The sequence below is a fragment of the Desulfosporosinus sp. SYSU MS00001 genome, assembly GCF_049943955.1.
Classification (GTDB): domain Bacteria; phylum Bacillota; class Desulfitobacteriia; order Desulfitobacteriales; family Desulfitobacteriaceae; genus Desulfosporosinus.
Genome location: NZ_JBNFTW010000009.1, coordinates 56726 through 114396, shown reverse-complemented (window position 1 = coordinate 114396; position 57671 = coordinate 56726). Strand labels below are relative to the sequence as shown.

Here is a 57671-nt window from a genome sequence, read left to right as displayed (position 1 = left end):
ACCAAGTGCAACCAGAGAGATGCCAATCATTGTCGAGTATCCATGAGAGGGGGGGAAGGTAACATCAAGATTTGATTGTCCAAGGACATAGGACATTTGTTTAAGAAACAAGGCAAAGCGCTCGACAACGAAACCAAAGCCCATCATTGCGATACTCGTTCTGATCCAGGCTAAAAACGTTCGTTCATTGGCGAGGTGCAGACGGCGATTAGTATTGGGCTTTTGAGAGGAAATTTCTTTTGTTAACATTATTTTTTCTCCTTTGTAGTGTCGTATTAGGTTAAAGCAAGTATGAAAACTACTCCCACTTGAAGAAGTGGGAGTCTTGCGAATGGATAAAAAGTTTATAAACATAGGGCAATTTCAGATTAAGGATCATACAAAAAGAAAGGCGATAGCCATAATAACGTAAGAGGCTAACAGTTGTGCGCCTTCCAGCCAGTTTGAGCGGCCATCCATGCTAATAATGGCCGTAATTACTGTGCCCAAAATAATGACAACAAGCTCATAACTTGTAAAGAGAAGATCAATTGGCCGTCCGATTAAATAGCCGATAAAGACAAGCAAGGGAGCGACAAATAGAGCTATTTGAGTGCTGGAACCAATAGCAATTTCCAGGCTGATTTCCATTTTGTTTTTTAAAGCCATCATAACACTTGTGGTATGCTCTGCCGCATTACCGATGATGGGAATAATAATAACACCTATAAAAAGCTCGCTAATTCCCAGGGTGTTAACGACCGGTTCAATTCCTGACACCAAAAACTCGCTTTCAATAACGACAAAGATCGTAGCCGCGAGGAGAATAAGTAATGCTTTACTCCTTGTCCACTGTGGAGTACCTGAATGTTCTTGGCTGGGACGAAATACGTCTTTGTGGGTATGAAGAGAAAAGAGTAAACTCAATAAATAGATCAGGATCAAAACTGCGGCTACACCTAGACTTAAAGGTTCAGCGGCAGGATTTGAATGGTTATTGAGAAAGACTGCGGGAATAATCAGCCCGGTAACGGCTAAAAGCAGCATAGAGGTGTGCATGCCAGCAGCAGCTCTGTTAAATTTTTGAGTTTTAAATTTGAATCCTCCGAGCAGCATGCTGAGTCCCAAAACAAGGAGCAGATTACCGATGATCGATCCGGTTATGGAGGCCTTAACCACTTCGACAAGACCGGACTTTAAGGCAAAGAGTGTGATAATCAGTTCGGCGGCGTTTCCAAACGTGGCATTCAATAAGCCTCCGATATTTGGTCCTACATAAATGGCGATCTCTTCCGTGGCCTTCCCCATATAGCCGGAAAGAGGAATAATGCTCAAACAAGCTGTCAGAAATGCCAGGATGGGTGAACTATTTGTAAGATGAAAAAAGATACTGACAGGGATAGCTAAAAGAAATAAATTAAGGAACTTCACAAATTATCCTCCTCAAACGTGATAAATAGCCGCGGTTTATCCAATGTAAGACTCCCACTTCTTTAAGTGGGAGTGGGTCCCCGTACTCTGCTTCGGTGGGGGTAGAGTCCAACCTTCAGCGCGATAGCATTTGTTTTGGGTTAGGCGCTTTCAGCAAAAGTGTCCACAGGACACTTTCGTCACCGAAGTCTCGATGTTCAGCTTTAGCTGAACGAGTTCACTTACACAAAACTTCCTATCAAACACATTATGAAGGAGGATAATCAGGCGTGCAATACCCAAAGAAATACTATATAACAGATTATAATAAAATAAAGTGTTTTAAAGGATATTTTGTCTGTGTGGCGAAATATTTATGGATGCGGCGAAATTTGCCATGAATCTTGTCGCAGAGCCGGAGCCTAACAGAGGAGGCAAGATAATTGAAACCAGAAATCATTCAGGAACTGACTAAAATAGTTGGAGAGGAAAATCTCTACACAACGTTAGAAGACTTATATTGCTATACTTATGATGCATCATTTCTTAAGGCAGACATTAAAGATTTAGCGGGTGTTGCAGTGTATCCGGGCACTGTTGAAGAAATTTCCATGATCCTTACGCTGGCAAATCGCGAAAAAATCCCTGTTGTTCCTCGAGGAGCTGGGACTAATGTCAGTGGAGGGAGCGTTTCTATAGGAGACTGTATTGTCCTTGTCTTGAAGAGAATGAATAAAATCCTGGAGATTGACAAGAAGAATCTCATTGCTGTGGTAGAACCGGGAGTGATCACCGGACAATTTCAGAGGGAAGTGGAAAAACTTGGCCTCTTTTATCCCCCTGATCCGGCAAGTTTGGCTGTGTCAACCATGGGTGGTAACGTGGCGGAGTGTGCCGGCGGGCCCCGCGGTGTCAAATACGGAGTAACAAGGGATTATATTTTAGGCCTGGAAGTCGTTCTGCCAACGGGTGAGATTATGATGACCGGCGGACGAACGATAAAAAATGTCACAGGTTACGATATGACAAAACTTTTTACCGGTTCCGAAGGTACTCTGTGTGTAATTACTAAAATCATTGTTAAACTCATTCCTCTGCCGGAGGCTAAGAGTACTATGATGGCTGTTTTCTCTGAGATGGAACAAGCTTCTGAGACGGTATCAGAAATCATTGCCGGTGGGTTAGTTCCCTGTTCCCTGGAATTACTGGATAATATTTATATCAAAAATATTGAAGAGTATGCTAAGGTGGGGCTTCCCGTAGAGGCAGGGGCTGTCCTTCTAATTGAAGTAGATGGAGATTCTGAGATACTGTCCAAACAGATCGGCAAGGTCGAAGAGATTTGTCGTCGTCTTGGTGCCGTTCAAATTCGGGTTGCTACGACAAAGAAAGAAGCGGAAGACTTATGGTTTGCCCGGCGATCAGCTTTTGCTTCGGTTTCACGGGTAAAACCGACTATTATTGGCGAGGATGCAACGGTTCCCCGCAGCCAAATTCCCGTCGCAGTACGGCGAATCCAAGAAATTGCCGCCAAGTATAATATTATTATTGCTATACTTGGTCATGCGGGAGACGGTAATCTGCATGCAACCATTCTTACTGATGAAATGGACAGAGAGGAAGCTGCACGAGTAGAAAAGGCTATTGATGAGATTTTTGTTTTAACAGTGGAACTTGGGGGCTCTTTAAGCGGAGAACATGGCATCGGACGAGCGAAGTCTAAGTTTATTACCCTGCAGACAGGGGAGATAGGTCTGGAAATCCAGCGGAAGATTAAACATGCTCTGGACCCCAATAACATTTTAAATCCCGGCGTTATGTTTGGAGCGTGAGGAAATGGAACGTTCATTTGAGTCTTGGGAAAAAGAAGTTATCCGCTGTATACGATGCGGTTCCTGTCAAAATGTTTGTCCTGTTTTTCGAGAACTTCAGGCTGAATCAACCGTCGCCAGGGGTCGAGTAAAGCTTATACGAGGCGTTATCTCCAAGGATCTATCCTTAACTGAAGGGTTTATTTCCAAGATGTCCTTGTGTTTAATGTGTAAAGCATGCGTAGCCAACTGTCCAAGCGGTGTCAAGGTTGACAAGCTTGTGGAAGCGGCCCGCAAGGAAATTGTAGATCAGAAAGGGCTCTCACCGCTCAAAAAGCTAATCTTTCGTCTCATTTTAAAAAACCGTTGGGTCTTTGACACAGGAATGAGTGCAGGTCGGATTCTGCAGAAAGTTGTTTTCCGTCCTGGTCCGGGAGGACAAGGAATGCTGCCCAGAATGCCGTTGGGGATTGATCAAAGACGATTGCTTTCTCCCCTGGCGTCCAAACCTTTAAAGGCAATGTATCCGCAAGTTGTTAAAGTTGCGAATCCTCGTTTGCGTGTGGTGTTTTTTACCGGCTGCATGATCAATTATATTTACACGGACACAGGAAGAGCAGTCGTTAATGTTCTAAACCGCTTGGGCATAGACGTTGTCATTCCGAAACTCCAAAATTGCTGCGGAACTCCGGTACGGATGAACGGAGATTATGAAACGGCTCGGGAAATGGCCCGGGCTAATATTGACGTTCTTTTGAAAGAAAAGGCGGATAGTGTGGTGGTTGCTTGCGGGACCTGTGGCTTAGCTTTGAAAGAGGAATATGCTGAGTTGCTGCAGGATGAACCGAGATATGCTGAAAGGGCTAAACACTTGGGGAAGATGGTTAAAGATTTCACAGAACTGGTCGTTTCTCTGGGTGACTTTAAGGAGAACATTGGTGAATTACCTCTTAAAGTTACCTATCATGATCCCTGTCATCTTGTACGGGGTCTAAACGTAAAAGAGCAACCCAGAGAAATTATTAAGCAAATTCCCGGAGTAGAATTTTTGGAAATGAAGAAGCCGGATACCTGCTGCGGCAGCGGAGGTTCCTTTAGTTTGACTCATTATGAGCTTTCCACGAAGATAAATAATCGTAAAGTTGAGGATATCCTGCAAACTGGGGCCGAGGTAGTTGTTACAGGATGTTCTGCCTGTCGTATGCATATTTTGGACGGACTTCACCTTCAAGAGGCTGGAATGGGAGTAATACACACTGCTCAGCTCCTAGAGATGGCCTATGAAGCTAGAGAAGGAATTAAGACAGGAATAAAGATTTAACAGCTTTAACAAGTTAAACTGTAGGAGATAAGCATAAATGCTGCCTGAGACTAGGGAGAGCCGTCACCACTTCTTCATTTCAAGGAAGTGGGTGACGGCTCTTTTTTGTACTCGATTCGTTGAAATCTTTGCCAGCTTTAGCTGAACAACTTCACTAAGCCAGCAAGTATTTTGTTCTGACCTCTTCATTTTCGGCTAAGGATTCGACGGTTCCTTCAAAACGGACTTGTCCGCGTTCAAGAACATAACAGCGATTTGCTAATTTTAAGGCAGATTTGAGATTCTGTTCGGCTAAGAGGATTGAGATTCCGGTGGAACAAAGTTCTAAAATCTGTTCTTCAAGTTCGCGAACAATTAAAGGGGCAAGCCCTTCTGTTGGTTCGTCCAATATTAAAAGATCCGGATTACCCAGCAAAGCCCGGCCAATACTGAGCATTTGTTGTTCACCGCCGCTTAGGTTGCCTCCGCGGCGATTTTCATATTTCTTCAGTACGGGGAACAAGGCGTGAACTTTATCGATTGTCCAGTCACCGGGGCGAATACCGGCAGCAATTTCAAGATTTTCACGTACTGTGAGGTCGGCAAAAATCCTGCGGCTGTCAGGGACATAACTGATTCCCAATTTAACCATACGATTAGTCGGTATTTTAGTAATAGTTTGTCCGCGAAATGTAATTTCACCGCTTTTGGGAGGAACGATACCCATAACACTTTTCAGGGTTGTAGTCTTACCTACGCCGTTTCGGCCGAGGAGTGATACTACTTCTCCCTGTGCGACCGTTAAGGACAAACCGAATAAGATATGGCTCATGCCGTAATAGGTGTGAATATCCTTGATTTCTAGCATACTTCAGCTTCCCCCAAATAGGCTTTTTGCACAGTTTTGTCGCTGCGAATGTCTTCAGGCAGGCCTTGAGCAATCGTCTCTCCTTGATGCAGAACCATAATTTTTTGTGCCACATCAAAGACGAGATCAGTGTCATGTTCCGTGAGCAATATCGTCAGGCCTTCATCTTGAGACAATCTTTTAATAAGTTGGACGATACGACTCGTTTCATCAGGAGACATTCCTGCCGTCGGTTCATCCAAGAGGAGAAGTTTTGGCTCGCTTCCTAGGGCAATAGCAATTTCCAGGACTTTTTGATCTCCGTAAGAGAGGGAACTGCATAAATGATCCTTATATCGTACAAGTCCAAAACTATTGAGGACTTCCAAAGTTTCTTCCCTGAGAAGCTTTTTGGCGGGTTTGAACAACTTCCGGTCAAGACGGTGCTTGGCAAGTACAGCGGTTTGTATGTTTTCGAATACCGTCAAACTGGAAAAAATATTAATTAGCTGAAATGACCGTCCGATACCATGGTGACAGATTTGATGGGGAGTACATCGGGTAATATCGGTATTCTGAAAACGAATTGAACCGGAATCTGCTGTTAAATGGCCGGTGATAAGATTAAATAAGGTGGATTTTCCCGCGCCGTTGGGTCCAATGACAGCTACAACTTCTCCTTGGGGAACGGAAAGATTGGCATTCGCTATTGCCTGATATCCCTCAAAGGATTTTTTAAGCTGCTCAATTTGAAGCATCTAATCCTCCTCCTCTCTGACGTCGCCCTTTTATTTTTTCGCTAATGTAACCTAGAATCCCCTGAGGTAAGAAAAGTACAAGAATTAATAAAAGGAGGCCGAGGACAAGAAGCCAATATTCAGTATAAAGTCCTACGATCATCGACAAAAGAACTAAGATGGCTGCTCCTAAGGTTGGCCCTAAGAAGACCGTCAAGCCTCCCATTAGGCACATAATTAAGATTTCGGCGGATTTATTCCAGAATAAGAGGGAAGGAGCTACGGAACGTTCCAGGAGAACAAAAAGTACCCCTGCAACACCGGCAAAAAAACCTGCAATAACAAAGGCGATCAGACGGTGTTGTTTGACATTGATTCCTAAACTTTCAGAGCGTACCGGATTGTCGCGGGCTGCCAGTAAAGTAAGGCCAAAAGGAGATTTCGTGATTTTAGAGAGAATGAGCAGAGAGACGAGAAGAACTAAAAGAGTTGTATAATACACAGAGCTAATAGACGTCAAGAAGTCTGGAACAGGAATGGCATGGATGCCATTATCACCATTCGTCAGGGCATTCCACCGGTAAACAATAGCCCAAACTAATTGTCCTAAAGCTAACGTGAGCATACCAAAATACAGCCCCCGCAGACGGACACAAAACCAACCGATCACAAAAGCAAGAGCAGCTGAAAGTATAGGCCCGAGAATGACTGCCAAGGCAAAAGGCCAAGAGGTTTTGGTCAGTATAATGGCAACGGTATAAGCGCCGATCCCGTAAAATACCCCATGATGTAGATGAAGCAGTCCCCCGTAGCCTAAAACCAGATTTAAGCTTGTTGCCAGCAAGGCTGTTGTGAAGATAGTGGCTAAGAGGTAACTATAATAGGGCGGGATGAGGGTTGGAACAATCAGGAGAATAAGGATTCCGATCAGAGCCAATCCCAAGCCCAATAAGTTATGAATTTTTCTGTTTGTAGTTCTTGATGAAGGATCAATGTTTACTGACATACTTGGTTTCCTTTCTTACCAGACAGATTTTAATAAACCTGAGGGTCTAAAAATAAGTAAAATACCTGCAATCATATAGGGCAGTATAATTGAGACGCTGGGAATGAGAAGTACACCGATGGCTTCTCCCATTCCGATGATGATTGAACTGATAAGGGCTCCCCAGATGTTGCCCAATCCGCCGATTACCACTATCAAAAAGGCGTAGATGAGAATATTCGCGTCCATCCCCATAGAAACTGTTGTTGTGGGAGCGATTAAAGTTCCCCCTAATCCGGCAAGCCACCCTCCCAGGGCAAAAACTAAAGCAAAGACTCGAGTGCTGTTGATGCCTAGAATGTCTACCATTTCACGGTCAGTTGCTGTTGCACGGCATATTTTGCCCAGATGAGTTTTAGATAAAAAGAGCCATAATCCGAGTGCTACAAGAGGTCCGATGAGGAGCAGGAAGGCATTGTATAAAGGCAGAGAAGCTCCCCAGAGCGAAATGGAACCTCTGAGCCCTTCGGGGATATTTATGGATTTATATTCTGACCCCCAAATGATTTTAACCGCATCACCGGCAATGAGTACGAGGGAGTAGGTTAAGAGCATTTGCGTTAAATGATCTCGGTTATAGATGAAACGCAGCAAACCGCGTTCGATAATAAGACTTAAAATCATTACGGTAATGGGAGCGACCAGCAAAGCCAACCAGAAGCCATAATGGCCATGACCTAAAGATGTTGAAACTGTGTAGGCTGCAAAGGCTCCCAGCATGTAAAGCGATCCGTGGGCGAAATTTGTAATCCTCAGGACTCCGAAGATAAGAGTTAGTCCCGCAGCGACGATAAAAAAAATCATCCCCCTGCTGAGGCCTATTAACAATTGACTTGAGAATGTTGCTATATCCATTTGTCTATCCCCTATCGTTTAGGTTGAGAAATGGGCGGTACCTTGCGGTACCACCCATGAAATTACTTGTTTATTTTTTCGCTCTTGCTTTTTGGATATCATCTATAGGAGGCATTATCTCATCCGGGCTGAGCGTGTGGAGGTCTGTGGGAGCGATTTTCCCGTCCGTTTTGCCAACGGCTCCATAGATCATAGGAATGGCAACCTGGTGATCTTCTTTACGCAGTGTGGCTTTACCAACGGGGGTGTCAATCGATAAACCTTCCAAGGCGTCGATGATCTTTTCTTTATCCGTACTTCCGGCTTTTTCAATGGCCTGCCCCAAGAATTGACCTGCCATATAACCGTATAATGCGAAAGCAGCAGGTTCACGATTATATTCCTTTTTGAAAGCACTCACAAAGGCTTTGTTGGCTGCGGTGTCCGGATAACTAGAGAGATAAGGATTTGTTCCTAATACTCCCGTGGGAGCCTGATCTCCTAATGGTCTCAAAGTAGCTGGGTCGATACTGGTGTGAATCCAGACCGGTATTTCCTGTGCTAAGCCGGTTGCCTTCACGGCTTTCATAAAGGCTACCATGTCTGCCCCTCCGGTGCCGACTACAAGAAGATCAGGTTTCTTACTGCGAATGGCGTTGATGTAGGGGGTGAAATCCGTTTCCCCAACTTGCCACCAAGTTTCTCCGGTTTTTTGGACATCCGGCTCAGTTTTTTTCAAATTTGACCAGAGGTTATCAATAACTGAGTGACCATATTCGTAATCGCTGCCGGCGAGCCAAATCTTTTTATAAGGTGTTTTGGAGATCTGGACGGCTCCGGCTTTGCCAATAATTGCGGTATTAGGTATGGTGCTAAAGACGTAGCGGTGACCGGCTGCCCCAGTGACTTTGTCACTCATCCCGCCCCAATCAATAAACGGTACTTTGTTTTCTTTAGCGTATTGAGAAACCGCCAAAGATCCTGCGCTATTTGTGGTTCCGGCCAAGAAATCAACTTGATCACGCATGACCAGTTCTTTAGCCCAGCTAGTCGCTTTGTCAGGCTTAAACTCATCGTCGCGGGTTACGATGTCGATCTCCGGACCGCCTTTAGCGGCAATTTCTTTGGCTGCTAATTTGAAGCCATCTAAAGAATCCTGGGCATAAACTGCGGCACCGCCGGTATATGTATCCACGATACCTACTTTAATAGCTTTTTTGCCGGATGTTGTCGTTGGACTGTTTCCACATCCGGTCACCAATAATGCTGTTGTCAGAAGCAAAGATCCTATGCGCATTAAACTGCTGGATTTGATTCTGCCTACCATTCTAACCATACTATTTCCTCCATCCTCATTCTTACGTTGCTGTTTTTAGAAATAAACAGGAATCAAAAAAGTGCTTTTGCCGTCCTACCATGCTTCCTTTCTGTTCTAAGTCCTTCAGATTCAATCCGAAGAATTATTAAGTTATTATGTTTAGATTGTATAGAGCATGTTAAGATTATAACAGTTGAGTTTGGAACAGACAATACTTTTTTGATGTGTAATAATACAATTTTCGTCAAACCATATGCAAGTTCATTCGTACATATAAGGATAAAAAAAAGGGGGGGTGCGCTGCGAACTTAAGTAGTTCACAGCGCACCCCCTTTTTTTATGTTCCAAAATATAACTGCGGACTCTGAAGAGTCCGCAGACAAAAATCCTCTTCAAAGTATTAACCTTTGAACAACTGAAACTGATGGATGATTTGTTAAAGCTTTACTATTTCAAAAATCCATTGAGGATAGTATCTTCAGCCTCGGATTCAGAGAATCCCAAGGACATTAACTTGATTAATTGTTCTGATTCGATACGCCCAATAGCTGCCTCGTGAATCAGCTGTGCTTCACTGTGACGGGCAGATATTTTGGGTGTGGAAAGAACTTGAGCATTATGCATAATAATGGCGTCGCATTGAATGTGCCCTCGGCCTTTATTACGTCCAACCAAGTCAAAAAAGAACTCTTGTTTCGAGTTGTCCTGGGCAACAGAACGGGAAATGATTTGGGCTGAAGAATCTGCTCCGATTAATTCAACGGTTATGTTTGATTCCGCATCCTGATCTTTGTATGTTAGGAGACGTTCAGTAACCACAAGTTTGGCCTTATCCATAAGTCTAATCTCAGTGTCTCTTTTGGTATGGTCAATTCCTTTGATCTGAATCATTTCAAGTTCGACGACGGCACCTTCTTCGGCCTCAATAATGGTTTTGGGATTAAGAACCCGTTCGCCTGTTCCTTCCCCTTGGCCATAGTGCTTTTCAACATATTTGAGTTTTGCGCCCCGGCGAACATAAAAGTTATGGATCCCGTCGTGCTGCGATTTGTGACTTCCGGAATTATGGATTCCACAGCCGGCAACGACTAAGACATCGGAATATTCCCCGATTTCAAAGGTATTATAGACAACGTCATTGATGGCTTCCTCCGTTACGATTACGGGAATGTGAACACTTTCTCCTTTAGTATAAGGTTTGACAATCACATCAATGCCTGATTTATCAGCCTTCGTGACAATATCGATATTGTCAGTCGTATTTCGCTGAACCCCGACTCCATTCTTGCGGATATTAAAAGCTCCTTGAGGTATTTCATGAAGGTCTGCTACTTTTTCCAGCATAGTCTTATCCAGCGCATTGAGCATTTTGATTAACTCCTTTCGCGCAATTTGAACCGCAAAGACAAGCATCATTATTAAGAATTCTGGCCAAAATTGTGTCTCGTTCTGATTGGTCACTAATCATTCCATTTGACATCAAAATAATTTCATCAGCCAACTCCATGATACGTTCCTGATGAGAAATAATAACAATGGTAGTATCGTATTTTAAATGGATGTTTTTGAACGTTTCCGCCAGTTTTTGAAAACTCCATAAATCGATGCCTGCTTCCGGTTCATCAAACACTGCCAGCTTGAGATTTCGAGCAAGTACTGTAGCAATTTCGATTCGCTTCATTTCACCGCCGGAAAGACTGCTGTCCACATCCCGGTTGAGATAATCCTGTGCACATAACCCTACGTCATAAAGCAGATCGCAGATATTAACCGTTTCAGGGTTATGAGATGCGGCCATTTTGAGGAGTTCTTTTACTTTTATTCCTTTAAAGCGAGGTGGATTTTGAAAAGCATATCCTATTCCCAAACGGGCTCGTTCCGAAATACTTAAGTTCGTGATATCTTGTCCATCTAGTAGAATTTTTCCGGCCGTGGGATTATAAACTCCCATGATTAGTTTAGCTAGAGATGATTTCCCCCCACCATTGGGTCCTGTAATAACATATATCTTTTTTTCTAAAAACTTCAAATTAATCTCTTTGAGGATTTCGACCCCTTTGTCCTCATTGAGGCCCAGAGAAACGTTCTGGATTTCAAGCATTGCTATTCCTCCTTAGTTCATCTAGATTCAACAATAACATAATCCGACATTATATTGTAGGGGTAACCTAATTATTTTCAAAATAAACTATGTTCTTATTGTACAAGCCCCTGAATAAGTTTAAGTAACCTTGGAATAAGAGGGGGAGCATTTTTTGGAAAGTATCTCTCGGTTTAAAATAAAGGATAACCTGATACCAATTTCTCATGGTTACTTTTTGGCAAAGAGTGATCCATTATTTTGGCAAAAGCTCCTAAAGAGGAAACCAGAGCATGCGGAGGCCATGTATCATGTTGCTCTGGAAATTGAGGAAAATGCTCAAAAAAATCTCAAAAGATTTCTATGGACTAGAAATGAAGGCTATTTAACAGCCTACCGAAAGGGAATAAAAGAGGCTTCGGATTTAATGCAGCGATCTTTGGGGAAGGGATATTTTAAGGCTCGGACTGAGATTTTAAGAATACAGGAAGAAATCCATTCGACAGATAAAAGACTAACGTTAGCGAAGAAAAAACTAATGTCAAACAATAGAACTCTAATATATGTTTTCTTGGCTGTGATTATTGCCCTCTTAATTTTAATAGCTTTTTTAATTTGCTATCGGTCTTCGACAACGTATTTGGAGAACCATCGCTATACTTATATGTTACCCTATGAAGTTGTTGATAAAAAGCAGGCGGTCATCCCTCAAACAGACTTAATACCAATAACCATTCAGGTTAAAGGAACAATCACAAAACAGCTCCTCGTAAATTAACTGATGGAAACTTTAAAACAAGATTACGAAAAGAATCCCACTGACGGCAAATTAGTGGTCGCAAGATGAAGATCAGCGGGATGTGGGGTCTCACCTGAAACGGATTTAATTTCCGCAGTAAGACAAGCACTAAAGCCAGCTATTACTAAGGGTATCGATTTTCCCTTTGCGCCGATACAGATTAACATTAATAAGCTAAACCATGAGCTCATGGTTATGTCAGGAGATAAGACAATACGAAGCTACACTGTAGCTTTAGGGAAAAACAACCTAACACCAGAAGGGAATTTATGGATTTCCAGAAGAATCGCCAACCCGGACAAGAGGGTCAGTAAGGCGGACAATGGTTATGGCACAGGGGCTATGGAATTGTCAGATCCAAGTTTTGCCATTCGCGGCACAAACTTTCCCGAAAGTATTGGTTGTATTCGCTTAAGTTATCCTCAAATGGAAGACCTTTATACCTTAACTCCATTGTAAACTAATGTCAATATTTTCAAGAGCCCAAATGTGCCCAAGACTCCGAGCAATCCTCCAGCTCTCTGTTTGGGCCCTAATGGACATTTTATCACTGGGGTGGGTAAGGGCAAAAAGGCAAGGAGCCGATGTTTCTCGAATAAAAAGTTCGTGAAACACGGCTCCTTGCCAGACCTTATCGCGGAGTAAACTTATTGATTTATCCCGATGTTCAGCTTTAGCTGAACGATTTCACTATTGATTTGAGGAAATTTCACCAAGAGTTGCCTGAACAGTTTTTGTTTTTCCATCGCGAACGAAAGTTATTGATATTTTGCTTCCGACAGAGTATTGATAGAGATCGTGAACAAGGTCAGAAGAGCTTTGAACTTGAGCATCATTGATCTTTGTAATGACATCCCCTTTGACGATTCCAGCTTTATCGGCAGGGCCATTGGGAGTTACAGCGGATATATAGGCTCCAAGAGGGAGGTTGTTGTCTTGGGCGTAAGAGAGGTATTGGTCGTTTGTTGTTACTAAAAGAGCGGGATGTGTTGCTACACCAGTTTTAATCAATTGCTGTATTGTCGGCAGTGCATCTGAAATAGGGATTGAGAAGCCCATCCCTTCGAAGCCGGATTCAGCGTATTTGGCAGAATTAATGCCTATAACGTTCCCTTGGTAATCGACAAGCGGTCCGCCGCTGTTTCCGGGGTTGATCGCCGCATCTGTTTGAATAAGATTGAAGCTGGATTCTCCTTGGATATCAAGGGTACGGTCGGTCGCCGAAACAACACCTGTTGTTACAGAACGGGCAAATTCAGCGCCCCCGGGATTTCCGATGGCAACTACGGGTTCTCCGACTTGAAGCTTGCTGGAATCCCCAAGCTTGACGGCAGTTAAGTTCTTAGTGTCTGAGATCTGTAAAACAGCCAGGTCTGTACGCGGATCAGCGCCTACAACCTTGGCGTCAAGATTGCGGCCATCGCTTAAGCTGACTGTGATTTTCTGTGCGCCGTCAATGACGTGATTATTGGTAACAATATATCCCTTTTGGGCATCGATAATGAATCCTGAACCGCTGCCGGCTTCCTGGAGGTTCGAACTGCCGCCGAAGACATTTTGCGTGGATTGAAAATTTGAAACTCCTACCACAGCTGGGCCAACCTCTTTGGCGATTTCAGCAACGGGAAAATTTGTTTGACTGGAAGCAGAGGCGGAAGAAGTAGAAACTTGGGCTATGGAGCTTGTTGTTTTGGCGGCAGCAGTAGTCGATAGGGCATTTGTGGGGTAAATTGCCGGAACGACGGCTACGGCTGAGAGAGCTCCAATGATGGCACTCATAACACAAAGGCCAGCCGTAGCAACAAATTTTTTGGTCGATTTTTTCTTGAGTGGGGGTGGAGCAAATTGTGAATTAAAATTTTGGTACGAGTTAAAATCTTGATTAAGAATTGAGCTTTCGCCAGGCTGTTTCTCAGGTTGTGCCTGTTCTGTCTCATCTGTCTTTGTTAAGCGAATTTCTTCATCCATGGTTGAATGCCTCCTATTAGAATTGAAATTATATCGTCTGAGAGCGCCCTAAAGTGATAGTCCTCTATTTTGGTTCGATGATACAAAGTTTCTTCCGAGTACTTCTCAAGGATAACTCAAAGTTGTGAAGCAAAATGGTACAAAATGTGAAGTTTTTTTGGAGTTTAAGTTGAGAATGTGTGAAGAGATGGTTTTCAGCCTGTTGTTTAATGTTGTGCTAATGATTTAAAGAATTAATTGTTAATAATCATCCATCCTATAGACATCCATTTTTAACAATATTAGGCTAAAGGCAAGAACGGTTTTCGGATTTTTGAGACTATTTTCACATTAAAAAGTAACTACTATTTTTCAACTTGCGGAATACATCTTATTTAGATAATAGACTATGAGACTGATAGGTTGTGATCTATGAAAGAGTCGGTTTTTCTAAATTTAGAGGAAATTCATTTATTTAGCCGGGGAGAGCTTCATAATGCCTATACAAAGTTTGGAGCCCATATTATTGAGGATAATGGGGTGCTTGGTACCTACTTTGCAGTTTGGGTACCGGAAGCTAAGTCAGTTTCTGTTGCCGGAGATTTTAATGGCTGGAAGGCCAAACAGGATTGGATGATTGAAACCGGAGATACCGGCGTGTGGACACTTTTCATTCCCGAGAAACTTACCGGGTTATATAAATTCGCAATTCAGACTAAGAATGACGAAGTGTTCCTGAAATCAGACCCTTTTGCCTTTTATTCTGAACTTAGGCCGTTAACTGCCTCGAAACTATACTCTCTGGAGGGATATCATTGGCGGGATCAACATTGGATAGCGAGCCGGGTAAAGAGTCATCCCCAAGATAAACCTCTGCTGATCTATGAAGTCCATGCCGGTTCCTGGCACCGAAAAAGGGATGGCGGTTTTTATCATTGGCTGGATTTTACTGATGAACTGATACGTTACATTTTGGAGATGGGCTATACCCACATTGAATTTATGCCGCTGATGGAGCATCCCTATGATGGTTCCTGGGGTTATCAAATCACCGGATATTATTCCTGCACAAGTCGCTTTGGAACACCTCATGACTTTATGTATTTTGTTGATTGCTGTCATCGAGCGGGGATTGGAGTTATTTTGGACTGGGTGCCCGGACATTTTTGCAAGGACGGTCATGGTTTGGGTAAATTCAATGGGTCCTCGGTTTATGAAAAAGATGAACATGGAAAATGGGGGACTTATACCTTTAATTTTTCGAAACCTGAAGTCTGGAGTTTTCTTATTTCGAATGCAATTTTTTGGTTTGATAAGTTTCATATTGATGGACTTCGAATCGACGGGGTTAGTAGTATGCTTTATCTCGATTTTGAAAAACCGGATAAAGGCTGGGAGCGCAACATTCAGGGGGGACGAGAAAATCTGGAAGCAATCGCATTTATGCAGAGGTTAAATGAAGTTGTGTTTCAGGACTTTCCCGGGGTCCTCATGGCTGCCGAAGAGTCGACTGATTGGCCCTTAGTGTCCTATCCGACCTATGTCCATGGCTTAGGCTATAACTTCAAATGGAATATGGGGTGGATGAACGATACCCTTCGTTATATGCAGCGGGAATTCGCCTGCCGTAAAGATAACCATAACTTGTTAAACTTTTCCTTAACCTATGCCTTTTCCGAGAATTACGTTTTGCCTCTTTCTCATGACGAAGTAGTTCATGGGAAACAGTCCCTTCTTGATAAAATGCCCGGTGATTATTGGCAGAAATTTGCCGGTTTAAGAAATTTAATAAGTTACCAGATGGGACATCCAGGAAAGAAGTTAATGTTTATGGGAGGTGAATTGGCTCAGTTCATAGAGTGGCGCTATGATGCAGAACTGGATTGGCTGCTTTTAGATTATGAGATGCACAAAAAGTTTCAGGAATATATTAAACACTTCAATAAGCTTTATCAGCGTGAAAAGGCTTTCTGGGAAAATGACCATGAATGGTCAGGCTTTGAATGGATCGATGCGGATAACAGGAACCAAAGTATCTTGATTTTCTGTCGCCGGGGGAAAGATCCTAAGGACTTTCTTATTATAATTATCAATTTTCAGCCTGTTGCCTATCGGAATTTTCGCCTAGGGGTTCCTCAAAGGGGGATCTATCAAGAATTGTTTAATTCAGATCAGGAAATTTTTGGCGGTTCAGGCTGTTTGAATAATACTGCCCCTAAGGTTACTGAGAGGATTCGATGGCATGGCAGGACATTCTCTTTAAGAATTAAAGTTCCTCCGTTAGCAACTATCATATTAAAACCTCAGTATAAATACAAATTAAGGCGGGGGGGCGTTGCATGTTTACCAACAAAGATAATTTCAAACTGGCATACCTTACCAAAATCAGTGAAACGGAAGGTATAACTCTAGATGAAAGTTCCTTATGGGACAAATACAAAACGTTGGTTTTAATGTTAAAAGAAACGATAAGCTTTAACAGAGCGTTAACTAAGAATTCCACACTGTACACCAAACAAGTTTATTATTTTTCCATGGAGTTTCTAATCGGCAAACTTCTCCGTTATTATTTAGTCAATATGGGCGTCGAAGAATTGGTTAGAGAAGGTTTAGCGGAATTGCACATTGATCTTGATGAGTTACTGGAACAGGAAGCAGACCCCGGACTTGGAAACGGCGGTCTGGGAAGATTGGCCGCGTGTTTTTTAGATTCTATGGCTTTTGGAGGAATAGCAGGCCATGGCAACGGTATTCGCTATAAATACGGGTTGTTTGAGCAAAAGATCAGAAACGGTTTTCAAACAGAGGTGGCGGATAATTGGTTAAAAAACGATTATCCTTGGGAGATTCGCCGAGCCGAAAAAAGTATTATCGTTAAATTTAAAGGTCACGTTCGCACGGAAGTAGTGAAGGGGAAATTAGTGTTTTATCACGAACACTATGAACCTGTTCTGGCGGTTCCTTATGATATCCCTGTCATAAGCTACGATAATCCTTTGAATATTAATAATCTCAGACTATGGAGTGCTGAACCTTTAAGCAATGAGTTGGATCTTGCTTCTTTTAACCGGGGGGATTTCGATCAGGCCGTCAGTTTAAGATCCGGGGTTGAGGCGATTTCTTATATTCTTTATCCCGATGACAGCAGTCGTTCAGGAAAAGAATTAAGACTGAAACAGGAATACTTTTTTGTGGCAGCGGGATTAGGGTCGATTATGAGAAGCTTTAAAAAACGAAATCTATCCTTGGCTGAATTCCCTCGCTGGGTGTCAATTCACATTAATGACACTCATCCGGTGTTGTGTATCCCCGAATTAATGCGGATTCTGATCGATGAGGAGGGTTTGGGATGGGACCAGGCTTGGAACATTACTGTAAATTCCACTTCCTTTACCAACCATACCATTATGCCAGAGGCCTTAGAAAAGTGGCCGGTAACATTATTTAAAAATCTTTTGCCAAGAATTTATATGATAATTGAAGAAATTGACCGACGATTTAAGGAACGCAGCGCTAAAAGATTCTTAGATGATCGGAAGATCATCCAGAATACCCAGATAATCAAGGATGATCATATTCAGATGGCTAACCTGGCGGTTATTGGCAGTTCCTCTGTCAACGGAGTCGCTTCGTTGCACACTAAAATTCTTAAGCAACAGGTATTTAAAGACTACTACAGGATTTTTAGCTATAAGTTTAATAACAAGACAAATGGTGTCAATCATCGAAGATTTCTCTTAACAGCCAATCCGGTCTTGTCAGATCTAATTACTGAGGTTATTGGCCCGACTTGGAAGAAGAACGCTGAGGAATTAGAAAACCTCCTGATTTATAAGGAGGATGCAAGTTTCTTAGAGAAGATTGCGGAGGCAAAATATCATAATAAAATGCGGTTGCTTCAATGTGTTAAAAAAACTCAAGGAATTGAGCTCGATTGCTTCTCGATGTTTGATGTTCAAGTAAAACGGATCCATGCCTATAAACGGCAGCTTCTTAACATTTTAAAAATAATGCATTTATTTAATCAAATTCAAGAAGATTCAAATACCGTGCTCGGTTCGCAAACTATTATTTTCGGTGGTAAAGCAGCTCCGGGCTATCATTATGCTAAAACTATTATTAAACTCATAAATACATTGGCTGAAAAAATTCACAAGGAACCAAGAGTTAGAGAAAAACTTAAGGTCATTTTTATAGAAAATTTCAATGTTTCTTTAGGTGAACTAATATATCCAGCTGCCGATGTCAGTGAACAGATTTCTACGGCGAGCAAAGAGGCTTCAGGAACAGGGAATATGAAGTTTATGATGAATGGCGCAATCACGATCGGCACATTAGATGGTGCAAATGTAGAGATAAAGGAAGCAGTAGGTGAAAACAATCTTTTTATTTTCGGCTTATCGGCAGACGAAGTTTTACGCTATTACCGTGAAGGAGGCTATAAGTCTTTAGATCTCTATTATTCAAATCAGGATCTAAGACGTTGTGTTGATCAACTGGTCAACGGTTTTTTTGAAACAGCCGGCGAAGAATTTAGGGTTATCTTTGATTCTCTTTTGCTTTATAATGATGACTATTTTATTTTAAGGGATTTTGCGGATTACCTTGAAGCATATAAGCAGCTACAATCTGCCTACTCTGATCGAAAACATTGGACAGAGATGTCACTGGTTAATATCGCCAAATCGGGTGTTTTCTCAAGCGATCGTACCATCAGAGAGTACGCAGATCAAATATGGAAGACTAGTTTTCGCCCTATCAACTCCCATTTTAAGGATAAGCATTAAGTAGACGATTCGTAAATGCAGGAAGAAGAGAGAAAGGTGAAAATATGCATAAGCAAGAGTGTATTGCAATGCTTTTGGCAGGAGGGCAGGGGAGCAGATTAGGGAGTTTGACGCGTAATATTGCTAAACCCGCGGTCTCATTTTGTGGCAAGTACCGAATTATTGATTTTAGTTTAAGTAATTGCGCAAATTCCAACATCAATACTGTAGGGGTTCTCACTCAATATAAGCCCTTCCTGCTTAATTCCTATATCGGCCTGGGTTCTGCCTGGAATCTTGACAACCCCTTCGGTGGTGTCCATATTTTGCCTCCCTTCGTGGGGGAACACGAATTAAGCTGGTATAAAGGGACTGCCAATGCCATTTTTCAAAATTTAAAATTTATTGACTTTTTTGATCCAGACTATGTGCTTATTATCTCAGGAGATCATATTTATAAAATGAATTATCTCTCTATGCTCAATTATCATAAAGAAAAAGGATCGGAAATTACAATTTCCACGATTGAAGTTCCTTGGGAGGAAGTTTCACGTTTTGGTATTGTGTCTCTTAATAAAGAAGGCAGGATAATAAAGTTTACTGAAAAAATTGCGAATCCTGATAGCAATCTGGCATCTATGGGAATCTATATTTTCAACTGGCCAATTCTCAAGCAAGCATTGCTTGAGGATGAACAGGATCAAACATCCGAAAATGATTTCGGAAAAAATATTATCCCTAAACAAATTGAATTAGGAAGAAAATTGTATGCCTATAAGTTTCAAGGCTATTGGAGAGATGTGGGCACCATCGAAAGTTACTACAATGCTAATATGGAATTTCTGGAGGGAGATGAGGCCATTAATCTCTTTGACCCCGCTCAAAGGGTTTTTTCCAATGAAGATATTTTGCCGCCGCAGTATATTGGCCCGAAAGCAAGAATTAATAACAGTCTTATCAGTAATGGTTGTGTGGTGTTAGGAGATGTCAGCTATTCAGTTTTAGCTCCCGGAGCCTATGTCGGGGAAGGGGCCAGTATAAAAAATTCTATTTTATTGCCCCATGCCAGGGTCAGTGGTCATGCAAAAATCAATAAAACAATTGTCGGTGAAAATGCCAAAATAATGAGTTATTGTTCAATCGGAATTGAAGAGGATTCCGTTGTGCACCAGGCAGGAATTACAGTAATAGAGGATCATTACGTCCTTGGAAAAGGCTCTGTCATTTATGCGGGCAGTAATCTGTATTCAACCCGCTAAAATTTGTCGAGGGGAGGGTAGCAGATGCAAAATGCCATTGGAATCCTATTTGGAAATAATGGTTCTGATAGCCTTAGTCTCAGAGGGTTAACTTCCGAGAGGTCGATCGCGGCGGTCCCCTTCGGAGGACGTTATAGAATTTTGGATTTTGCACTATCAAGTATGGTTAATTCCGGCTTATGGACAATCGGGTTAATTACCCCCCGCCATTATAGGTCGATTCTGGATCATTTGGGTGCCGGCAAAGATTGGTTTTTGGATCGTAAGTCAGGAGGATTGTTTATTTTACCTGGAGCCATTCATGGACTATCAGGGGAAAACGGAAAATTCCGGCTAAAAGACTTACAGTTGAATATTGAATATCTGCAGAAGGACTTATCTGAAAATATAATTATCAGCGGCTGTAATCATATTTTTAATATCAATTATAATGAAGCATTAGAAAAACACAGAAATGAGAAAGCCGATGTAACGTTGATATATAAAGAAAGCACAGATCTCTCAGCTATGAAGGGAAAAGAACGTCTTGTTATCTCTGATAATCAAGATGTTCTTGACATCCTGGATGTGAGTGACACGAACTCAACAATAACTTGGCCGCGAAAGCAGAACTATTTTTTAGATATGTTGATTATTCGGCGAACGCTCCTTCTGGAAATTGTTGATGGATATCGCTCCATTGAAGGTATAAATCTAATCGAAGCAATACGTGAAAATATACGCACCTTAAAAATTATTGGAGTTCCTTTTACTGGCTATTTCGGAGTGATAAATTCAGTAAAAGATTATTTTGATCGGAGCATGGAATTACTTGATCCGATAATTTGCCGGGAAGTACTCATGGGACATGATCGAATTCACACTAAAATTGTGGACAATCCTCCCACGAAGCATGGCAATCAAGCAATCATAGCAAATTCACTAATTTCCAGTGGATGTATTATTGAAGGAGAGGTCCGTAATTCAATCTTATCACGCGAAGTGATTGTTGAAGACGGAGCCAGCATAAGCAACAGTATTATCATGCAGAAATGTAAAGTTTCCAGTGGTTCAAGATTAGATCATGTCATACTGGATAAATTTGTTCAGGTTTTTCCAGGGAATATATTAAAAGGAAATAAAAGTTCTCCCTTGGTCGTCCTTAAAGGGTCTTTGGTCTAGGCTTGAGAAAAGAGGGGTACTATGAAAATCGTTTTTGCTATTGCTGAGGCAGATCCCTTTGTCAAAACCGGTGGTTTGGGTGAAGTAGGAGGTTCTCTGCCAAGTGCCTTGCAAAGACAAGGCGCTGACGTTCGTGTCATTATGCCAAAGTATAGTATTATCCCTGAGGATTTCCGCAAACAGTTTCAGAAGATTAATCATTTTTACGTTCCTTTAGCATGGCGCAGACAATATTGCGGCCTTGAAGAATTCACCTATAAAGGAGTCCGCTTCTACTTTATCGACAATGAGTATTATTTTAAGCGAAGTAATGTTTATGGAGAATACGATGAGGCAGAACAATATGCTTTCTTTTCACGTGCTGTGTTGGAAAGTCTGACTCATCTGCCGGAATTTAAGCCTGATATCATTCATTGTCATGACTGGCATACGGCGCTTATTCCCTTGCTGCAAAAGGAGTTTTATGTTAAAGAACCTCTATATTACTCACTTAAGACGGTATTTACGATTCACAATCTTAAGTATCAAGGAGTTTTTCCTAAAGAAGTTTTGACGGATATAATTGGCCTTAATGAAAAGTATTTTACAGAGGAAAAGTTGGAGTTTAATGGTAAGGTTAATTTCATGAAAGCAGGACTGCTTTATGCCGACCGAATTACAACTGTAAGTCCGACCTATGCTCGGGAAATTCAATATTCTTTTTATGGAGAGCGGTTAGAAGGGATTATTCAGAAACGCAAAGATTTATTGCTTGGTATTCTCAATGGCATTGATTATCAGGTTTATGATCCTTACACAGATTCTCTGATTTCTTCCCCTTATGGTTCTTCTCCTAAAGCTAAGGACCTGAATAAAAAGGATTTGCTGCATTGCTTAGGACTTCCCGAAAGGGGAAATTTACCGCTTCTGGGGATGGTAAGCCGTCTAGTTGACCAGAAAGGGCTGGATCTTCTCTGTTTTATTATGGAAGAAATCCTGATGCTTGACGTACAACTGGTTATCCTTGGGACAGGGGATAAACGTTATGAAGAGAAATTGCAAACATTTGCCGAGAAATATCCTGATAAGTTTGTCTTCAGAAGAGAATTCAACGATCAATTTGCTCACAAAATCTATGCTGGAATCGACATTTTATTAATGCCGTCACTTTTTGAACCTTGTGGTATATCACAAATGATTGCCATGCATTATGGAACAATTCCCATCGTGCGTGAAACAGGAGGATTAAAGGATACAGTGATTCCCTTTAATGAATACACGGGTGAAGGCAACGGCTTTAGTTTTGCCAATTATAATGCTCATGAATTACTGTTTGCCGTTCAGCGGGCAGTAAAAATCTATGACTCCGATAGAACTGCTTGGGCCCGATTGCAAAAAAGTGCCATGACTTGTGATTTCAGTTGGGATTCTTCAGCCTCTGCCTATCTTAATCTATACGAGTCTCTTATTAGGCTAAAAGCCTAAAACTTATTTAAGGCTTTAGGTGAAAGAATTCTAAAAATCTTCCTAGGAGAGTTGAAATGGAACTTTTCGCCTATCACAACTCCCATAAGTTATACTTTCGCGCTCCTTTTGGAGCTGTAACCTGTGGGCAGACAATTCTTTTGCGCCTGGAAATATGTTCGGTTATGCCTGTTGAGGACTGTTTCTTTAGAGTTTGGGAGAAGGAACAGGAACATTTAATTCTGATGGATGTAAAATCTGTTGAGATTTTGGAAAAGGGCGGCGAAAAGTTATTTCCTGCTGCCGGTGCTATAAAGGGTTCTGAACAAAGGGTGGTATTTGAAACAGAATATGAGGTTCCCGATGTACCTGGACTTATTTGGTATTATTTTAAGTTTTTCGTCGGAGGCCAATGTTACTTTTATGGCAATTCCCGAAGATTGGGAGGCGAGGGTCAGCTTGAAGATCACGAGCCCCCTTCTTACCAAGTGACGGTTTATCATCCCCTGAAAGTTCCTGAGTGGTACCAAAAAGGCATTATGTATCAGATTTACGTCGACCGTTTTTACCAGGCCCATGACGAAGGCTTTCCTCCCTATCCCAGAAAAAATGCCCTAATTCATGCCAATTGGTATGAGCCTCCTATCTATGTCAAAGACGAAGAGGGCAGAGTAACTCATTGGGACTTTTTTGGCGGCAGCTTGGTAGGCGTTATAAAAAAGCTGCCTTATCTTCAGGAATTGGGCATCAGCGTTATTTACTTTAATCCCCTATTTGATGCTCCGAGTAATCATAAATACGATACAGCCGATTATCATAGGATTGATCCTATGTACGGAGATGAAGAACTCTTTGAGCAGCTAGTCCTCGAAGCGAGGAAATATGGTATTTCACTCATCATAGATGGCGTGTTCAGCCATACAGGGAGTGACAGTATTTACTTCAATCGCTATGGCAATTACCCAAATTTGGGTGCTTATCAATCTGAAGATTCCCCTTATTATAAGTGGTATCGATTTAAGGGCAGCAGCAAGGACTATAAGGGATGGTGGAATGTTGACGCGCTGCCGGAAGTGAATGAATTGGAACCTTCTTATCAAAACTTTATCTTTGACGCCGACAGCGGGGTCCTTCAGAAGTGGATGAAAAAAGGGATTGCCGGTTGGAGGCTCGATGTTGCGGATGAGCTGCCGGATGAATTTATCCGGAAATTTAGGAAATTGATGAAAACTATGAATCCCGAGGCGGTCCTTATCGGAGAAGTATGGGAAGATGCCTCAAATAAACAGAGCTATGGTCAATGGCGCCAGTATTTTTGGGGTTATGAGTTGGATGCAACGATGAATTATCCTTTTCGGGATATTGCTCTCAACTATATTCTCGGCAAACTCAGTTCTGGCATGGTGCATCAGCGTGTGATGAGTTTGTTGGAAAACTACCCCTGGGAGAATTTTAGTGGGGCGATGAACCTTATCGGAAGCCATGACCGCGAACGTATTCTGACTCTTTTAGGAGAGGCTCCTCCTGAAGAGACATTAACAGAAACCCAAAAACGCACCTATAAGCTTGCGGCAGGAGCTCGGCGGCTGGCGGTACAGAGATTGAAACTTCTCACCCTAATTCAAATGACCTTCCCGGGTGTTCCTTGTATTTACTACGGAGACGAAGCCGGAATGGAAGGGTATAGCGATCCTTACAATCGCGGGACATTTCCCTGGGGACAAGAAGACAAAGAAATCTTAACTTGGTATAAAAAGGTTATCGGCTTGCGCCGTGAATATGAGGTTTTTCAAGCCGGTGATTTTCATTCCTTCTTTCTGGAACCGGATATTTATGGATTTCGACGGTTCTGGAGAGACGAGGAAATTACAGTTATGGTTAATAGCAGCCTTATACAGTCAAGGGAGATAGCCTTAGATCTTAATTCTTCAGCTGATTATAAATTGAACCCTTCTTGCATCAATTTACTCAGTGGTGAGACTCTCGACGGAGAAGAGGCTAAAAATCCTCAGACCATAAAACTGGCTCCTTTATCCGCGTTAGTTCTGTTAAAGAAACAGAGCTGGTTGTCTTTTCCCCAGCATGATTTTTCTCGTGCTTGCGGGGTTTTAATGCCTATAAGTTCTTTGCCCTCTGATTTTGGCAGCGGAAGCGGAGATTTTGGAGCAGAGGCTTATGGCTTTATTGATTTTTTAGTGGATACAGGGCAATCGTTATGGCAGGTCCTGCCGTTGAATCCGGTAGGCTTAGGGGATTCTCCCTATCAAAGTGATTCCGCTTTCGCCGGAAACTCTAGGTTGATCAGTCTGGAACTCTTAATCCGAGAGGGGCTCCTGCAGGAGTCAGCGCTTAAAACGTTTTCTCAAGGCCTGCAATCTCCGGAAAGGTTTAAAGAATCTTGTCTCCGTGAAGCCTTTAAGGCCTTTAGAGTTCAGGTTCAAAAAACTGCCCCGGAATACTATGGGCTGGACTCTAAGTATCTTTCCCGTCAGAACTATGTCAGGTTTCTAAGGGATAACCGGGAATGGCTGGATGACTACGCTCTCTACCGTGCCTTAAAGGCATATTTTCCAGGTATGGCCTGGTATGAATGGGAACCGGAAATAGCTTGCCGCAATCCGGCAAAACTTGCGGAGTGTTCTCAGCTGCTCGAAGAAGACATAGAATTTCAGCGGTTTGTCCAGTATACGTTTTATTTCCAGTGGCGGTCTCTGAAGGAATATGCGGCAGCTAAGCATGTAAAATTAATCGGGGATATTCCCCTGTTTGTTGCCGGTGACAGCTGCGATATCTGGGTAAACCGCAAACTCTTCAAGTTAGATGAGCGTGGGTCCCCTATAAAAGTGGCAGGCGTTCCTCCCGATTATTTTAGTGAGACCGGTCAATTATGGGGAAATCCCGTCTATGATTGGGATGCTTTGGCTGCTCAGGATTATGTTTGGTGGAAGAAACGAATAGAGCTCGCCCTTCGGCTTTTTGATTATGTACGTCTTGATCACTTCCGCGGCTTTGAATCCTATTGGGAGATCGATGTTAAGGAAGAAACAGCAATCCATGGTCATTGGATGAAGGGACCTGGAAAACGGTTTTTCGAGAGTCTGGCGGAAAGATTTGGAGAACTGCCTTTTATAGCAGAGGACCTGGGGATTATAACAACGGAAGTCACTATTTTAAAAAAGATTTTTGGGTTTCCAGGCATGAAGGTGCTCCAATTCACTTCTCTTGAGGACATTGACTCCGAAGGCGACACGAATATTGTTTACTACTCTGGTACCCACGACAACGATACTTTGTTGGGATGGTACAAATCAACGATGAGTAGCAATGGCGAGGAATCTGACTGCGATCAGGAATTAGAAAATGAGAAATATCAGGAGGAAGAGCTAAAAAGAGCGTGCCGTAAGCTTATTGAAAAGTTATATATGAGTCAGGCCGCTTGGGTTATTACCCCAATGCAAGATGTATTGGGACTTGATTCGAAAGCCAGAATGAATGTCCCTGGGACTGTTGGAGGGAATTGGTGCTGGACATTAAACAAAAATTTGCTGACAACAGAGGTGAAGACCTGGCTTCAGTCTTTGGCCAGAAATGCACAAAGGTAAGTCTCGATAATAAAATAAAACAGGAACATGACTGGATAAAAGATTTTCCAGCATGTTCCTGTTTGATACAGTTGCCAGGCTCCCACTTATACAAGTGGGAGTAGTTCCCATACCTTGCTTCGGTCAGGTTAGAATCCATCCCTCAGCGCGATAGCATTTGTTATGGGCTGGGCGTTTTCGGCGAAAGTGTCTGCAGGACACTATCGCCTCCAAGCCCGATGTTCGGCTTTAGCTGAACAAGTTTACTACGTTAATTGCTCGATCCATTGTCTAAAAGAGTCTACATTTGTGAAACAGATAGATGGCTTTAAGTCCATCACTTGCTGGATCTGAGCTGTATTAGCCCAGACAGCTCCAACTGAAAATGTACCGGCATTTTTAGCAGCGATGATGTCATAAGCCGTATCACCAATATAAGCAACTTCAAAAGGCGAAACGTCCCAGGCTTGGAGAATCTCCTTAATGTGTTTAGGTTTATCCGCACCCTGCTCTGATCCGGTAATTACTAACTCGAAATATCGACCCAGCCCCGAATGTCTTAAGGAGATAGACATACTTCCGGGACCTTTGCCGGAAACGATAGCCAGCTTAATTCCCCGCTGCAAAAGCAATTCCAGGGCATCCTCTATCCCGGGAAAAGGTTTGGCAAACTCAGCGTGGGCTTGATCGTATTCTTCCAGATAACTCTGGAGGCCTTCCTCCCATCTATCAGGAAGAACTTTTTTAAAAACCCCTTCTTCTGAAGGTCCAAACAGGGCGGCGATTTCTTGATCGGAATATTCGCGGCCTAAAAACTTTAAAAGGACCTTGCGAAAACCTGTATAGCAAACGGGCAGTGTATTGAGCAATGTCCCGTCTAAATCAAAAATAAATCCCTTAAGTTTCATCGCTAGACTCCTTTCGTTATTGTTATTTATCATCCGTTGCATCGCCGTTGCCAAAAACGGGTATTGTGTCGCCTAAAAACGTTGGTTTAGGTTTAAATACTTTGACCCAAAGAAAATCTTTGTTCCGGGCAGCTATTTCCCGGAGGTTGTAAACGGTCATGACTTGTCCGTAATCGTGCTTGTCGGAAGCCACTCCATAGGCTTCGAGTCCCATTTCCCGAGCGAGAAAAACTGCACGCATAAGATGATATTCCTGAGTTACGATGATTACCTTGTGAACTTCAAAAATATCTCTGGCACGATAAATGCTTTCATAGGTACTAAAGCCTGCATGATCCATAAAAATGTCCTGACTGGGGACTCCTTTATTCAGCAGGTAGCTCTTCATAGCATTGACTTCATCATAAGTTTTCCGCCCATGGTCGCCGCTGACCAATAGCTTAGGCGCTTTGCCTTGTTCGTAAAGTTCATATCCTTCTGTTAGACGGTCACCAAGCATAGGTGACGGTGTTCCGTCAGGAGCAACATATGCGCCTAAAACAAGAATGGCATCTACTGAAGGAATATCTTTTATATTAAGGATGTAGTTCGAGCCGACCTTCTCGACATACTTGTTTACAGCCAGAGCCGTGCTCCCTAAAAGCGCTAGAATGACAAGAAAGAGGCAGACAAATTTAGCCAGACGGCCTCTTAGTAATTTGACTTTTTTCACATTGAACAATCCTTTTTCTCTCGAACTTGACATAATATCATAACTCCCCTTAGTATGTCGCCAATGTATCAGGAAATTTCTTCAGAAATCTTTTTACAGTATTTATGTATCACTTTTACTTTACACTATTTTCCTTTATTAATCTATTACTATTAATCCATAGACATCTTCCACAGTAAATTAATAATCGAGCAAGCTATTTATCTTTTACAGAAATCCGACAACAGGAATTTCTTGCTTCACTTCAATATCCTTGATAAACTCGTGGAATTTAAGGCAGGGTTTAAAGGAACTCTGTAAAATATTGATAGTTACATAGTTGGATAGTACAATTATTCTTAAGGTTTATAGGGGGATATGGCGGTTGCATTTATCCAAGCGTAAGACTCCCGCTTTTACAAGCTGGATAGATTCGGAAATGAGGTATAAGGACATGAAACTGGTTGCTATTGGCGATTCGATTACTGAAGGTTATCCTTTTAGCCGTCAGGAATCCTGGGTTGAATATCTGGCTGAGGAATTAAAATGCGATGTAATAAATCAGGGTATTAATGGGGATTTCACCAAAGGGATGCTCGAACGTTTTGAACGAGATGTACTAGCGTTCATGCCCACTCATGTCATTGTCCTTGGGGGGGCAAACGATGCCTATGAGGAAGTAAGTCTAGATCAAGTAAGCGAGAATTTTAGGCGCATGATCGAATTGAGTCAAAGGAAGAACATTATCCCTATCTTAGGTTTGCCAACCCCCTCATTGTTACCTGAAGAAGAACGCTTTTTAGTGGACTATCGAAAATGGTTGGTTGAGTATGCAGCCGAAAAATCAATCCTCATGATTGATTTTTATTCTCCTTTTCGTCTTAGAATCAATAGGGGTCAAGCTGCTGAACTTTTTGTTGATGAAGTCCATCCAAGTAAAAAGGGATATATGTATATGGGAGAAATTGCATCCCAAACGTGGAAGAGGTGGAAAATAATTTAATCTGAGGTATCCTTATATTTCCTTGATTTGGTGGTATAACTAAAGTAGGATCTTCAAAGAAGCCGAGAAATTTATCCTAAAAATTTACAAAAAATTAATTTGAAATTTATTGACCAGAGTGCTATGATTGTATAAACCGTTGAAGGGGAAGTAAAAGCGCACACCAACCTCTCAGAGAGTCGAGTACGGTGGAAACTCGACAGGTATTGGAGCGAGTAAATGGGCCCCGGAGGGCGAAGCGAAACAGCGTTAGCTGTAGTAGTTTTCGACGCTAAGCCAGCGTTATGTGGCGAAGGGTGTGATGGCACTCTGCATAAGAGGATGCATTAATTTGTGCATCAATTAAGGTGGTACCGCAGATTAACGTCTGTCCTTATTTTGAGGACAGACGTATTATTTTTGAGTCCACTCTCGGTTTCAGAGATTATAACGACGTCTGAGACGTGCAGAGAAATTACCCGCAAATTTTAAATTTGAGGGAGGAAATGATGATGAAAGACTTGAAATTAGCAGGACTTGACTCGGAACGAAGCATCATTGAGGTGGACGGAGTAAAAATAGGCGGAGAGGAAATTATCTTGATGGGCGGACCGTGTGCCGTTGAATCAAGTATTCAGATGCAGGAATCTGCTGCATCTGTAAAAAAAGCAGGAGGAAAAATTCTGCGTGGCGGAGTATTTAAACCTCGTACCTCACCATATAGTTTCCAAGGATTAGGCTTGGAAGGCGTCAACTACATGGTCCAGGCCGCTAAAGAGCATGGTTTACTCTGTGTTACTGAAGTCGTTGATACACGAAGTTTGGATTTAGTGGTTGATAAGGTTGATTTGCTGCAAATAGGCGCTCGCAATATGCAGAATTTCGAACTTCTTAAATTAGCCGGCAAGGTTGATAAACCAATTATTCTTAAACGGGGCTTATCGGCAACGATTGAGGAATGGCTGTTGGCAGCGGAATATATTTTATCAGCGGGTAATCCCCGTGTGATTCTCTGTGAACGTGGTATTCGGACCTTTGAGCCCAGTACGAGGAATACCCTAGATGTAAGTGCCGTAGGAGTGGCTAAAGAACTCTCTCACCTTCCGGTCATTGTTGACCCGAGTCATGCCGCAGGGAGAAGGGACTTAATTTCTTCCTTAGCAAAAGCTGCTATTGCTGCGGGAGCAGATGGGTTGCTGATAGAAATGCATCCTAACCCTGATGAAGCTGTAAGTGATGGACCTCAGTCACTTACGCCGGAACAATTTTTGGCTTTGGCTCGAGAATTGGGCGGGGTTGCCCGATCGGTCAGGAGAGCTTTTGACATGGGAACAGGTGATTCACTTGAAGCGCTACGCTCCCAGATCGATAAGATTGATCGCGATATAATTGAAGGTTTAGCGGAACGTATGCAAATCGTCAGGAAATTAAGCGATCAGAAGCGGCTGGATCGAGTGAAGGATGTTAGCAGAGAAAAAGAGATCATCCAGCGTTTAATGACTTTGGCTGAAGAGCTAAATCTGCCTTCAGACTTAATTAAGAAGATTTACCCCTTAATTTTCGAGTATGGCGTTCAAACTCAGATAAAAAGCAAATTGCAGGATGAAAAAATTGACTCATCCTTCTATAATTTGGGGAGTAAATAGTGTAGTCTAGGTTTAGAAAATAAATCTTTATACCAGCGTAAGAGAGAAGGCTTAGTTCAGTTTCTGAACTAAGCCTTAGTAAAGGGGTCTGCTGCAGCCGGCAAGAGGAAAGAAGACGTCACTGTGGATTACCTAAATCAAGGTACTAAGACTTTTTATCTTTTTGCCCTCTCCAGGCGCTGGCGTATTTTTCAAAGGTCTTTTTAACCGTTGTTCCGATTTCGCAGTAGGCCTCATCATTTAAATTTGCTAAAGAGGTTCGAATTGACCATTCGGGACCGCCAAACCCGCCGCCGTTTAAGAGGACAATTGAAGATTCTTCAGCCAGCCGGAAGAGAATGTCTGTGGGTTCATAGGTGGTTTGCAGGTACTTCACGAATTCGTCGCCATAGTTTTGTTTAGCCCAAATTGCTAAGTCAATTTGACTGTAATAGGCAGCGTTGTATGGATCATCGGGCAAGGAACGGTCAAAGCCTTCAAACAACAATTTTTGGCGACGGCGGCAAATTTCCCGGGTCAATTTTTTATAACGATTTTCATGGTCAAGTAAGCAGAACAGCGCGAAAAGGCCCATTTGAACTTGTTGCGGGGTGGATAAGCCTGCTGTATGGTTAAGTGCTACTTGCCGGCTATCGGCGACCATACGATCAATAAAGCGAATTTTACTTGGATATAATGATACGCTCTCATAACGTTCGGCAAGTTCCTCGATTTTAGTGTGAGGAAGTTCGTGCAGTAAGTGATCATAGACATTGTCTTGGTGCAAGGCGATAACCCCTAAACGCCAGCCTGTTGCCCCGAAATACTTGGAAAATGAGTAAACTCCTAGAGTATTAAAGGGTAAGTCTGCCATCAGCGAACGAAAACCATTAACAAAGGTGCCGTAAACATCATCGGTAATAATCATCAAATTAGGATTGTGCTGTCGGATAATTTCTGTCAGATAGTCTTTAGATTCAGTCTTGAGAGCTACTGACGGCGGGTTGCTTGGGTTTACTGTAAAAAGAGCTTTAACATGAGGATCTTTCAACTGATCAAGTTCGGAATTTGGATACTGCCACAGATGGTTGCCTTCTTCATCCATCTCCGTGGCGTTTATTTTTATTACTTCAAATTGATAACGCGACAAATGCGGTATCTCTAAGTAGGGGGTAAATGTTGGGACCATGAGGGCAATTTTGTCTCCCTTTGACAGTAGTTTGTTGGCTATTAAGGAGTCAAAGATATAACACATGGCGGCTGTACCGCCCTCAACGGCAAATAAATCATAGCGACCGGCGGGAGGAGTCCCGTCACACATTTCCTGGATAAGGTAATTGTGAACCACTTGTTCAAGGTGTCTGAGCATGCGATCCGGTACGGGATAATTATCTCCGACAATACCATCGACCAGTTCGTGGATCCAAGGGTCGGGCTCAAAGCCCATCGTTTGAGTTCCATAAGTGAGGACATTTTCCAGCAGTTTAACTCCAGGTGCCTCAGGATGTTTCTCAAGATAGTTTTTGAAGCGCAGAGCAATTCCCTCTTTATGAGGCATACCGGCGAGGTCCTTATCTCTCCAGGTATTGCGGGTTTCTTCGATGGCAAAATGCCCTAAGCTAAAGAACGCTTCCCGGGGAGTAGCGGCAATCCAATTCGGGTTTCCCCTTCCCGCGTTAAGCATCGCCCATAAACTTGTGTCATGATGTTTATCGGCGAGAGCGATTAATTTGTTTTTGAGTTCGAAGGGACTCAGGTTTTCGTACTCGATTTCCAGTTCTCGACGGGTCTGATCGTTATTAATAGTTATCATTCCTTCCAGTTGGCATAGAATTAGTTTTGTTTAGTTCGCTTTTTGCTTTAGATATAAATATAGTTGCCATATATTTAAGAGTAGACCCCCATGCCGCTGTCGCAGCACCAGCAGAGGATGAAAATGAGTCTAGGTCCAGGTGGGCCGGGAAGCTTCGCCAAACCTCTGGGTAATACCTGAAGTGAACCGTGGCTACGCTATCCCACGCAAGCTTTGCAGTCCTTACCGCCTCTCCATGCGATGGGTTTCACTGCTGTTGGGCGAGTCTGCCCTACTTACGGGTCTTTGGCATTTAAGAGTAGTCTTTTCAGAGTAGATAGAAGGTTATTATTTTGGTGCTTAAATTACTCTGCACGCTAATTGAGGCATTTATACACTTTATCCGGTTTTTAAGCTCCCCACTTCTATAAGTGGCACAGCGGCAACACCTTCGGGTGTTAGCCAGGTTTTTCTATCAGTGGAGAAATTAAGCTGCTCTGAGCCAATAAATTGAAAAATCTTAACAAGTTGGTCTTATCTTCTTAAACTTCTTTTAAGAAACCATGAGTATAATGGTTTTCGGAGGTGCAAAAAAAATGGACGGATTTACATATGGCCGAACAAAATTCTCGCCTACGATCATTTACGCATTAATATGTGGATTTCTAACGGCGATATCATTTTGGGTTTCCTATCATGGGATAGCCGATTGGTCATTTAGGACGCAAAGAGGGTTTTGGAATCTCATGGGATTTTTCTCCTTGTTTTTCACGATGGGTTCTGTTTTGCTCTGGTTCTTGAAAAAGAGGATAATTCGTGGCAAACAAAGAGAACCTGGAAGTTTAGTTTGGGTGAACGGCTCAATAATAAAGGGCTTGAGAGAAGCTCATGTTACTCTGGGATGGTTAGCTTTTACCTTCGGCCTTGGACACAGTGCTTTTTATCTGGTTAATCTGTCGTCAAGAATGAATAATGTTTTCAGCGGTATGGTTGCTCTGGCAGGGATGATTCTCGTCTTGCTCACGGGCATAATGTACAGGCATAAGATCATTAGTATGAAAACTTGTAGAATGAGCCATAGAGTGATCTCTTGTATCTTTGGTCTGCTAATTTTAGCGCATATTTAGAAACGATAACGAACTGGATATACTATCTCCAGTTCGTTTGTTTTTGCGATTAAACTTCTTTTGCAAAAAAGGAAGGAATTATTAGGGCAATACCGAATTACTTTAGCAAAAATAGTTGAGAATAAGCCGAATTTTAAGGACCGTAACTAACTCTGTTTTAACTATCCTGTAAGTTATCATAATTGAAAGGCGTGAAATTTAAATGTCACTAAAACCAAGACATATTTATTCTGAAGAGTGGAGTCCTTCGCAGGAGCAAATTAACAGTATCTTTCCGCTAGATAAGATAACCTTAGAAATTGGCAGGAATCCTGGGCTTAAGGTGCTTCGTGATGAGGAGATCAAGACCAAGTATCCTGCTCAATATAATATCTCTGTGCAAGCAAGGGCTTATAGCTTGGGATTAGTTGAACTGCTGCATGAATATTATGAGTCAAATAAAGGGAAGCCTGAACTTGGTGATTTAATTGGCGTGAAATTGCCGCAAATTCTTTGGGAAGATAGTTTAGGTTATGAAGATAAGTTGATCACTCTGCATATTTCCAAACTCAATAAACAAGAAGTCTTTATCAATGATATTGTGCTCGTCAAAAATGAAGATTTTGATATTCTCAGCGATGAATTGATTGATCAAGTACTTAATAATTTGAGAGCTTTTGCCAAAGAACAAGGCGCCAGGTATTTATCTGGTTATGCCGCCAATCGCAGTACTTTAGCCCTCTTAAAAGGTAAGGGATTTCAAGAAGATAAGCGGGAGAATATGGGCAATGATTATCTCTGGAAAATTGCGGCATTGACCGGAGAGCAGATGCCTTTTTATACTGAACTATAAAGTGTCAGTAATAAAGGATGATATGGTTTACCAATATTCTTGAACTAAAAGGAGATTAAATAATGGCCAACAAAATTACTGTTTTTTCGGATTTTTTGTGACCCTTTTGTATGATCGGGAAAGTCCCCCTTGACCAGTTGGCCAAGGATAAAAATTTGGAAGTAGAATGGAAGTCCTTCGAATTAAGGCCGGAAGGAGTGGAAATTCCGCCTAAACCGCCTGAGTATTTGGAACGAGCGAAGGCGGGCATTGAAGCTATGGGACGCAAATATGGCATAAAGATGGTATTTAATGATAAAAGCAAGCATTCCCGGTTGGCTTTGCAAGGTGCAAAGTATGCGGAAGAGCATGGGAAGGGAGATCAGTATCATAACATTGTGTTTGCGGCCCAATTTCAACAACAGAAAGACATTAATGATCTTGAGGTATTAGCAGATTTGGCCGGAGAAGCCGGACTTGACCCGGAACAATTTCGGAAAGCATTGCTCTCGAAGGACTATGAACCGGCGGTCTTGCAAGATTTAGAAGAAGCTCAAGCCTTGAGAATCCCTGGGGTTCCGTATTTTGTCGCTGAAGGCGGGACTGCTTTTGGGGTTCAAAGTTACGAGGATTTGGAGAAACTTGTTTTTGGCACAAAATCAACCTCTGGAGGGCTATCTCTGGATTTGAAACCCAAAGAATAAATAATATAAATTTGCCTATTGTCATGTTCAGATGAGAGCGACAATCAAAAAAAGGCTGCAACGAAAAAGCGAGGCTGCAAGAGAATCTTTTGCAGCCTTGAAGTTTAGCTTGAGAGGATGTAACCATGTGACAAAAGTTGAACGAATTTTGGCGGCTATAAACTTTGCAGACGTGGATCGTGTTCCCAGTGGAGAGTTTAATCTCGATGATAATTTTGTGGCCAAGTTACTGGGCCTTAGGAATGATGTGAGTTTTGAAGACAGGGTGGAGGCTTGTGAACGCTGTGGACTCGATGCTGTGGCTTTTGGTTTGGAAAATGAATCAGGAAACCAAGCCCGAGTTTGGGCAGAATTAAAACGTTGGAGAGAGGAAACGGATTTTTTTATTTTTGCCCTTATTGATGGCCCATTCCAGGGAACAGCTAAACTTTTTTCATCCTTTACCAATTATCTGTTAGCCATTGCTCAAGGGGATCCGATAATTCCGGAACTCGTCCAACAGGTGGCAGCGACAAACCTCGAATTGGGATTAGATGCCTTAGCACTCGGTGCACATGGAATTATCATAGCGGATGATATTGCCTATAATGGAGGGACATTTGTGTCACCGGCTGCTCTGCGCCTGAATTTTTTTCCTGGTCTCAGAGAACAGGTTAAAATAATACAACGTGAAAAAGCTCCAGTTTTCTTCCATGCAGATGGAGACTTAAGAAAGGTATTACATGATATTATAGATTCGGGAATAAATGGGCTGCATTCCCTTGACTTTCCATCATTGGAGGAGATATCTGAGGTCAGAAAGACAACGGAAAATCGGGTCTGCCTCATGGGTGGTTATGATCTGGGATGGTTTGAAGAGGAGAAGAGAATAGAGAGAGCCTATAATTTGTTAGAGGTGACGTCCAAAGGAGGGGGATACATCTTTGGCAGCAGTGCCGGTATCCTTGGAAGCGCTCAAACTCCTCAAAATGTTCTTGAAGTTTATCAATTTGTAAATAACTATCAAAGCAATCGAGTGATGAACTCACATAACTCTTAGATACCCTTTGTGTAGACAATAGGTACAAAGTTGGGTAGAATAGTGATGTAGAAGTTCTGTGATCTTTTCACAGGTGTAGTAAGGTAGAATGTCATGAAGATAACCAGGGGAGAATGTTGGATAATTAGTATGGGAGGATGGTTGAACATGGGGTATTCAGCGCCGTTAGTAAGCTATCCTTTTGAGGTAGCTTTTTTTGTTTTAACAGAAATTTTCTAAAATAAGCAGAAAGGTTGGTTATTTTGTGATCTGGAACAAAGAGCAAGAATGTATGAACCGACGTCAGCTTAAAGAACTGCAATTGGATCGTCTGAAGTGGACAGTGAAGAGGGTTTACAATAATGTTCCCCATTATCGGGCGAAATTTGATGAATTGGGAATTAAGCCTGAGGCTATTAAAGCCTTAGATGACCTAAAGCAATTACCTTTTACCACTAAAGTTGATTTAAGAGATAACTATCCCTTTGGACTTTTTGCTGTTCCTCGTAAGGATATCATTCGTGTGCATGCTTCTTCCGGTACCACGGGACGGCCTGTTGTTGTGGGATATACAGCTAATGATCTGAAGACTTGGACCGATCTTACTGCACGAATGGTTACTTTGGCGGGAGTTACCTCCGACGATGTAGCTCAGATCGCCTTTAACTATGGTTTATTCACTGGTGGATTTGGGCTGCATTATGGCCTGGAAAGGGCGGGTGCTCTTGTCGTTCCGGCTTCGGGCGGGAATACGGAACGCCAACTTATGCTCATGCAGGATTTTGGCACGACTGTTCTAATTTCTACGCCAAGTTATTCTCTGTATATTGCCGAGGTGGCAGAAAAGATGGGTATTGATATCTCTGCTTTAAAGCTGAGGATAGGCCTATTTGGAGGAGAACCATGGACAGAAGAAATGCGCAGGGAGATTGAAACCAGGCTTCATATATCGGCTTCTGATAATTATGGACTTAGTGAGGTTATGGGGCCGGGAGTAGCCGGAGAATGTGAGTTCAAATGCGGGCATCATATTGCAGAAGATCACTTCATTGTTGAGACAATAAACCCTAAAACCGGCAAAGTTCTCGAGCCGGGTCAAGAAGGAGAATTGGTTTTTACCTCTTTAACTAAGGAAGCCTTTCCTGTAATACGTTTTCGAACAAAAGACATTTCGCGTGTTATCCAAGAGCCTTGTCAGTGCGGCCGAAGTACTGCCCGGATGCGCAAAGTTGTGGGCCGAACGGATGATATGTTGATTATTCGCGGGGTTAACGTTTTTCCGTCTCAGATAGAAAGTGTCTTAATGACTATAGAGGGCATCAGTCCTCACTATATCATTAATATTTATAAACATAATTTTTTGGATGAACTTGAAGTCGTTGTTGAGTTGACTCGGGAAGATTTGCTTGAACCTTATTCAAAACTTGAAGATTTTTCAGCTTACATTCGGCAGAAATTGCACGGTGTGCTTTCCATTAATGTACGTTTGAAAGTTGTTCAGCCGGGAACTCTCGAACGAACTGCCGGAAAGGCCAAAAGGGTCTTCGATTATCGGAATTAGTATCCATATTGGTTAATTAAAGATCCTATTGTTTCGGTTTGCGTTAGATACTTAGAAAAATAACGTTAACTAAAGAAGCATATCAATTCGTTATACATTGGTATGCTTCTTTGTTTTGGTCCCATTGAGAAGCAGATCTATTCTTGCTCATATATCTATAAAAACCTTATAATGATTAGAGAAAAAGATTGTATTCCTTACCTGGAGAATGATTACAAGGAGAATGTATGATTATCAAAAAATATCACAGTTTAAACGAGCCAGTTATGAGCCGGGTTTTAGAACTTGAAACTATTTGCAACGATTATGACCAGCTGAAGGGAAGTGTTTTTTTAGATACTTCTCTAAATTTTAACCAAGCAATCCCCGGCATTTTTCTTCTTTATGAGGGCCAAACATTAATTAGCATGTTATCGATGTTCATGCCAAGTCATTTGGAAGTTGAAATTTCGGCAATGACGAGACCGGAGTACAGGCAGAATGGCTACTTTATAGCTTTGTTGGAACAGGCTGTTGAAGAATTACGCAGCCACAACATCCCGGAAATTCTTTTTGTCTGCGAAAGACCTTCAGAATCAGGTAACGATGTTCTTAATCATTTGAAAGCTAGATATGAACATACAGAATATTATATGAGTTTGCTCAGAGGCAGACAATTAAACCGGGGAAAGCAGCGATTGTCTCTTGCTAAAGCCACTCTTCAGGACTTTGAAATACTTGTTCAGCTCAGCAGAGAGATATTTGAAGACAATTATGATGATACAAAGAGTCTAATCCAGAATCGCCTTAGTTCGCAAACCCGAGAGCAATACCTAGTCACTGTTGATGATAAACCCATGGGAATAGCTTCAGTGAATCATTTGACTATTGAAGAAGCCTCGATTTTTGGTTTGGGGATTCTGCGGGAATATAGGGGTAATGGTTATGGTGAAGAACTTCTGGGGCTAATTCTGGAAAACTTGTGGAACCAGGGTAAGCAGCAAGTAACTCTTGAGGTAGACAGCAAAAATGATCGTGCTTTTAGGCTTTACCAAAGGATGGGTTTTCGCATAGAACTTGCCTATGACTTTTATCGCAAGCGAGTTGCTGAGTTTTGCTGACCAGAGTTTTAAGGAAGAATAGAATGGAGGTAAACTAACAGTGTGCCTTATAATTTTCGCCTATGACATTCTTCCCGACTATCATCTTGTTCTTGCGGCCAATAGGGATGAATTCTATGATCGCCCGACAGCAGCTGCGAATTTTTGGGAACCCGAATCCGAGATTTTAGCCGGGCAGGATCTGGAAATGATGGGGACTTGGATGGGGATTACCAGAGCAGGACGTTTTGCTGCTTTGACAAATTTCCGAGATCCTGCCTCACTAATCAGGAATCCAAGATCCAGGGGATTTCTTGTCAGGGATTTCCTTAGGTCTGAGGAGCCGCCTCAGAAATATCTGGAAAACGTTAACCATACCCAGTCTTTATATAATCCCTTTAATCTTCTTGTAGGGGATCTTTCACGTTTAATGTATTTCAGTAACCAAGGCCCTGTAGTTCAAGACCTAAAACCTGGATATTATGGTCTCAGCAATCATTTTTTGGATACACCCTGGCCGAAAGTTCGCAAAAGTAAAGATGCCTTGGTTAATTATTTGGAATTAAACCGTGAAGGAGTGATTGCTTCGGAGTGTCTTTTGGAAATCCTTGCCGACATCAACCCGGCTCAAGACGAAGAGTTGCCCGATACAGGGATAAGCCATGATCGTGAAAAGATGCTTTCGCCAATTTTTATTGCAGGAAAGGATTATGGAACCAGATCTTCTACTGTGCTCCTTCTTGACCGAAAACAAAACGTGTTTTTTCAGGAAAGAAGCTTCTACGGAAATAGTAAGTCTTGGAGTGAAGTCATTTATCAGTTCAAATTAGACACATAACAACTATGAATTATTGTAGTTTGAAGTAATTGTCATCAAGTCCACAACTATAGTATTCAGATCGATAAGAATAGGAATATTTTCCATATCCTTATTAAAAAATGGTATACTGGTAGGAGAGAAACAAGAGCATTTTGGAGAAAATTCAAAATTGTTAGTAAGAAAGGTTTTGATCTTATGTCAAACCAACAAGATACCCCAGTCATTCTGGCTGATCAAGTTCAGACAACTCTTACTTACCTCGAACCACTTTCCCGGAAGGTATTTTTATCGCTTGTTCCTCCCAGTCCTTTGAATAACCGTGCTGATGTGGATCAAGTACGTCAGCAATTGGAAAACAATTTTAACCCAGTGTGTATCCCATTGGCTTTAATGAGTAAAATCCCAAATATCTGTCGTAGTTCAGAATGGCAAATAACTGCTACCTTGGCCGAAACAGGTTTGGGCTGGGAGCTTATCGATATAGAACCAGGGAATAGGACTCAGGAGCAATTTGGTTTAGCCGTAGACATTGGAACAACGACCGTGGTTGTTTACTTAATTAACTTATGTAACGGAGATATTTTAGGGCATGCTGCAGATTACAACGGTCAGATAAGCCTGGGTGAGGATATTTTAACCCGCATCCGTCAGGCAGCTGAGCCCGGTGGTATAAAACGTTTGCAAGCCCTAATATTAGATACGCTTAATCGCTTAATTGGATCTGTCTGTTCTTCCTCTCTAAAGCCCTGTCAGATAACTGCAGCAGCTATTGGAGCTAATACTACAATGATTCATCTTTTGCTTGGCCTCGACCCTGCTTCGATTTGCCGTGCTCCCTATACGCCTATTGTTAATAATCCAGGTTTAATCCCCGCGGGTGAGCTTGGCCTGGAGATCCATCCCTTAGCGCCGATTTATTGTCTGCCTAGTATTGGCAGTTACTTAGGCGGAGATGTAATTGGCGGGGTTTTAGTCAGCGGCATGCACAGGAAATCCGATGTTTCCCTGTTTGTGGATATTGGCACAAATGGAGAAATAGTTATGGGCAATGAGGAATGGCTTGTGGCTTGTGCGGGAGCAGCTGGACCAGCCTTAGAGGGCGGGGTGACGACGTTTGGCATGCGGGCCGAGCCTGGAGCAGTCGATCATGTGGTAATCAATGGAGAGAGCGGAAGAGTTCACTATACAACCATTGGTGGAAAACCGGCGCGGGGAATTTGCGGTTCAGGTTTAGTGGATATTTTAGCAGAGCTTTTTTTAAACGGGATAATTGACCGGACAGCTCGCTTTACTGAGGGCAGAGAGGAGTTTGTCATTGTTCCTGCTGGAGAGACAGCTATAGGTAAGGACGTTGTTGTTAATCAGATTGATATTAATAACTTTGTGGCAACCAAAGGAGCTGTCAACGCGGCGACAGATCTTTTGCTGGAAAATGTAGGCTGTCCTTGGCAGGATATTGGCAATTTTTATGCCGCGGGAGCCTTCGGACAATACTTGCCGGTAGAATCAGCTGTTACGATTGGTCTTTATCCGGATCTCCCCCGAACTTCCATCATCCGTTTGGGCAACAGTTCAGGTGAGGCTGCCCGGCAGGTCCTGATCTCTCGCACGAAGCGTAACGAGGCTGAGGCTATTGCCTCAAAGGTGACTTATTTTGAACTAAATGCTAATTCGTCCTTTATGGAAAAATTCGTAAGCAGCAAATTTCTTCCTCATACAGAGCTAGACCGCTATCCGAGCGTTAGAAAGAAATTGGAAAGCCGACTTAATTCCTCTATGGATATACTATAAGGTTTCACTAACGATGGCTGACCAGTTTTTGCCTTTATAGGCGTTATAACCGCGAGTATGAGCGTAACCATAAATTTTTGTACCTCTTGCATCCTGATCAAAAATGTAGCCGTAGGTTTCTCCTTTTATGGCAAACTGGGCCGCCTTAAGTTGTTTTAAATTATCGGTAAGGATTCCTTTGCGGCTCCGGCAGGCGATGACATAACCATCTTTGTTGATAATGAAAATATCCCCGTTTTTACCGATACGAGCAGAATCGATAATGTCGTAGATGAAATTCCAATTAAATCTTGTGGAGAAATAGCCTAACAATTGATTTTCCTCACTGCGAATAGGACAGGTATAAGCGACAGTATGCAGCTTGCTGACTTGAGAAAAATAAAGATCACTTACTGAGATGGCGTCTGCGGATCTAGCGTCTTTAAACCAGTCTTTATCGGACATATCTTCTCCGATTAGTTCATGATGAACACCGGCTGCAACGACTTTACCTTCTGTATTAAGCACATATATATCGAGATAGACTTCATAGATATCAACTAATTTTTTTAATAGATCATTAGTTACAGTTGTCTGGTCGGTCTCGGTGGAACTCAAGCAGTTTTTTACCTTGTCAAATGTGGCCCATGCCTGAGCATCACAATTGCGTTCAAAAAGGTTTCGATCAATTTTATCGATTGTGTCATAAGCAACATCCGCCGTTCGGACAGCCATGACTTCATTGGCTTTGGATTGAATGTTCTGGATAATCGTCGTACTTTCTTTCGTAGATGTTAAGCTTCGGGTGGCAAGTTTTTTAATTTCATCGGCAACGACACTGAATCCCCGTCCGGCTTCGCCTGCTCGTGCTGCTTCGATTGCAGAATTAAGAGACAGAAGGTTCGTGTGTTGGGCGATTTGGCGTATGGAATCAATAACTTGGCTCATTTCCAGGTTGGCTTCTTTCAGTTCGTTAAGTAAAACAGAAGTATCGATACTTAAATTGTTGCTGGACATGCTGAAACACCTCACAAAAAAAATAGCCTACCTGAAAAAATCAGGTAGGCTTCGTTGCCACGTTAAAACTTATTATATGACAGATGAAAGGTTTTGCAAAGTATTTCTTTTAACATTGAGAGAGACTAATAATATTTAGTGAGTTGATGTTTTATCATAAGACGTTTGTTAATGTTAATTGAGGTGAGGAAGAATCATTGACAAATAAAAAGTCTCCGTGTAATATAGTTCAATAAAGAACTATTTTCGTATGAACTATTTTATGCGGAGGTGCCTTATGGATAATTCTAGTAGCAAGGTTAAACTCGCTGCCGAGGTTGTTCAATCGTTTATGGTAATCAGTAAAAAACTCGTCAGCTTCACTCAGCAAAATGCTTCGAGCTTGGGTTTAACGATCCAGCAGATGGGAATTATCAATACGATCTATTCCACGCCTAGTGCCACCCTTAAAGCGGTCACTGAAAAATTGCAAATGTCTAAAAGCACAGTCAGTGTCAATGTCGAAGAACTTGTTAAGGCTGAACTTATTACGAGAAAAACAAGTGAAAATGATCGTCGGGAGATTAATTTAACCCTTACGCCGGAAGGGTTAAATTTAGCACAGAAATCTTGTCAGAATGCTTCATCTTATAAAGCGATGCAGTCAGCTTTAGAAACTATATCTGCAGAAAAAATCCAAGGTCTGCTGGAAATCCATCAGGAGTTATTGGCGAACTTACGAGAGTACAATATGTCAATCTAAAAAGGAAATATGGTTTCTTCGTAAATAGCAGCTTCAAAGCTTAATTAGGATACTCGGGAGTGGGGACTGTAAAGGATAACTGGCTGAATGTCAGAACATCCTTGAATTCCAGAAAGTTATAGGAGTTTTTTTGTGCATTTTCCATGAGTTCGGATAGGGGAGTGGCGGTCAGAATTACATCCTTAGGTTCCATCAGCTGGGCAATTAATTTAAAATGTTGGGTATTAAAACGTATGGCAATGTGTAAGTCATCAGTATATACTATTTGAAGAACGTAAGAGTCTTGGTGTTCTGTCGCAAACCAATGATAGGTATAATTTGATAAACAGGCTTGATTTATGGCTCTAATCGTTTCCTTGAATTCTTTAACGTAGAGAATTAAGACATCGCGGCCGTTTTCGAGTTTGCCAAAGGCAGATTGTTCAGGTGTGTAAGCCTGAGTAAACATTTAAATCCCCCTTATAATAAATGCGAGAGCATATTTTTCTAACTTAAATTAAACGGTTAAGGCTTGAGAGTGAACTCGCTTACGCTAAAGCTGAACATCGGGGATTCAGATACAATAATGTCCAGTGGACATTATTGCCGAGCCGCCTTTCCCAAAAGGAATACTTAGCGGCGAAGGAGGACTCTACCCCACCTGAAGTTATCGAAGGATCCACTCCCACTTTCGAGAAGTGGGGGTCTTAAAAACTGAATAAACACTCTCGTTAGAATCAGTACAGGCCTAGTTTTCTTTCTAAATTCTATCATAAAAAAGATGCATATGTGCAACTAATCTGCCGCTTTTCGCTAGATGCAGAAAAGTAAGAAGACAGGAAGCTAGCATTCTTTAAACAGTATTTAAGGATATTTAGATTTAAGTCGTTTGTCCCAATTCTAATATAGGGGGAGGGAGAATTATGGGAAATCCTTGTGGCACGACAAAGGCGAATATTTTGGAAAGCACAGAAATAGACGGGATGCCTGTATATTTTGGCACAGGTGTAAATCCGGTAAATTCACCGGCCCAGTTTTTCGTGGCCTGGGGTAAAGAGGTACTTGCTGATGGTTTAATACATACTTACAACATTAAGTCGGCCGAGAAGGGGATTGAATGGTTTAGCGATGAGGATGAGGCTGAGGCAAAATATTTAAAGATTCAGCGGCTTTTAATCGGCTGCTTGCTCTAACTCTCACCCAGCAGAGTGATTTATTCCTTGAAAAGGCGGTTAAGCTGACAAAGTTGCGCAGGGAAGTGACTAACGATATTGCTTGTATCCGGGGTGATACAAGCAATATCGTTATTTTTTTTGCAAGTGGGAAAAAAGCCTTTTCATTTCTTTATAAAAGAGTATAATACATTTCAACAGTTAGATAATTATCTAAATATCTAAAGGGTTCACTGAAGGAGCGTGATGAAATGCTTAACTTACCATTTAAAGCACTGGCAGATCCCACAAGGCGGAAGATAATTTTGCTGCTTAAAGAACATGATATGACTGCAGGTGAAATCGCGGACCAATTTAATATGACGAAACCCAGCATTTCACATCACCTTAGTACTTTAAAACAGGCCCAGTTAGTGACGGATGAACGTCAGGGGCAAAACATTTACTATTCATTAAATACGACAGTTTTTCAAGAAGTTGTTAATTGGTTTTTTAATGCCGGTCATGTCAATGAAGGAGGAAACAACAATGAAGAACGTTAGCAGTTTGTTAAAAAAAGATTGGCCGATCCTGATCCTGATTGTTTTGGGCTTTGCAATGGGTATTTATTTCTATCCATCACTTCCGAACAGAGTTCCAATCCACTGGAATGCCCAAGGCCAGGTAAATGGTTATGGCAGCAAATTGTTTGGGACCTTTGGAATTCCTGTAATTATTTTGGCGTTGTACATTATGTTTGTGGCCTTGCCTTTTATAGACCCCAAACGAAAAAATTATCGTGCCTTTGAATCGACCTATCAGTTTCTCAAATATTTACTTGTTGTTTTTTTTCTGGGGATGCAATTAATTACCTTATTAATCGCCTCAGGCAGGGTTATGAATCAGCCGGTTTTGATTCAGGTTATGGTATCACTGCTCTTCATCTTATTAGGGAATGTTATGGGCAGATTTAAGCATAATTATTTTGTAGGTATCAGAACTCCTTGGACTCTCGCCAACGAAGAAGTATGGCGAAAAACACATAGATTGGCGGCGCCACTGTGGGTTTTTGGCGGAATTCTGAACATCCTTTTGGCTCTTGCCGGTATAACCTTCAATGGGCGTAGTTGTATTCTTATTCTAGCTATTATTGCTTTAGTACCCATTGGATACTCTTATTTAGTCTATCATAGGTTAGGTATTCATAGCTAAAATAGTTGGTTGAGACAGTGAAACATTACGGTGTCCAAGTTGCAATGAGCGCCAACAAAGATCGAACGATTCTTGCTAATTTTAAAGGATCGTTCGAAATACATATTGACCTGCTGCGAAAATTTTAGTAGAATAGCCCTTGTGATAATTAAATATGTTCATATAGTCGCAGAGATAGGGTCTGCAAGTTTCTACCGGACTGCCGTAAATGGTCCGACTATGAGCGAAATACCTGGCAAACGGATGCATTGTCTTGATGAAGGGCATGTGTTATTAGTCGTTGGCTTTAAGCTCAGGCGGGCGAGGTTTCTCTCAGTGAATTTGAGTTGAAATCGCTCACCTGAGTTTTGTTTTGCAAATTGTTAGATGGTAAATGATCGAGGGGGGACTGACAAGGTGTTTACAGTACTTGATATGGCACAACCAGATAAGTTAGAGGAAGCCTTTGAGATTCTTGCGAAGAGAAAAAATAATACGATTCTTGGCGGTTGTGCCTTTTTAAAGATGAGTAAAAAGCGGATTGGAACCGGCATCGATCTTTCAAGACTGAACCTTGATTTTATAAGGGACGACAATGGGTTTATTGCAATCGGAGCTATGGCAACCCTCAGAGATCTGGAAACAAATGTCCTTTCAAGAGACGCCTTCGACGGCATCCTTTCCCAATCGGTAAGGAATATTATTGGCGTACAGTTCAGAAATGGTGTTACGGTGGGAGCTTCGGTCTATTCGAGATACGGTTTCTCCGACCTCCTTACAGCCTTGTTAGTCTTGGACACCGAGGTCGAATTATATAATGGCGGCAGAATGCCCCTGCAAGATTTTTTACAAAAGCCTTATGAAAAAGATATTTTAGTTCAACTCAGAATTAAGAAAAACCAAAGATCAGCTGCATTCTCCAGTTTCAGGAAATCGGTCAGTGACTTTGCAGTTTTGAATGTGGCCGTTTCAAGTCTTGATCATCAATGGACCATTGCAGTTGGGGCAAGACCGGGAAGAGCAGTGATTGCAGAAACTGCTTCGAGAGCTTTAAGTCAAGGACATTTAGGCGCTGAGGAAATAGAAGCGGCCGCAAAAATCGCTGCAGACGAGTTATCCTTTGGAACCAATACCCGAGGAACAGCCGGTTATCGTAAAGCTCTTTGCCAAGTGTTGGTTAAACGAGAGATTATGGAGGTTTTACAATGCAAATCGAATTAATCGTTAATGATAAATTGGTAACTTGGGATATCGAAAAAGACGAGTTTTTAGCGGATACTCTTCGTGCTCACGGGTTTCTTAGTGTCAAGAAAGCTTGTGATACAAGCTGCTGCGGATTATGTACGGTCTGGATGGACGGCAAACCGGTTTTATCTTGTTCTATTTTATCAATGCGGGCGCATGGTAAAAAGATCACAACTATTGAGGGAGTTTCTCAGGCTGCAGAGGAGTTTGCCCATATACTCACCGCTGAAGGGGCAGAACAATGCGGATTTTGCAGTCCCGGGTTCATTATGAATGTTTTGGCTATGAAAAATGAGCTGGACAACCCTACGGAAGATGAAATTATTCACTATTTAACCGGAAACTTGTGCCGCTGTACCGGCTATATGGGGCAGCTCCGAGCAGTAAAAACCTATCTGGGGGTGGCGTAAGTGCAAGAGGTAAGTTTGAGGAACGTCGGCCACAGTATTCCGAAAATTGACGGTATGTCAATAGCTATGGGCAAACCTGCTTATACAGAGGATCTAGCCATGCCCCAGGCCCTGGTCCTGAAAATTCTCAGGAGTCCCCATGCTTTTGCCAAAATTATAAGTATTGATACGTCGAAAGCAGAGTTGGTTGAGGGCGTAGAGTGCATTCTTACTTATAAAGATGTACCCAAGGAGCGCTTCACTTTAGCCGGACAATCTTACCCTGAACCTTCACCCTATGACCGCTTGATTCTGGAGAATGTTGTTCGTTATGTCGGCGATGAAGTTGCCATTATTGCTGCGGTGGATGAAAAAACAGCTCTGAAAGCAATGAAGCTGATTAACGTTAACTATGAGGTATTGGAGCCGGTTTTGGATTTTGAGAAGGCCATAGGCCATTCTTCAGTGGTTCACTTCGAAGAAGATTTATCCTGTAATTTCGATATCGGTTTGCATAAAGAAAAGAATATTGTTTCTTCCCATGAACAAGCCGTGGGAGATGTCGAAAAAGTCCTGGAAGACTGTGAGTTCGTTGTAGAAGATGTTTATTATCCTCAAGCCCAGGCCCATGCCATGATGGAAACTTATCGCTCCTTTACCTATCAGGATCATATGGGGAGGTTAGTGGTGGTCAGTTCCACCCAGGTTCCCTTTCATATAAAGAGACAATTGGCACGAGCCCTGCAGATTCCGGCAACTAAGATTCGGGTTATTAAGCCGAGAATTGGAGGCGGGTTCGGGGGCAAGCAGACGGGAGCCGGAGATGTCTTTGCTGCTTTAGTTACTTTAAGAACGGGCAAACCGGCCATGATTATCTATGATCGCCAGGAAACCTTTAGTTGTACCACCAGCCGTCATGCTATGAGAATTAATGTAAGACTGGGAGCCGATGCTGATGGATTTATTCGAGCAATTGATCTTGAAGTTTTATCGGATACTGGAGCTTATGGAGAACATGCTTCTACTGTCTTAAGCTGTGTGGGGGAATATACGCTGCCACTGTACAATAAAACGAAAGCTGTTCGGATTCGGGGAAACGCTGTCTACACCAATAAAATGCCGGCGGGAGCTTTCCGGGGATATGGCGCTACACAGGGAACCTTCGCTTTAGAATCAGCGGTTAATAAGCTCGCGGAACGTCTAGCTATAGATCCGACGGAGATTCGCCTGAAGAATATCAGCCAAAAGGGCGAGACCTTTCTGACTGGTCATGGGGTTCAGCTTGGCAGCACGGCCTTAGACCGCTGTATTAAAAAGGGCCGAGAGATGGTCGGCTGGGAGGAGAAATTTCCACGCCAAAGGATGAGCGGAACAAAGATCAGGGGAGTTGGTATGGCTATTACAATGCAGGGTTCAGGAATAGCCAATATCGGCACGGCTTCCGCTGAGATACGCTTAACTGATGATGGAAACTTCGCCCTGCTTATTGGGGCAACGGATATGGGAACTGGCTGCGATACGATCCTGAGTCAAATGGCAGCTGAAGTTTTAGAAGTCCCTCTGGACAAGATTTACGTCAGTGCGGGGGATACGGACACTTCTCCTTTTGATCCCGGTTCCTATGCCTCAAGCACAACCTATTTAGCCGGCACTGCGGTTATTAAAGCTGCGGAAGAGTTAAAAGGTAAAATTTTAGCTCAAGGTGCTAAGTTTTTGGGAGTTTCTAAAGAGAACGTTATTTTTGAAGAACTTTCTGTGCACAGGATTGACGGAAAGGGAGAGATTAGTCTCGCTAAAATTGCCGAACAAACGATTTTAGGGATGGGAAATCTTCAGTTGGCAGCAATGGCAACCCATGGCAGTCAAATTTCTCCGCCTCCTTATGTGGCTGGATTTGCAGAAGTAGAAGTAGATGTAGAAACAGGCAAAGTTGATTTAATCGACTATGTTGCCGTTGTGGATTGCGGGACGATGATTAATCCTAACTTGGCTCGAATTCAAGCTGAGGGAGGAATTGTCCAAGGAATAGGTATGGCTCTTTTCGAAGAAGTTCGATACAGTAACTTGGGCAAAATGGAGACAAATACCTTTATGCAATATAAGATTCCCTGCCGCCAAGATGTTGGAAACGTTCGCATTGCTTTTGAAGAAAGTTATGAACCGTCAGGTCCCTTCGGAGCGAAGTCTATTGGAGAGGTTGTGGCTAATACACCGTCTCCAGCGATCGTTAATGCAGTATATAATGCGGTCGGAGTTCAAGTCCATCATTTACCTGTTACTCCGGAGAAGGTTTTTTTAGATTTGCAGAAACAGCGGTAAGGGTAATGGGACATGATAATTTGCTGTCGACAAAGAACCTCGGGTAGAGCTAATGCGTTCATTCCAGAAGAATGGTATAATAATTAACAAAGGGATTGATGGCAGGGGAGGTGCGAGAGTGAAATGGATCATAATTCGGGGAAAGAACAATGTGCCACCAAAACTGTTACCCTGCCGCGCTTGAATCGCTTGAGCCCCTCCTTGGAGAGTACGGCGTTAAAGATTATGGAGGAATCCGGAGAACTTGCCCAAGCAATTGGTAAATTCAGAGGACTAAGCGGTGAGCGACAACGTCTCGAAGAAGAGGAAGCCATGCAACGAGTAGCTCGTGAGTTGGTTGATGTGGCTCAAACTGCTGTTACTATGATGTTTGTTCTTGAGGAACAATATGGAATCAATTTGGAGACTATTTTGCAAGAGCATATCATGAAGTTGCGGCATAAGGGCTATTGTGATTAGCGAGAAGCTACGGGGGGTGTATTCCTCAGGCTCTCTCGCTTATTTTTTGATTGCATAGCAATAACTGGAAGTAAAAGAAAGTTTTCGCGGATTAACGGGATTAATCGGGTATCCTTTTAATTAATTGACTTTTGACGTTATATTTTGGACAAATTACTTAATTAATTTAATTTAATATATTATAATAAAAGAAATGGCTGGGAGAAGATAGTTTTATTTTTTGTGAATAAGGGAGTAGGGTAATGACTGAATTGCGTTATAATCCCTTGTTAGGGGACTGGACAATGGTAGCGTCAAACAGACAAAACAGGCCGAACATGCCGAGGGGGGAATGTCCCTTTTGTCCGGGGTCTGGGAGAGTTCCGGAACATTATGATGTTTTGAAATATGATAACGATTTTCCGGCTTTAATGGCAGACCCGCCGGAGCCGGACCCGGTGGCGACTTCCCTGTTTCGGACAGAAAAAGCCTTAGGAAAATGTGAGGTAATTCTCTATTCGCCTAATCATACAACAACATTGCCTGAGCTTTCATTGGAACATATCGAAAAGTTGATTGATTTATGGACAGAGCGATTCGTAGCTTTAAGCCAAGAAGCAAACCATCAATATATTATGATCTTTGAAAACCGGGGTGAGGAATGTGGTGTAACGATGCCCCACCCCCATGGACAGATCTATGCTTATTCATGGATTCCTCTTAAGATTCGAACGGAATTGGAAAACTGCCGCAGCTATCATACCGCGAAGGGATCATGTTTGATTTGCGATCTGAATAAGGCTGAATTAGCTTTTAAAAAGCGTGTTATCTATGAAAATGAGCATTTCCTTGCCTATATTCCTTTCTTTACCGACTATCCCTACGGTTTATTTATTGTCAGCAAAAGCCATAAAACGGCTTTGAGCGATTTTTCCCGGGGGGAAAAGCGAAGTCTGGCCGAGATCCTAAAATATATGACGGGGGCCATGGATACATTGTTCAATCGCCTATTCCCCTATATGATGGTTATTCATCAGCGCCCTGTACATGACTCCGCTGCTCGGGAATTTTATCACTTTCATATTGAGTTTTATACACCTTTGAGAGATGGGGGAAAACTAAAATATTATGCCTCCTCAGAAATGGGGGCTTGGGCTCCGGCGAATCCTCAATCTGTTGAGGAAACGTCAGAACATTTGCGGCAGGCCTTTCAAAAGTATCTGCAAAATGAAGGATGTGCCGGCAAATGCACTTAAGTACCTTACGCAAGAACTTTAGTCACCAGTTTAGCATTGATAGTCATGATTGCCGGATTTTCTTTGCACCGGGCCGAGTGAACCTGATCGGAGAACACACGGATTTTACGGGCGGTTATGTCTTGCCTGCTGCTTTGACCTATGGTACTTGGGCGGTAGTACGGCGCAGACAAGACGGGATGTTTCGCCTGGCCTCGACGAGCTTTCCGGAAAAGGTTGAATTCAATGCCGGCGAGATCATTAATCGGCAGGATAGCTGGACAAACTATCCTAAAGGTGTTTTGGCAGAATTCAAGAAATTAGGGATCAAATTGTCCGGCTGCGATATTTTATTCGCAGGAAATATTCCTAAAGGAGCAGGATTATCCTCCTCGGCATCCCTGGAAATGGCAACGGCCATGGCGGTAAAAGCTATTGAAGGTTTAGAATGTAATTTAATTGAATTGACTCAGCTGTCACAGCGTGCCGAGAATCAATTTGTGGGAGTAAATTGCGGTATTATGGATCAGTTTGCTTCGGGCATGGGGAAAGCGGGACAGGCTATTCTCTTAAAATGCGATACCTTAGAGTATCGATATGTTCCTTTGTCCTTAGGAGATTATCAGTTGGTGATCACGAATTCCAAGAAACAACGCAGCCTGACTGAATCGGACTATAATCAAAGAAGGCTGGAATGTGAGGAAGGGATTAAGAAACTTCAAATGCTTCTTCCTGAATTTGGTTCTTTAGGGAATCTGACTTTGGAACAATGGAAAGCAGTTCAGGGAGAAATAAGATCTTTTGAAGTTAGAAAACGTCTGGAACATATTGTTCGGGAAAACGCTAGAACGATAGCTTCCGCCCAAGCTCTGCAAATGGGGGAGCTTGTAGAATTCGGCAAGCTTATGATACAGTCTCACCTATCACTGCGAGATTATTTTGAAGTGACAGGAGCGGAATTGGACGCTCTGTTTGAAGAGGCAAGAAAAGTTCCGGGGTGTATCGGGACGAGAATGACTGGAGCCGGCTTTGGCGGGTGTACTGTAAGCTTGGTTCATCAGGAGGCTGTTAAGGATTTCAAAGTTCAGGTTACCAAGAACTATAGCGCCAGAACAGGTTTGATACCGGAGTTTTATGTCTGTGATTGTGGTGATGGCGCACGGGAACTTTAAAGGAGGTTGAACGATGTCAATATTAGTAACCGGCGGGGCTGGCTATATTGGAAGCCATACCGTTGTGGAATTTTTGGCAAAAGGTGAAGAGGTCATTGTCCTCGATAATCTTCAGAAGGGACACCGAGAGGCCGTCATGACCGGAAAGTTTTATGAAGGAGATATTCGTGATCAGCAACTCCTTGATCGGGTATTTTCCGAGAATAAGGTTGAGGCTGTCATTCACTTTGCGGCTGATTCCTTAGTTGGGGAAAGTGTTCAAGATCCCCTAAAATATTATGATAATAATGTGATTACAGCTCAAAACCTTTTGGCAGGAATGGTTAAACATGGAGTTAAAAGGATTGTATTTTCTTCTACTGCGGCTGCCTATGGAGAACCGGAATCCATCCCTATTTGCGAAACAGACCGCAAAGAACCCACTAATCCCTACGGTGAGACCAAACTAGCTATTGAAAAGATGTTGAAATGGTGTGACCAAGCCTATGGGGTTAAGTTTGTCGCCTTACGGTATTTTAATGCGGCAGGTGCTCATCTCGACGGCCATATCGGGGAAGATCATCAACCAGAAAGTCATTTGATCCCAATTATTTTACAAGTGGCTTTAGGCCAGCGAGAACAACTGGCTGTTTTTGGTGATAATTATCCTACAGCTGACGGAACCTGTATTCGCGATTATATCCACGTTTCAGACCTGGCCAATGCTCACTGGTTAGCGCTGCAAAAGCTCAGACGTACTGACGAGAGTGCTATTTATAATTTAGGCAATGGAGAGGGCTTTTCTGTCAAGCAAGTCATAGAAAAAGCCCGTGAAGTAACAGGGCATCCGATTCCCCTGAAAATCGCACCGCGGCGGGCAGGAGATCCTGCCGTACTCATTGCCTCTTCCCAAAAGGCTCAACACGAGCTGGAGTGGAAACCGCAATTTAACAGTTTGGAGCAGATTTTGCAAACCGCTTGGAATTGGCATAAAAATCATCCGAAGGGGTATGCCAAATGAAAAGGGTTGCCCGGAAGTTGGCAAAAATCCGCAACCTTATGTCGGCAATGAACTTAGATGGAGTTCTTCTTCGTCAGCGCCGAAGCTTTTCCTGGCTGACAAATGGGAAAAGGAATTTCATTGTTACCTCTACGAAACTTGGTGTAGCCGATGTCCTGATATTTAAAGATACGGTTTATTGTATAACTACTAAGATGGAGCACGCTCGTTTGTTGGAAGAAGAATTAGCCGAGTTCCCTTGGGAGTGGATCACTTCGGAGTGGTATGAGGGAACTGAAGAGACGATCAGCAAGTTGTGTCAGGGAAAGGCCATAGGTATGGATGTTCCTGCTGAATCTTTGGCTCATATCCAAGGCAGAAATATCGCCAGGGAACTAGCCGAACTAAGCTTTGTTTTAGAGTCAGACGAGATCGAGCGTTACCGTTGGTTATCCCTGAGAGTTGCTAAAGCTCTGGAAGAAACTTGCCGGGAGATTATACCGGGTATGACTGAATTTGAAATTCAATCAGCGCTTATTGCCAAAGTTGCCGGCTTTGGTATACAGACTCCCGTTTTGCTAGTGGCTACTGATCAGCGTATTTTTTCTTATCGTCATCCCATTCCAACAGAGAAAAAGCTGGAACGATATGCCATGCTCGTCCTTTGTGGAGAAAAATGGGGCTTAGTCGCTAATGCAACTCGCTTTGTTCATTTTGGAGCTCTTGGGCAAGACTTGCAGAAAACAAGAAAGGTCTTAGCCGAAATTGATCTGGCCTTTAATCTGGCTACGCGGCCGGGGGTGCCGATCAGAGAAGTATTTCGACAGGGCGTTGAAGCTTATGAACAATGGGGTTATGCGGATGATTGGCGTTATCTTCATCAAGGCGGGCCAACAGGATATGCTTCTCGGGAGTTTTTAGCAAACTTAGAATCCCCGGGGGTAGTACATTGTGATCAAGCGTTTGCCTGGAATCCATCGTTAAAGGGTTTGAAGTCCGAAGATACTCTCCTGGTTACTGACCATGGGAATGAGTTTTTAACCCATACAGGAACATGGAATTATCTCCAGATTGAAAAAAACGGAAAACTCTATGAACGGCCGGATATCCTCATTCGCTAGAAAACAGATTGAGAAAAGGAGGGGAGGATAAAGTGAGCAAATCAATTCCTGTTGGAAGTTTTCAAGGTATGAAGTCCCTGAATAAATCAACAATTCTCAATGTTGTCAGACAGTATGGTCCTATCTCTCGAGCCAGAATTGCCAAGCTGACAAAGTTAACTCCCCCGACAGTGACAAATCTCGTGAGTGAGTTAATTGAGTCTAAGCTCGTTATTGAAGGGACTCTTGGTGAATCTACGGGAGGACGGAAACCTATTTTGCTCAGGATAAACTCCTCTGCCTTTTATGTTATAGGAGTTTATGCTGGAGCAAAACGGTTAAAGGCTGTGACAGCAAACCTTGATGGTAAAATTATCGAAGAGTTTGAAACAAGATATGCGGCAAATCAAACTCGTGAACAGTTTCTCCAGACCTTGGAAAAGGCTGTGCAGAATGTTATTGACAAGACTCATCAACAGAAAGAATCATTCTTGGGCATCGGGGTTGGCATGCACGGATTGGTTGATCCTGAGCAGGGTCTTTCTTTGTTTGCCCCACATTTGAATTTGCGTAATCTCCCGATTAAATCATTCTTGGAAAATCGATTTCAGCTGCCGGTAGAAGTGGAAAACGATGTTCGGGCTCAAGCTTTGGGAGAAAGCTGGTTCGGCAAGGGCGTAGGTATTCAGAATTTTATTTGTGTGCATATTGGAACTGGAGTTGGAGCAGGTATTATTATTGATAATAAGCTTTATCGGGGTTCCTCCTTTACGGCTGGAGAAATTGGGCATACCACTATTGACAGCAACGGGCCTAAATGCAGCTGCGGAAATTATGGCTGTTTGGAAACTTTGGTTGGCGGTGCTGCCTTGGCCCGAAGAGCTCAGCAAGCCATTCGCTTAGGAAAAGAGTCAATTCTGGAAGAGTGGGTTCATGGAGATTTAGATGAGATAAGTGCTGAAATGCTCTGTAAGGCGGCCCAAAATGGGGACCCTGTAGCTGCGGAAGTACTGGGAGATACTGGACGTTATTTGGGTATTGGGCTTGCCAATCTTATTAATATATTGAATCCTGCGCTAATCATTTTGAGCGGAGGAGTATCCAGAGCGGAACATTATCTGCTTAATCCTTTGATTGATACTCTTGAAAAAAGAGCTTTGACCAAACCAGCCAATACCGTGAAGATTGCCATCTCAGAGTTAGGGAAAAACTCGATTCCGATAGGGGCTTTCACCCTGGTTTTATATAAACTGTTTACGCCTACAGGTCTGGGAGAATCAATATCGGTTTGAATCAAGTCATGTCATCCCGAAGTGCGTCAATGATATTTTCTCTTTTTATCTTGCTAATGGCATACATCATGGTGATAAAGATGACAAGAAGGACGCTGAACACGCTGATTCCGATACTGGCCCACGGCAATACAAAATTAATACTCTCCGTTCCGCCGCTGAACATTCCTTTGTAAATCAGCCAGGAGAAGATGATGGCCAGAGGAAGCCCGACAAGCAGCGCCCTCAGGCCATAAAAGGCGCACTCAAAGCGCATCATTTTATTGAAATCGCGGTCGGACATTCCCACAGAGCGGAGCATAGCAAGCTCCCGACGACGCAGCTTGATATTCGTAGAAATTGTGTTGAACACGTTGGCAATGGCAATCAGCGAAATCATAATGATAAACGTATAAGCGAACACGTTGGCAATGAATATCGTGTTGCGGTTCTGATCAAATATTTCAGACGAATTCAAAAGGAAATACGAGGCTGTAATTCCTTCGCCCTGAATCATCATTTTCATTTCAGCCACAGACTGGGACGGATTCTTTGACTGAAAGGTCATGCCCTTAACTCTGATATTCGACGCAGTCTCGGTGTGAACAAGCTTCTCCTTGAGCGAGTAGGGAGCCATTCCCATAATAGTGTATGGCCGCAGCAGGGACATTTCTATCGTCGCTGGTGTATCAGGCGGCACAGTATTGACAAACGTAATGCTTACGTTTTGCCTATGTTCCGTTTTCAGCTCACTATTTGTTTCGGGAGCGATGGTAAAATACAGGGAAGAACTCTTGAATATATTTTTAATCTGCATTTTGGCAACGGCAATCAGTTTTGCGTTTGGCCCGGTATATTCCTTCTCGGGCAAACCCAAGCCTTTGATAATTTTCAGATAGGTTCTGTCATCAAGAAACTGGATTTGCATAGGCAGATTTACCGTTTCGTTCGACGAATGTGCCCCTGCGGATTTCCAATAAGCGTCTGAAAGGTCACTTGCTTTGGCAGCGCAGGAATACTTCATAACAACTTGATAGGAGCTGTCGGTAACACCGGCGGCCGTTTTCAGTTTGTCGTAAAGCTGCAGCATTTTGCTGTCGGTCATATCCTGTGTGCCAAAACCGATGTCGTAGTTGCTAACCGCTTTTGCCTGCTCCGATGCCTGTTTCAAATTCGTTACAAAAGCACTGGCCGATATAAACAACACGATGCTTAAAACAAGTGACAACACAATGCTGCGATAACGTTTCTTATTTCTATTGAAGTTTTTCAGCGCAAGGGCTCCTTCCAGGCCGAAGATGTGCTGTGCCGGTTTTGAAGTTTTGAGTGCTTTGGCTTCCACTTTCACCTCATTCGTCTGGCGAATACACTCCATCACAGGCATATTGGCAGCCTTGCGAGCCGGGATATAGGCCGAAATTAGAATCGTAACCATGCTGACCGCCGCCGCGCCGATAATCACGGGGGCGGATATCGTTAAGGTTAAAGGGACGTTATCGTAAAGTATGTCCTCAAAATTCTTAGCGACAAGGTCAAGCACAAGCCCCATGCTGCCTATTCCGACAATAACGCCAATCGGTATGCTGATCGAACCGATACATAGCCCCTCAAACAGCACAGAATGGCGCAGTTGCTTTGCGGTGGCTCCCACTGACGAGAGAATCCCGAACTGGTGTGTGCGCTCGTTCAAGGAGATGTTGAAGGAATTATAAATTAGGAAAATCGAACCAATCATAATGATGAGGACTACAATGCCCCCGACGGAGTATAGAAGTGCGTTGAACACCTTATCGCCTGGATCGCTTGAAAGGCCCATGAAGCGCAGTACATCATTATTGAAGATGAAAGCGTGGCTGACCGCTGTACTTTTTGCGTAAGCGTGAACTTCACGCGGGTTTTTCAGTGTGACAAACAAGCTGAGATCGTCGGCCGTGTTTGCGGCATCTGAGGTTGTGATGACGGTGTATCCCGGTGAGGAATCTTCCTGAAAATGGGGCGTTTGGCAGATGCCCACCACCTTGTAAGTTCTCTCTGCTTTGGGCAGAAGCGTTTCTTTCCCGGGAATGTAAGGGTCACCCTGACCGAGTTTCTTGTTGACCTTCATGCGGTTCCCGACAGCAAGGGTAAGTGTGTCGCCCACCTTGAATTGAACCCCGCCCTTTGTCATGATGCTCCCCGAAACAAGAATCTCCCCGCTATTTTTCGGCAGCCTGCCGGATGCCAGAGTGATAGGCAGGG

Annotated in this window: 49 protein-coding genes, 1 riboswitch and 1 other annotated feature (2 of these 51 running past the window's edge); of the genes, 33 read left to right on the top strand and 16 right to left on the bottom strand. The window is 42.7% G+C overall.

All coding sequences use genetic code 11. From position 1 onward, the window contains the following. A protein-coding gene (locus tag ACPUYX_RS15905) for a YidH family protein (RefSeq protein ID WP_426380616.1) crosses the window boundary here: on the bottom strand, positions 1-249 show its 5' portion. 159 nt of this gene lie to the left of the window's left edge; only the first 249 of its 408 coding nucleotides appear in the window; its start codon is at positions 247-249; its stop codon lies beyond the left edge, outside the window. 126 nt (positions 250-375) lie between these two features. Next, positions 376-1410: a calcium/proton exchanger gene (gene cax / locus ACPUYX_RS15900; RefSeq protein WP_426380615.1), complete on the bottom strand. Its 1035-nt coding sequence runs from the start codon at positions 1408-1410 to the stop codon at positions 376-378. A gap of 422 nt (positions 1411-1832) precedes the next feature. Here cax and ACPUYX_RS15895 point away from each other — a divergent pair, with 422 nt between their 5' ends. Continuing rightward, positions 1833-3221 carry an FAD-binding oxidoreductase gene (locus ACPUYX_RS15895; protein WP_426380614.1) on the top strand — a complete coding sequence of 463 codons (1389 nt, stop codon included), beginning with the start codon at positions 1833-1835 and terminating at the stop codon, positions 3219-3221. A 4-nt stretch (positions 3222-3225) separates the two neighbouring features. Continuing rightward, complete coding sequence (locus ACPUYX_RS15890; RefSeq protein WP_426380613.1) at positions 3226-4521, top strand: (Fe-S)-binding protein; 1296 nt, start codon at positions 3226-3228, stop codon at positions 4519-4521. 154 nt (positions 4522-4675) lie between these two features. On the opposite strand, the gene ACPUYX_RS15885 is transcribed toward ACPUYX_RS15890, so the two are convergent. From ACPUYX_RS15885 to ACPUYX_RS15855, 7 genes are all read right to left on the bottom strand, one after another. Beyond that, a complete protein-coding gene (locus ACPUYX_RS15885; protein ID WP_426380612.1) occupies positions 4676-5368 on the bottom strand; it encodes an ABC transporter ATP-binding protein in 693 nt (230 codons plus the stop codon). Beyond that, on the bottom strand, positions 5362-6105 hold the full coding sequence (locus ACPUYX_RS15880; protein WP_426380611.1) for an ABC transporter ATP-binding protein: 744 nt from the start codon (positions 6103-6105) through the stop codon (positions 5362-5364). The genes ACPUYX_RS15885 and ACPUYX_RS15880 overlap by 7 nt, the downstream gene beginning before the upstream one ends. Then, positions 6092-7090, bottom strand: a complete 999-nt coding sequence (locus ACPUYX_RS15875) for a branched-chain amino acid ABC transporter permease (RefSeq protein ID WP_426380610.1) — start codon at positions 7088-7090, stop codon at positions 6092-6094. Before ACPUYX_RS15875 ends, ACPUYX_RS15880 begins: the two co-directional genes overlap by 14 nt. Positions 7091-7105: 15 nt before the next feature. Next, entirely contained in the window at positions 7106-7984 is an 879-nt protein-coding gene (locus ACPUYX_RS15870; protein ID WP_426380609.1) for a branched-chain amino acid ABC transporter permease, read from the bottom strand. A gap of 70 nt (positions 7985-8054) precedes the next feature. Beyond that, complete coding sequence (locus ACPUYX_RS15865) at positions 8055-9299, bottom strand: ABC transporter substrate-binding protein (protein ID WP_426380608.1); 1245 nt, start codon at positions 9297-9299, stop codon at positions 8055-8057. A 429-nt stretch (positions 9300-9728) separates the two neighbouring features. Continuing rightward, positions 9729-10649, bottom strand: coding sequence for a SufB/SufD family protein (locus ACPUYX_RS15860; RefSeq protein WP_426380607.1), 921 nt, complete (start codon positions 10647-10649; stop codon positions 9729-9731). After that, positions 10630-11382: an ABC transporter ATP-binding protein gene (locus tag ACPUYX_RS15855; protein WP_426380606.1), complete on the bottom strand. Its 753-nt coding sequence runs from the start codon at positions 11380-11382 to the stop codon at positions 10630-10632. Before ACPUYX_RS15855 ends, ACPUYX_RS15860 begins: the two co-directional genes overlap by 20 nt. A gap of 154 nt (positions 11383-11536) precedes the next feature. Here ACPUYX_RS15855 and ACPUYX_RS15850 point away from each other — a divergent pair, with 154 nt between their 5' ends. Both ACPUYX_RS15850 and ACPUYX_RS15845 read left to right on the top strand, forming a co-directional pair. Further along, a complete protein-coding gene (locus tag ACPUYX_RS15850) occupies positions 11537-12139 on the top strand; it encodes a hypothetical protein (protein WP_426380605.1) in 603 nt (200 codons plus the stop codon). A 108-nt stretch (positions 12140-12247) separates the two neighbouring features. Then, positions 12248-12619: a L,D-transpeptidase gene (locus tag ACPUYX_RS15845; protein WP_426380688.1), complete on the top strand. Its 372-nt coding sequence runs from the start codon at positions 12248-12250 to the stop codon at positions 12617-12619. A gap of 231 nt (positions 12620-12850) precedes the next feature. Here ACPUYX_RS15845 and ACPUYX_RS15840 read toward each other — a convergent pair whose 3' ends face one another. After that, the gene (locus ACPUYX_RS15840) at positions 12851-14128 is read right to left on the bottom strand and encodes a S1C family serine protease (protein WP_426380604.1); all 1278 of its coding nucleotides are present in this window, start codon (positions 14126-14128) and stop codon (positions 12851-12853) included. A 411-nt stretch (positions 14129-14539) separates the two neighbouring features. Between ACPUYX_RS15840 and glgB the strand changes: the two genes are divergently transcribed. The 6 genes from glgB to ACPUYX_RS15810 are packed head-to-tail and all read left to right on the top strand — an operon-like array spanning position 14540 to position 26338. Continuing rightward, on the top strand, positions 14540-16513 hold the full coding sequence (gene glgB, locus ACPUYX_RS15835) for a 1,4-alpha-glucan branching protein GlgB (protein WP_426380603.1): 1974 nt from the start codon (positions 14540-14542) through the stop codon (positions 16511-16513). Further along, entirely contained in the window at positions 16447-18894 is a 2448-nt protein-coding gene (locus tag ACPUYX_RS15830) for a glycogen/starch/alpha-glucan phosphorylase (RefSeq protein ID WP_426380602.1), read from the top strand. The genes glgB and ACPUYX_RS15830 overlap by 67 nt, the downstream gene beginning before the upstream one ends. Before the next feature lie 44 nt (positions 18895-18938). Then, positions 18939-20132 (top strand): glucose-1-phosphate adenylyltransferase, encoded by a 1194-nt coding sequence (locus ACPUYX_RS15825; RefSeq protein ID WP_426380601.1) that lies wholly within the window; start codon positions 18939-18941, stop codon positions 20130-20132. Positions 20133-20156: 24 nt separating this feature from the next. Further along, a complete protein-coding gene (gene glgD / locus ACPUYX_RS15820) occupies positions 20157-21293 on the top strand; it encodes a glucose-1-phosphate adenylyltransferase subunit GlgD (RefSeq protein ID WP_426380600.1) in 1137 nt (378 codons plus the stop codon). A gap of 21 nt (positions 21294-21314) precedes the next feature. After that, a complete protein-coding gene (glgA, locus tag ACPUYX_RS15815; RefSeq protein ID WP_426380599.1) occupies positions 21315-22757 on the top strand; it encodes a glycogen synthase GlgA in 1443 nt (480 codons plus the stop codon). Between the two features lie 56 nt (positions 22758-22813). After that, the gene (locus ACPUYX_RS15810; protein WP_426380598.1) at positions 22814-26338 is read left to right on the top strand and encodes a bifunctional glycogen debranching protein GlgX/4-alpha-glucanotransferase; all 3525 of its coding nucleotides are present in this window, start codon (positions 22814-22816) and stop codon (positions 26336-26338) included. A gap of 245 nt (positions 26339-26583) precedes the next feature. On the opposite strand, the gene ACPUYX_RS15805 is transcribed toward ACPUYX_RS15810, so the two are convergent. Together ACPUYX_RS15805 and ACPUYX_RS15800 are read right to left on the bottom strand one after the other, a co-directional pair. Further along, positions 26584-27225, bottom strand: a complete 642-nt coding sequence (locus ACPUYX_RS15805) for an HAD family hydrolase (RefSeq protein ID WP_426380597.1) — start codon at positions 27223-27225, stop codon at positions 26584-26586. Between the two features lie 22 nt (positions 27226-27247). Continuing rightward, complete coding sequence (locus tag ACPUYX_RS15800) at positions 27248-27970, bottom strand: SanA/YdcF family protein (protein ID WP_426380596.1); 723 nt, start codon at positions 27968-27970, stop codon at positions 27248-27250. 400 nt (positions 27971-28370) lie between these two features. Between ACPUYX_RS15800 and ACPUYX_RS15795 the strand changes: the two genes are divergently transcribed. Then, positions 28371-28919 (top strand): SGNH/GDSL hydrolase family protein, encoded by a 549-nt coding sequence (locus ACPUYX_RS15795; RefSeq protein WP_426380595.1) that lies wholly within the window; start codon positions 28371-28373, stop codon positions 28917-28919. Positions 28920-29049: 130 nt separating this feature from the next. Beyond that, positions 29050-29297: a binding site (T-box leader), on the top strand. Between the two features lie 113 nt (positions 29298-29410). Next, the gene (aroF, locus tag ACPUYX_RS15790; protein ID WP_426380594.1) at positions 29411-30544 is read left to right on the top strand and encodes a 3-deoxy-7-phosphoheptulonate synthase; all 1134 of its coding nucleotides are present in this window, start codon (positions 29411-29413) and stop codon (positions 30542-30544) included. Positions 30545-30689: 145 nt separating this feature from the next. Here the strand turns inward: aroF and aspD are convergent, their stop codons facing one another. After that, on the bottom strand, positions 30690-32336 hold the full coding sequence (aspD, locus tag ACPUYX_RS15785; protein ID WP_426380593.1) for an aspartate 4-decarboxylase: 1647 nt from the start codon (positions 32334-32336) through the stop codon (positions 30690-30692). A 575-nt stretch (positions 32337-32911) separates the two neighbouring features. Between aspD and ACPUYX_RS15780 the strand changes: the two genes are divergently transcribed. From ACPUYX_RS15780 to ACPUYX_RS15745, 8 genes are all read left to right on the top strand, one after another. Next, entirely contained in the window at positions 32912-33442 is a 531-nt protein-coding gene (locus tag ACPUYX_RS15780) for a hypothetical protein (protein ID WP_426380592.1), read from the top strand. Positions 33443-33644: 202 nt separating this feature from the next. Continuing rightward, positions 33645-34274, top strand: a complete 630-nt coding sequence (locus ACPUYX_RS15775) for a hypothetical protein (protein WP_426380591.1) — start codon at positions 33645-33647, stop codon at positions 34272-34274. Positions 34275-34336: 62 nt separating this feature from the next. Beyond that, positions 34337-34957 (top strand): DsbA family oxidoreductase, encoded by a 621-nt coding sequence (locus tag ACPUYX_RS15770; protein WP_426380590.1) that lies wholly within the window; start codon positions 34337-34339, stop codon positions 34955-34957. A 127-nt stretch (positions 34958-35084) separates the two neighbouring features. Further along, positions 35085-35996, top strand: coding sequence for a uroporphyrinogen decarboxylase family protein (locus ACPUYX_RS15765; protein WP_426380589.1), 912 nt, complete (start codon positions 35085-35087; stop codon positions 35994-35996). Positions 35997-36240: 244 nt separating this feature from the next. After that, positions 36241-37536: a phenylacetate--CoA ligase family protein gene (locus ACPUYX_RS15760; RefSeq protein ID WP_426380588.1), complete on the top strand. Its 1296-nt coding sequence runs from the start codon at positions 36241-36243 to the stop codon at positions 37534-37536. 227 nt (positions 37537-37763) lie between these two features. Next, complete coding sequence (locus ACPUYX_RS15755; protein ID WP_426380587.1) at positions 37764-38636, top strand: GNAT family N-acetyltransferase; 873 nt, start codon at positions 37764-37766, stop codon at positions 38634-38636. Positions 38637-38676: 40 nt separating this feature from the next. Continuing rightward, on the top strand, positions 38677-39453 hold the full coding sequence (locus ACPUYX_RS15750) for an NRDE family protein (RefSeq protein ID WP_426380586.1): 777 nt from the start codon (positions 38677-38679) through the stop codon (positions 39451-39453). A 177-nt stretch (positions 39454-39630) separates the two neighbouring features. Continuing rightward, complete coding sequence (locus tag ACPUYX_RS15745; RefSeq protein ID WP_426380585.1) at positions 39631-41226, top strand: ASKHA domain-containing protein; 1596 nt, start codon at positions 39631-39633, stop codon at positions 41224-41226. On the opposite strand, the gene ACPUYX_RS15740 is transcribed toward ACPUYX_RS15745, so the two are convergent. Beyond that, complete coding sequence (locus ACPUYX_RS15740) at positions 41221-42222, bottom strand: methyl-accepting chemotaxis protein (protein ID WP_426380584.1); 1002 nt, start codon at positions 42220-42222, stop codon at positions 41221-41223. The genes ACPUYX_RS15745 and ACPUYX_RS15740 overlap by 6 nt on opposite strands. A 277-nt stretch (positions 42223-42499) precedes the next feature. Here ACPUYX_RS15740 and ACPUYX_RS15735 point away from each other — a divergent pair, with 277 nt between their 5' ends. Beyond that, complete coding sequence (locus ACPUYX_RS15735; protein WP_426380583.1) at positions 42500-42964, top strand: MarR family winged helix-turn-helix transcriptional regulator; 465 nt, start codon at positions 42500-42502, stop codon at positions 42962-42964. A 40-nt stretch (positions 42965-43004) separates the two neighbouring features. On the opposite strand, the gene ACPUYX_RS15730 is transcribed toward ACPUYX_RS15735, so the two are convergent. Further along, a complete protein-coding gene (locus ACPUYX_RS15730; RefSeq protein WP_426380582.1) occupies positions 43005-43412 on the bottom strand; it encodes a hypothetical protein in 408 nt (135 codons plus the stop codon). Between the two features lie 454 nt (positions 43413-43866). Here ACPUYX_RS15730 and ACPUYX_RS15725 point away from each other — a divergent pair, with 454 nt between their 5' ends. The 12 genes from ACPUYX_RS15725 to ACPUYX_RS15670 all read left to right on the top strand — a co-directional run bounded on the left by ACPUYX_RS15725 (position 43867) and on the right by ACPUYX_RS15670 (position 55454). After that, positions 43867-44136, top strand: a complete 270-nt coding sequence (locus ACPUYX_RS15725) for a hypothetical protein (protein ID WP_426380581.1) — start codon at positions 43867-43869, stop codon at positions 44134-44136. Between the two features lie 230 nt (positions 44137-44366). Continuing rightward, positions 44367-44657, top strand: coding sequence for an autorepressor SdpR family transcription factor (locus ACPUYX_RS15720; RefSeq protein WP_426380580.1), 291 nt, complete (start codon positions 44367-44369; stop codon positions 44655-44657). Beyond that, complete coding sequence (locus ACPUYX_RS15715; protein WP_426380579.1) at positions 44644-45306, top strand: SdpI family protein; 663 nt, start codon at positions 44644-44646, stop codon at positions 45304-45306. The genes ACPUYX_RS15720 and ACPUYX_RS15715 overlap by 14 nt, the downstream gene beginning before the upstream one ends. Before the next feature lie 138 nt (positions 45307-45444). Continuing rightward, a riboswitch (purine riboswitch) is annotated at positions 45445-45546 on the top strand. 156 nt (positions 45547-45702) lie between these two features. Beyond that, entirely contained in the window at positions 45703-46506 is an 804-nt protein-coding gene (locus ACPUYX_RS15710; RefSeq protein ID WP_426380578.1) for an FAD binding domain-containing protein, read from the top strand. Next, positions 46491-46940 carry a (2Fe-2S)-binding protein gene (locus ACPUYX_RS15705; RefSeq protein WP_426380577.1) on the top strand — a complete coding sequence of 150 codons (450 nt, stop codon included), beginning with the start codon at positions 46491-46493 and terminating at the stop codon, positions 46938-46940. Before ACPUYX_RS15710 ends, ACPUYX_RS15705 begins: the two co-directional genes overlap by 16 nt. A 15-nt stretch (positions 46941-46955) precedes the next feature. Further along, complete coding sequence (locus tag ACPUYX_RS15700) at positions 46956-49238, top strand: xanthine dehydrogenase family protein molybdopterin-binding subunit (RefSeq protein WP_426380687.1); 2283 nt, start codon at positions 46956-46958, stop codon at positions 49236-49238. A gap of 123 nt (positions 49239-49361) precedes the next feature. Next, a complete protein-coding gene (locus tag ACPUYX_RS15695; protein ID WP_426380576.1) occupies positions 49362-49697 on the top strand; it encodes a MazG-like family protein in 336 nt (111 codons plus the stop codon). Positions 49698-49939: 242 nt separating this feature from the next. Next, positions 49940-50932 (top strand): galactose-1-phosphate uridylyltransferase, encoded by a 993-nt coding sequence (gene galT, locus ACPUYX_RS15690; protein WP_426380575.1) that lies wholly within the window; start codon positions 49940-49942, stop codon positions 50930-50932. Then, complete coding sequence (locus ACPUYX_RS15685; RefSeq protein WP_426380574.1) at positions 50923-52083, top strand: galactokinase; 1161 nt, start codon at positions 50923-50925, stop codon at positions 52081-52083. The genes galT and ACPUYX_RS15685 overlap by 10 nt, the downstream gene beginning before the upstream one ends. Before the next feature lie 13 nt (positions 52084-52096). Beyond that, positions 52097-53083, top strand: coding sequence for a UDP-glucose 4-epimerase GalE (gene galE / locus ACPUYX_RS15680; protein ID WP_426380573.1), 987 nt, complete (start codon positions 52097-52099; stop codon positions 53081-53083). Further along, the gene (locus ACPUYX_RS15675; protein ID WP_426380572.1) at positions 53080-54183 is read left to right on the top strand and encodes a M24 family metallopeptidase; all 1104 of its coding nucleotides are present in this window, start codon (positions 53080-53082) and stop codon (positions 54181-54183) included. The genes galE and ACPUYX_RS15675 overlap by 4 nt, the downstream gene beginning before the upstream one ends. A gap of 32 nt (positions 54184-54215) precedes the next feature. Further along, the gene (locus ACPUYX_RS15670; RefSeq protein ID WP_426380571.1) at positions 54216-55454 is read left to right on the top strand and encodes an ROK family protein; all 1239 of its coding nucleotides are present in this window, start codon (positions 54216-54218) and stop codon (positions 55452-55454) included. A 1-nt stretch (position 55455) separates the two neighbouring features. On the opposite strand, the gene ACPUYX_RS15665 is transcribed toward ACPUYX_RS15670, so the two are convergent. Continuing rightward, positions 55456-57671, bottom strand: the 3' portion of a protein-coding gene (locus tag ACPUYX_RS15665) for an ABC transporter permease (RefSeq protein ID WP_426380570.1). The gene runs 346 nt beyond the window's last position; 2216 of the gene's 2562 nt are visible here — the last part of the coding sequence; the start codon falls outside the window, past its right edge — the gene reads right to left on this strand; it ends in the stop codon at positions 55456-55458.

Coding starts and splice junctions, on each gene's coding strand:
- ACPUYX_RS15890 (WP_426380613.1), top strand. CDS start 3,226: ATGGAACGTTCATTTGAGTCTTGGGAAAAAGAAGTTATCCGCTGTATA.
- ACPUYX_RS15885 (WP_426380612.1), bottom strand. CDS start 5,368: ATGCTAGAAATCAAGGATATTCACACCTATTACGGCATGAGCCATATC.
- ACPUYX_RS15880 (WP_426380611.1), bottom strand. CDS start 6,105: ATGCTTCAAATTGAGCAGCTTAAAAAATCCTTTGAGGGATATCAGGCA.
- ACPUYX_RS15875 (WP_426380610.1), bottom strand. CDS start 7,090: ATGTCAGTAAACATTGATCCTTCATCAAGAACTACAAACAGAAAAATT.
- ACPUYX_RS15870 (WP_426380609.1), bottom strand. CDS start 7,984: ATGGATATAGCAACATTCTCAAGTCAATTGTTAATAGGCCTCAGCAGG.
- ACPUYX_RS15865 (WP_426380608.1), bottom strand. CDS start 9,299: ATGGTTAGAATGGTAGGCAGAATCAAATCCAGCAGTTTAATGCGCATA.
- ACPUYX_RS15860 (WP_426380607.1), bottom strand. CDS start 10,649: ATGCTCAATGCGCTGGATAAGACTATGCTGGAAAAAGTAGCAGACCTT.
- ACPUYX_RS15855 (WP_426380606.1), bottom strand. CDS start 11,382: ATGCTTGAAATCCAGAACGTTTCTCTGGGCCTCAATGAGGACAAAGGG.
- ACPUYX_RS15840 (WP_426380604.1), bottom strand. CDS start 14,128: ATGGATGAAGAAATTCGCTTAACAAAGACAGATGAGACAGAACAGGCA.
- glgB (WP_426380603.1), top strand. CDS start 14,540: ATGAAAGAGTCGGTTTTTCTAAATTTAGAGGAAATTCATTTATTTAGC.
- ACPUYX_RS15830 (WP_426380602.1), top strand. CDS start 16,447: ATGTTTACCAACAAAGATAATTTCAAACTGGCATACCTTACCAAAATC.
- ACPUYX_RS15825 (WP_426380601.1), top strand. CDS start 18,939: ATGCATAAGCAAGAGTGTATTGCAATGCTTTTGGCAGGAGGGCAGGGG.
- glgD (WP_426380600.1), top strand. CDS start 20,157: ATGCAAAATGCCATTGGAATCCTATTTGGAAATAATGGTTCTGATAGC.
- glgA (WP_426380599.1), top strand. CDS start 21,315: ATGAAAATCGTTTTTGCTATTGCTGAGGCAGATCCCTTTGTCAAAACC.
- ACPUYX_RS15810 (WP_426380598.1), top strand. CDS start 22,814: ATGGAACTTTTCGCCTATCACAACTCCCATAAGTTATACTTTCGCGCT.
- ACPUYX_RS15805 (WP_426380597.1), bottom strand. CDS start 27,225: ATGAAACTTAAGGGATTTATTTTTGATTTAGACGGGACATTGCTCAAT.
- ACPUYX_RS15800 (WP_426380596.1), bottom strand. CDS start 27,970: ATGTCAAGTTCGAGAGAAAAAGGATTGTTCAATGTGAAAAAAGTCAAA.
- ACPUYX_RS15795 (WP_426380595.1), top strand. CDS start 28,371: ATGAAACTGGTTGCTATTGGCGATTCGATTACTGAAGGTTATCCTTTT.
- aroF (WP_426380594.1), top strand. CDS start 29,411: ATGAAAGACTTGAAATTAGCAGGACTTGACTCGGAACGAAGCATCATT.
- aspD (WP_426380593.1), bottom strand. CDS start 32,336: ATGATAACTATTAATAACGATCAGACCCGTCGAGAACTGGAAATCGAG.
- ACPUYX_RS15780 (WP_426380592.1), top strand. CDS start 32,912: ATGGACGGATTTACATATGGCCGAACAAAATTCTCGCCTACGATCATT.
- ACPUYX_RS15775 (WP_426380591.1), top strand. CDS start 33,645: ATGTCACTAAAACCAAGACATATTTATTCTGAAGAGTGGAGTCCTTCG.
- ACPUYX_RS15755 (WP_426380587.1), top strand. CDS start 37,764: ATGATTATCAAAAAATATCACAGTTTAAACGAGCCAGTTATGAGCCGG.
- ACPUYX_RS15745 (WP_426380585.1), top strand. CDS start 39,631: ATGTCAAACCAACAAGATACCCCAGTCATTCTGGCTGATCAAGTTCAG.
- ACPUYX_RS15740 (WP_426380584.1), bottom strand. CDS start 42,222: ATGTCCAGCAACAATTTAAGTATCGATACTTCTGTTTTACTTAACGAA.
- ACPUYX_RS15735 (WP_426380583.1), top strand. CDS start 42,500: ATGGATAATTCTAGTAGCAAGGTTAAACTCGCTGCCGAGGTTGTTCAA.
- ACPUYX_RS15730 (WP_426380582.1), bottom strand. CDS start 43,412: ATGTTTACTCAGGCTTACACACCTGAACAATCTGCCTTTGGCAAACTC.
- ACPUYX_RS15725 (WP_426380581.1), top strand. CDS start 43,867: ATGGGAAATCCTTGTGGCACGACAAAGGCGAATATTTTGGAAAGCACA.
- ACPUYX_RS15720 (WP_426380580.1), top strand. CDS start 44,367: ATGCTTAACTTACCATTTAAAGCACTGGCAGATCCCACAAGGCGGAAG.
- ACPUYX_RS15715 (WP_426380579.1), top strand. CDS start 44,644: ATGAAGAACGTTAGCAGTTTGTTAAAAAAAGATTGGCCGATCCTGATC.
- ACPUYX_RS15705 (WP_426380577.1), top strand. CDS start 46,491: ATGCAAATCGAATTAATCGTTAATGATAAATTGGTAACTTGGGATATC.
- ACPUYX_RS15695 (WP_426380576.1), top strand. CDS start 49,362: ATGGATCATAATTCGGGGAAAGAACAATGTGCCACCAAAACTGTTACC.
- galT (WP_426380575.1), top strand. CDS start 49,940: ATGACTGAATTGCGTTATAATCCCTTGTTAGGGGACTGGACAATGGTA.
- ACPUYX_RS15685 (WP_426380574.1), top strand. CDS start 50,923: ATGCACTTAAGTACCTTACGCAAGAACTTTAGTCACCAGTTTAGCATT.
- galE (WP_426380573.1), top strand. CDS start 52,097: ATGTCAATATTAGTAACCGGCGGGGCTGGCTATATTGGAAGCCATACC.
- ACPUYX_RS15675 (WP_426380572.1), top strand. CDS start 53,080: ATGAAAAGGGTTGCCCGGAAGTTGGCAAAAATCCGCAACCTTATGTCG.